Source organism: Streptomyces sp. NPDC101160 (assembly GCF_044768205.1).
GTDB lineage: Bacteria > Actinomycetota > Actinomycetes > Streptomycetales > Streptomycetaceae > Streptomyces.
Genome location: NZ_JBIWPJ010000015.1, coordinates 1 through 56,333, shown reverse-complemented (window position 1 = coordinate 56,333; position 56,333 = coordinate 1). Strand labels below are relative to the sequence as shown.

Genomic DNA, 56,333 nt, shown 5'->3' with positions numbered 1-56,333 from the left:
CGCTCCTTGTCGCCCCAGGCCGTCGTCGCGGCGGCCTGCGCCACCAGGACCGCCGCCAGGACGAGGGCCGTCCACCGGCGAGGCGAGACGACCGCCACCATCGCGACCAGGCCGAGCCCGAACAGCGCCCAGCCCACCGGCGTCGCCTCCCCGCTGCCCAGCGCGAACAGCCCGAGCGCGCCCACCACACCCGCGCCGCCGAGCAGCGAGCGCGCGTCCGGGACGCCGTCCGCGATCGCCGCCCACGCGGCGATGACGAGCACACCGGTGAGGACGAAGGTCTGGCGGTACGGGCTGCCGTTCGGCGTCGCGAAGATGTGCCACACCAGATGCGTCGGCGTGAACTGGAACGACAGCGCCACGCCCGCCACCACGCACGGCCACAGCCACTGCCGCCGGAAGAGCAGCGAGGCCGCGAGCACCGGCACCACCGTGGCCACGAACAGCGCCGGCGTGGAGAAGCCGTACGTCGCCGGCATCAGCCGGGCCGCGAGGTCCGCCCCGCCGGCCGGTACGAAGTCGCGGACGACGCCCGGGTAGGCGTACCGCGTGCCCAGGAAGAGCGGGACGAGCAGCGGCGACGCGAGCGCCACGCCCAGCAGCACCGTCACCGCGCCCCGCAGCACCACCCGCCACTGCCGCACCGTGACGATCAGGACGAGCGCGGCGCCGAGCGTCGCCATGTACGCGGTGTAGAAGTTGGCGATCCAGCAGACCGCGACGACCAGCGGGCCGAGCAGCGGCCGCCGCCCCTCCCGTACCCACACGCCCACCAGGCACAGCAGCGGGAAGGCGATCAGGCCGTCCAGCCACATCGGGTTGTAGACGGCCTCCAGGAGCGCCCAGCCGCACAGCCCGTACGCGGCGCCGAGCAGCCCCGCGCCCCACCGCATGCGGGCGTCGGCGGCCGGCCGGAGCCTCGGCAGCACGAAGGCCATCGCCGCCGCCGCGGCCGCCATCTTCAGAACCGTGACGGCGTACAGCGCGTAGTCCAGGTCCGCGCGCGGGAAGAGCGCGACCAGCGGGGCGAACGGGCTGGTCAGGTAGGTGCCGAGGTCGGGCAGGAAGCTGGTGCCCCAGCCCGACTGCCAGTTGAGCAGCAGCCCGCCGTCCGCCCGGCCGTGCAGCAGGTCCCACAGCCGGGCGTGGAACGGCAGGAACTGGTTGCCCAGGTCGTTGACGCTCCGCCGGTGGTGCCCGAACGGGAAGGTGGTGGCGACGGCGTCCCCGGCGCACACGGCGAGGGCGACGAGCAGCGCCGCCACGGCCGGCGGCCGGCCTGCGGCGCGAATGATCCTGGTCTTCATCTGATCCTGGTCTTCATCTCGGGTCGAATATGACAGGAAGAATGCCGAAACAGGGCCCCGGGTTGGGCAGTTCACGCAATGGTCGCCTGTCCTTCACCACGCGAATCCGGCACCGACATCCGCAGCCGTTGTGGTGTCGTGCGTGCTGCTCTCGATCGTGGTCCCGTGCTTCAACGAAGAAGAGATCATCGGTCGCTTCCACGACCATGTGACGAAAGAACTCTCCCGCATCGACGGAGAATTCGAGATCGTCTACGTGGACGACGGAAGCCATGACCGAACCCTGCCGCTCCTGGAGGAGATCGCCGCAAAGGATCCCCGGGCGCGCTATGTCTCCTTCAGCCGCAACTTCGGCAAGGAGGCCGGCATGCTGGCCGGCCTCCAGCACGCGGCCGGCGACGCCGTCGTGATCATGGACGCCGACCTCCAGCACCCGCCGGAGCTCGTGCACCGCATGCTCGCCCTGCACGCCGAGGGATACGACCAGGTCATCGCCCGCCGCACCCGCGCCGGCGACCGGGTCACCCGCACCGTCACCGCCCGCGCCTACTACTGGGCGATCAACCGCCTGGTGGACGTCGAGCTGGTCGACGGCGTCGGCGACTTCCGGCTGCTTTCCCGCCGCACGGTCGACTCGATTCTCGAACTGACCGAATACAACCGTTTCTCCAAGGGCCTCTTCGCCTGGGTCGGATTCCGGACGACGACCTTCGAGTACGAGAATGCGGTGCGCGAGGAAGGCCGTTCGAAATGGACCTTCGGAAAGCTGCTCAACTACGGCCTCGACGGCCTTCTCTCCTTCAACAACAAGCCGCTTCGCGCCGCCGTCTACCTCGGAATGACCCTGGTCGCCCTCGCATTCGCGTACGCTGCCTGGATCGTCGGTGACGCCCTGGTGAACGGCGTGAAGACGCCCGGATATGTCACGCTGCTCGTGACGGTCACGGCGCTCGCCGGCGTGCAGATGGTGATGCTGGGCCTGGTCGGCGAGTACGTCGGCCGTATCTACTACGAGGTGAAGCGGCGGCCGCACTACCTGGTGAAGGCCACCAACGCGGCCGTCCCCGGGCCCCGAAGGCACGACGAGGAGCTTCTGCGCCGATGAGGACGACCTGGCAGGTGGTGCGCTTCGGCCTGGTCGGCGTCGTCAACACCGGTACGTACTACGGGCTCTACCTGCTCTTCGGGCGCTGGGTGCCGTACATCGTCGCGCACGTCCTCGCGTTCGCGCTGTCGATGGTCGGGTCCTTCTTCCTCACCTCGTACTTCACCTACCGCACCCGCCCGACCTGGAAGAAGTTCCTGCTCTTCCCGCTCACCAACGCGGCGAACTTCGTCATCACGACGGTCGGCGTGTACGTCCTCGTCGGCCTCATGGGCGTCGACAGCACCTACGCGCCGCTGATCGCCGCCGCGGCCGCGATCCCCGTCACCTTCGTCCTCTCCCGGACGATCATGCTGGGACCCGACACCACCCGAACGCGTGAGTCGTTGACCGGAACATCGGAATCAACCGAGACAGTCGCCGCCAAGTAGTGGCCCGCGCCACGGTGACTGCCTAACATCGATCACCGCACGGTCGTCCCACTGACGCACGACCCACGCCGGGAGGCTCCTTTGCACCGCCGCACTGCGCTCTCCGTCTCCGCCGCCGCTGCCCTGCTCGTCGCGGCCCCGCTCCTCACCGCCTGCGGCAGCGACTCCCACCCGGGAGCGGCCGCCGTCGTCGGCGGCAGCCGCATCGAGGTGTCCAGCCTGCAGGCGCAGGTCGAGGACGTACGGGCGGCCCAGGCCGCGTCACCCGAGGGCGCGCGGCTCGTCAAGGAGACCGGCGACCTCAGCCGGCAGAAGCTGCACGGCATGATCTTCGACCGCGTCGTCGACCAGGTCGCCGAGGACAACGGGATCAGCGCCAGCCGCGGCGAGATCCGGCAGACCCGCGACGAGTTCGCCCGGCAGGGCGGCGGCGAGGCGCAGATGGCGGCCGTGCTGCTCCAGCAGCAGAGCGTGGCGCCCGACCAGATCGACGGCGTCGCCCGCCGGGCCGTCCTCATGAACAAGATCGCGGCCAAGCTCGGCGTCACCAACACCCCCGAGGGCCAGAAGAAGCTCCAGGAGGCCTTCGCCAAGGCGTCCAAGGAGCTGCGGATCGACGTGAACCCGCGCTACGGCACCTGGGACGACACCAAGATCCAGCTCGCCGCCTACACCCCGCCGTGGCTGCGGCAGATCAGCCGGACCACGCCCGAGGCCGGTGCGTAGGGCGAGGTAGGTTCGAGGGGTGAACGCTGAGAACCCCGGTCGAATCGTCCTGCTCACCGCCAGCCACCGCGTGGCGCCCGGACTGCTGTCCTGGCCCGCGTGGCAGGCGCTGCACGCGGCCGACCGGGTCCTCTGCCCCGACGCCGGCCACCCCCAGCTGCCGTATCTGCGCGAGGCCGGCGTCGCCGTCGAGATCCTCCGGCCCGCCGCCGACGAGCTGGTCGAGGCGTGCGCGGGCGGCCGCACGGTCGTCGTGCTGCCGTCCGGCGAGGGCGACCAGGCGCTGACCGACGGGCTCGCGCGGATGGCCGGCTCCGGCCGCTTCGCCATGCCCGACCTGGAGCTGCTGCCCGGCTCGTACGACCTGCCGGGCGCGCGACTGCTCGACCTCGTCCAGGTCATGGACCGGATCCGCCGCGAGTGCCCGTGGACCTCGCAGCAGACCCACAAGGGGCTCGCCAAGTACGGCATCGAGGAGGCGTACGAACTCGTCGAGGCCATCGAGGAGGGCGACCGCGAGGCGCTGCGCGAGGAGCTGGGCGATGTCCTGCTGCAGGTCGTCTTCCACGCGCGGATCGCGGAGGAGGACGCCGAGGAGCCGTTCTCCGTGGACGACGTCGCCGGCACGCTCGTCGAGAAGCTCGTCCACCGCCACCCGCACGTCTTCGGCGACGCGACCGCCGAGACGCCCGAGGACGTCAAGGCGCACTGGCTGCGCACCAAGGCCGCCGAGAAGCAGCGCGACTCGGTGACGGACGGGGTGCCGCTCGGCCAGCCGGGGCTCGCGCTCGCGGCCAAGCTCGCGGGCCGGGTGCGGACGGCCGGGCTCGACGTGGCGCCGCCGGCCGGTGACGGCATCGGCTACGAGCTGCTCGCCCTGGCCGTGCGGGCGGAGGCCGCCGGGATCGACCCGGAGGCGGCGCTGCGCGCGGCGGGCCGGGTCTACCGGGACGCGATCCGCGCGGCGGAGGGGCTGGAGTAGCTCCTCGTACGTCCTCTAGTACGTCCTCGGGGCGCGTGCGTGCGGGTCGTGCCAGTGGAGCTGGGGCGGCTCGATCAGCCACTCGGCGCGGGAGCCGGGGCGGGTGGTGAAGCGGCCCGCGCTCGGCAGGCGGTCGTGGAAGACCCGGTCCGGGGCGGCGCCCAGCTCCTCCAGCTCCTCGACGACCTCGGTGAGGAATCCGGGCGGGCCGGCGAGGTAGACGTCGTGGGCCGGCCAGTTGACTGACGCGCGTAGCGTCTGGACGAGCCGCTCGGTGGCCTGGTCGCGAGGGCGGCGCGGGGCGGCGGTGATGTAGGTGACGTGCAGCCCGGGTATCCGTTCTCGGAACTCCTCGGCGTCGTCCCGTCCGTACAGGTACTCCTTGGCGCGGGCCACGAGGAAGAGCCGCCCCTCCAGGCCGGGCTCGTCCGCCGCCGCCTCTTCGAGCAGCGCCCGCACCGGCGCCCAGCCGGTGCCCGCCGCTATGTAGGTGCGGGGCTTGCCGGGCGGCGTCCGGGCGGTGAGCGCGCCGCCCGGGGCGGAGAGCCGCAGCGTCTCGCCCGGGCGGAGCCGCTCGGTGAGCGCGGTGCTCATCAGGCCGCCCTCGACGCGGCTGACGTGCAGCTCGACGGTGCCGTCGGCGCGGGGCGCGTTGGCCGGCGAGTAGGTGCGCCAGACCCGCGGGAGGTGGAGGGTGCTGACGCTCACGTACTGCCCGGGGAGGTACGGGTAGGGCCGGCGCGGGCGCAGGGTCAGCAGCGTCAGGTCGGCGCCGTACCGCTCGTGCCCGATCACGTCCGCGTCCCACCAGGCCGGCTGCCCGTCCCGCACCGACGCCTCGGCGCCCGCCTGCATCGCCTCCGCGAGCACCGCGTACGCCTCCGTCCACGCCTTCTCCGCCTCGATCGTCCAGGCGGCGCCCGCCGTGTGCGCGAAGGCGGCGAGCAGGCTGGTGCCGACCGCCGCGTAGAGCGCGGGCGTGGCCAGGAACCTGCGGTGGTCGCGGCCCAGCTGCCCGAGGTAGCCGGCGAGCTCGGGGTCCTCCAGGTGGGTCACCACATGGGCGAGCGCGGCGAAGAGCCGGTCGCGCTGCGGGGCCAGGTTCTCGGGGAACAGCGCGCGCATGCCGGGGTTGTGCCAGAAGAGGTGCGAGTAGAAGAAGGTGACGGCGTGCTCCGCCCGTCTCTCGACGACCGCGAACGTGCTTCTGAGCAACTGGGGCAACTGGGCATCCACGTCGGTGAATCTAGGCGACGCGGTCCTTCACATGGGTGGCCTTGGCCATTCCCGCGCCCCGGGCCGTGGGGAGGATGCCGGTGGCTCTGCCGGGGCGCCGAGACTCAGGCCTGAGCGCCCCGTCGCCGGTTCACGGCGGTGAGATCGATGTCGATCTCGAACGGCAGGGTGACCTTGAGCCGGTCGTGGTGGATGCCCGTGACGGCGTAGCTGTTGGTGGCGGGATCGAGCTCGTACACGTAGACCACGGGCAGCTCGCCGTTCTGCTCCACCCGCCAGAAGTGCGGGATCCGGGCGGCGGCGTACTTACGGGGCTTGATCTCCCGGTCGCGCTCCACCGACTCCTCGGAGACGATCTCGACGGCGAGGAGGATATGGCTCGGGTCGTACCAGGTCTGTTCGGGGCCGGTGCGGGAGCTCAGCGGTACCACCATCAGGTCGGGCTCCGGCCGGTCCCGCATGCCGAGCTTGGTGGTCATCTCGCGGACGACGTAAAGGTCGTCCGGTGCGCAATCCAGCAGGGCGTTCTCCAGCAGGCGCAGGGCGGCCATGTGGAAGTCGGTCTGCGGACTCATGAAGAACAGTCCTCCGTCGATCAGCTCGGTGTGCGGCGGGAGACCCGGAATCCGGTCGAGGTCGTCCGCAGTCCACCCACCGGCCGGCGGCGTCGGAAATGCGTACTGCTCTGCCCGCTCTTCTTCGGCTGCGGCACTCATCAGCGCTCCCATGCGACGGAGTCTGGCGCGTACGGTAAGCCTACCCAGCAGGAACGCGACAGGGTCCACCGAACGAGTGAGCGGCCGGCGGGCCGGTTACGGTCGGGTCATGCACGAGCAGCCGTCGACCCCCGCCCCCGAGCTCTTCACCTGGGAGTTCGCCACCGATCCGTACCCCGCGTACGCCTGGCTGCGCGAGCACGCGCCGGTGCACAAGGCGACGCTGCCGAGCGGGGTCGAGGCGTGGCTGGTGACGCGGTACGGGGACGCGCGGCAGGCGCTGGCGGACCAGCGGCTCTCGAAGAACCCGGCGCACCACGACGAGCCGGCGCACGCCAAGGGGAAGACGGGAATCCCGGGTGAGCGCAAGGCCGAGCTGATGACGCATCTGCTCAACATCGACCCGCCGGACCACACGCGGCTGCGCCGGCTGGTGTCGAAGGCGTTCACGCCGCGCCGGGTCGCGGAGTTCGCGCCGCGGGTGCAGGAGCTGACCGACCGGCTCATCGACGGCTTCGTGGAACGGGGGAGCGCTGACCTGATCCACGAGTTCGCCTTCCCGCTGCCGATCTACGCGATCTGCGACATGCTCGGCGTGCCGGCCGAGGACCAGGACGACTTCCGCGACTGGGCCGGGATGATGATCCGGCACGGCGGCGGGCCGCGCGGCGGGGTGGCGCGGTCGGTGAAGAAGATGCGGGGCTACCTCGCCGAGCTCATCCACAAGAAGCGGGAGGAGCCGGGCGACGACCTGATCTCCGGGCTGATCAAGGGGTCGGACCACGGCGAGCACCTCACCGAGAACGAGGCCGCCGCCATGGCCTTCATCCTTCTCTTCGCCGGTTTCGAGACCACGGTCAATCTGATCGGTAATGGCGTGTATGCCCTGCTTCGTCACCCGGAGCAGCGCGGCCGCCTCCAGGAGTCGATCGCGGCGGGCGAGACGGCGCTCCTGGAGACCGGCATCGAGGAGCTGCTGCGGTACGACGGGCCGGTGGAGCTCGCGACCTGGCGCTTCGCCACCGAGGCGCTGACCATCGGCGGCCAGGACATCCCGGCCGGCGACCCGGTTCTGGTCGTGCTCGCGGCCGCGGACCGGGACCCGGCGCGGTTCGACGAGCCGGACACGCTGGATCTGGCGCGCCGCGACAACCAGCACCTGGGGTACGGGCACGGCATCCACTACTGCCTGGGCGCCCCGCTGGCGCGCCTCGAAGGGCAGACGGCACTCGCGACGCTCCTGACTCGCCTGCCGGACCTGCGACTTGGGGCCGATCCGGCCGAACTGCGGTGGCGCGGCGGGCTCATCATGCGTGGCCTGCGCACGCTTCCGGTCGAGTTCAGTGCTTCCCACAAAGCCCCTCGTAGCTGACGTAGCGTCAATACTGTGATCTTCGCGTGATCTGCGCTGCATCGACTTGTGACGTGCGTTCGAATGCCGCTACGTTCACCCGCAACCTCAGCAGTCACGCGAAAGGCACTCCGCATGCGCTCCGGGAACGGACGTCACCGCAGACCCCGCCAGGCCCCCGCGATCGTCGTCGCCGCGGGAGTCACCGGCTCGGCCATGGCGCTGCCGCTGCTCGCCACCGGCTCCGCCTCCGCCGCCGACGCACCGACCTGGGACCGGGTCGCCGAGTGCGAGTCGGGCGGCGCCTGGAGCGCCAACTTCGGCAACGGGCTCTACGGCGGGCTCCAGTTCACCCAGGAGAGCTGGGAGCGGCACGGCGGCCTCGCCTACGCGCCGAGCCCCGACCTCGCCAGCCGCGCCCAGCAGATCGCGATCGCCGACAAGGCGCTCGCCGCCGGCGACACCCAGTGGGCCACCTGCGCGCCGATCGCCGGCCTGACGAACGACGGCAGGAAGCCCGCCGTCGACCCGGGCCCGGCCGCCACTCCCACGCAGTCGGCGGCGCCCCAGGAGTCGAACCGCACCGAGGGACTGCCCGCCGAGTCGGGCACGAAGACCACCAAGCCCTCGTCGAGCGCCACGACGCCCGCCGCGCCCACCACTCCGGCCGCCCCGTCGACTTCGACCGCGCCGACCACGCCCGCCTCGCCGGCCGCGCCCACCACTCCCGTGACGCCCGGCACCTCCGTAACGCCCGGTACGCCCGATGGTTCCGTTACGCCCGGTACGCCTGATGCGTCCGAAACGGCCCCCACCGGCACGGGCAAGCACCGCGGTGACGCCGCGACAGAAGAACCGGGCAAGACGGACGGTTCGCCCGAATCCGGACGGCATGCCGCCCCGGCCGGCGACGCGGCCGCGGACAACACGGACAAGACGCCCAGCTCGGACGAATACACCGTCAAGCCGGGTGACAGCCTGTCGGACATTGCACAGCAGAACGCCCTGCCCGGCGGCTGGACCGCGCTCTACGACGCCAACAAGAAGACGGTCGGCACCGACCCCGACCTCATCCTCCCTGGTCAGAGCCTTGAGTTGAACCTCGGGAAGCCCGCGCCCACCACTACGCCTGAGGGGTAGTTAGGGACTGAATGTCCGGTTCTGTGCAAGTGAGACATGAGTCTCTCTTGTCGAACGGCCGTATTACGTCCGCAAACTTTGCGCGTTTCGCCCCTCACCTGCGCAAACGTCACCTGACGGAGCGCAAGGAGGGGCGATTTTTCCGGGTTGATGGGCTTTGAACTTCCCCCGGGGGTGTGTCTACGGTCAGGACCGCTCGCCACCGCGGGCCCCGCCGACCGGTACGCCGAATCCTGCCGCCGGACGCCGGGAACAGTCGTCGCGCAAGCGCCGAAGGCAGGAGCGGGGGACCCAAGGTAAGTGCCGGCCCCGGCCGTTGAGACAGACGGCCGACGACCGGCTTGGGGTGAAGTCGCGTGCAAGGACACGCGGCCGGGCAACTCACTCGCCCGAACCCGACAGCTCACCTCGTAGGCGTCGGTGAGGAGAACTTCCATGCTGCTTTCCGGCAAGGGCAAGCACCGTCGTCCGTCCAAGGTCACCCGCGTCGTCACCCTCGCCGGTGTCGCCGGCGTCGCCGTCGCCGCCCCGCTGATGACCGCGGGCACCGCCTCGGCCGCCACCGCCGCCGAGTGGGACGCCGTCGCCCAGTGCGAGTCCGGCGGCAACTGGTCCATCAACACGGGCAACGGCTTCTACGGCGGCCTGCAGTTCACCAACTCCACCTGGGCGGCCTACGGCGGCACCGCCTACGCCTCCCGCGCGGACCTGGCCTCCAAGTCGCAGCAGATCGCTGTCGCCGAGAAGGTCCTCGCGGGCCAGGGCAAGGGCGCCTGGCCGAGCTGCGGCGTCGGCCTGTCCAGCGCCTCGTACGACGGCGGCTCCGCCGAGGCCCCGGCCCCGGCCCCGAAGCCGGCCGCGCCGAAGCCCGCCACCCAGCGCACCGCCGAGCAGCCGACCACCCGCAGCGAGAAGCGCACCGCGCCGAAGGCCGCGAAGACCGTCACCACCCCGACCGGCAAGAAGGTCGCCAAGGGCGACGGCGAGTACAAGGTCAAGGCCGGCGACACGCTGAGCAGCATCGCCCAGACGCACCACGTCAAGGGCGGCTGGCAGAAGCTGTTCCAGCTGAACAAGAACATCGTCCAGGACGCCGACCTGATCTACCCGGGCCAGCAGCTCCACCTGAAGTGAGCCTGACGGCTGTCCCCCCGCGGTGACCCTGGAACGGGCCCGGAGCCTGCGCTCCGGGCCCGTTTCGTACCGATCGGTAACCGCGGTCTTTCGTCCCCCAATGCATGCCCTTGGGTCCTTTTTCGTCCCAGGGGGCGGGCGCCCGGCTGGCCGGAGCCCCCGCGCCGGTTAGGCTCTTGTCGCAAGGCGAACGAGACCTTGCCGCATGCGTCACAACCAGCGTCACATCCCAGAAGGAGATGCTCGTGCCGTCCATCGACGTCGTCGTAGCCCGGGAAATCCTGGACTCCCGAGGCAACCCCACCGTCGAGGTCGAGGTCGGCCTCGACGACGGCAGCACCGGCCGTGCTGCCGTTCCCTCCGGTGCCTCCACTGGTGCGTTCGAGGCCATTGAGCTCCGCGACGGGGACCCCAACCGCTACCTCGGCAAGGGCGTCGAGAAGGCCGTCCTCGCCGTCATCGAGCAGATCGGCCCGGAGCTCGTCGGCTACGACGCCACCGAGCAGCGCCTGATCGACCAGGCGATGTTCGACCTGGACGCGACCGAGAACAAGGGCTCGCTCGGCGCCAACGCCATCCTCGGCGTCTCGCTCGCCGTCGCGCACGCCGCCTCCGAGGCCTCCGACCTCCCGCTCTTCCGCTACCTGGGCGGCCCGAACGCGCACCTGCTGCCCGTTCCGATGATGAACATCCTGAACGGCGGCTCGCACGCCGACTCCAACGTGGACATCCAGGAGTTCATGATCGCCCCGATCGGCGCGGAGTCCTTCTCCGAGGCCCTGCGCTGGGGCACCGAGGTCTACCACACCCTCAAGAAGGTCCTGAAGGACAAGGGCCTGTCCACCGGCCTCGGCGACGAGGGCGGCTTCGCCCCGAACCTCGGCTCCAACCGCGAGGCCCTCGACCTCATCCTCGAGGCCATCAAGCAGGCCGGCTACGTGCCCGGCAAGGACGTCGCGCTCGCGCTCGACGTGGCCGCCTCCGAGTTCTACAAGGACGGCTCGTACGAGTTCGAGGGCAAGTCCCGCTCGGCCGCCGAGATGACCGAGTACTACGAGGAGCTCGTCTCCGCGTACCCGCTCGTCTCCATCGAGGACCCGCTGTTCGAGGACGACTGGGCCGGCTGGAAGACCATCACCGACAAGCTCGGCACCAAGGTGCAGCTCGTCGGCGACGACCTCTTCGTCACCAACCCGGAGCGTCTCGCCCGCGGCATCGAGGAGGGCACCGCCAACGCCCTCCTGGTCAAGGTCAACCAGATCGGCTCGCTGACCGAGACCCTGGACGCCGTCGAGCTCGCCCAGCGCAACGGCTTCAAGTGCATGATGTCCCACCGCTCCGGCGAGACCGAGGACGTCACCATCGCCGACCTCGCCGTCGCCACCAACTGCGGCCAGATCAAGACCGGCGCCCCGGCCCGCTCCGAGCGCGTCGCCAAGTACAACCAGCTGCTGCGCATCGAGGAGATCCTCGACGACGCCGCGGTCTACGCCGGCCGCAGCGCCTTCCCGCGCTTCAAGGGCTGAGCTTCACGGGCTGACCTGCCCTGACGCTGTAGTTACGGACGTCCCCGCACTCGGTCCCGTACCGTGTGCGGGGACGCACGTTTGATCAGACACGCGACGCAGGGGAGCCGCTGGACATGGCCGTGAAGGACCGGGACCGGTTCTCGACCGCGACCCGGATCAGGCTGCTCGGCGAGCAGACCGCTGCCCGTGTCTACCGTTCCCAGACCCGCCGCCAGGCCGCCCGCTCCCGGCTCACCGGCCGCGCGGCCTTCCTCGCGCTCGTCGTCTGCTCGCTCGTGGTGGCGCTCGCCTACCCGATGCGGCAGTACGTCTCCCAGCAGGGCGAGATCGCCGACCAGGAGCGCAAGGCCGCCGACGCCGCCCGCCGGGTCGAGGAGCTGCGGGACGAGAAGGCCCGGCTCCAGGACCCGGCCTATGTGCGCCGGCTCGCCCGCGAGCACCTGCACTACGTGATGCCCGGCGAGACCGGCTTCACCGTGAACGACCCCGACGCGCAGGCCCGGCCGCGCACCGACCAGGGCGGCACGGACCGCCCCTGGTACGACAACCTGTGGGACGGCGTCGACAACGCCGACCGCCGCTGACCCACCCGTACCACCGACGACCAAGGCAGACATGGAAACGCCCCCTCCGCAGACCGAACGCACCGAGCCCACCGCCGCCGACGTCGCCGCGTTCGAGGCCCAGCTCGGCCGTCCGCCGCGCGGCCTGCGCGCCATCGCGCACCGCTGCCCGTGCGGCAATCCGGACGTCGTCGAGACCGCGCCCCGGCTCCCCGACGGCACGCCGTTCCCGACCACGTACTACCTGACCTGCCCGCGCGCCGCCTCCGCCATCGGCACCCTGGAGGCCAACGGGGTCATGAAGGAGATGCAGGCCCGGCTCGCCACCGACCCGGAGCTGGCCGCCGCCTACCGGGCCGCGCACGAGGACTACATCGCACGCCGCGACGCCATCGAGGTCCTGGAGGGCTTCCCGAGCGCCGGCGGCATGCCGGACCGCGTCAAGTGCCTGCACGTGCTCGTCGGGCACTCGCTGGCGGCCGGCCCGGGCGTGAACCCGTTCGGCGACGAGGCCCTCGCGATGCTGCCGGAGTGGTGGGCGAAGGGGCCGTGCGTGACGCCGTGCGTCACGCACGAGGAAGAGGACGGCTGGACGGTGCAGCAGTCCGAGGGCGGCCACTTCGCCTTCAAGCCGGTGGACGGGGAGGAGTCCGCGTGACCCGGGTCGCCGGAATCGACTGCGGCACGAACTCCATCCGCCTCCTCGTCGCCGACGTCCACCCCGTGACCGGCGAGCTGATCGAGCTGGACCGGCGGATGACGATCGTCCGGCTCGGCCAGGGCGTCGACAAGACGGGCCGGCTCGCGCCCGAGGCCCTGGAGCGGACCTTCGCCGCCTGCCGCGCCTACGCCGAGGTCGTCAAGGAGTTCGGCGTCGGAGCCGACCGGCTGCGCTTCGTCGCCACCTCCGCCTCCCGCGACGCCGAGAACCGCGAGGAGTTCGTCGACGGGGTCGTCGGGATCCTGGGCGTCGAGCCCGAGGTCATCACCGGCGACCAGGAGGCCGAGTTCTCCTTCACCGGCGCCACCGGCGAACTGCACGGCGACGACCGCCGCCTGGTCGTCGACATCGGCGGCGGCTCGACCGAGTTCGTGGTCGGCAACAAGCACGTCGAGGCCGCCCGGTCCGTCGACATCGGCTGCGTACGCCTGACCGAGCGGCACGTGCGGCACGACCCGCCGACCGCCGAGGAGGTCGCCGCGATCCGCGCCGACGTGCGGGCCGCGCTCGACCTGGCCGCCGAGACCGTGCCGGTCACCGAGGCCGAGACGCTGGTCGGCCTGGCCGGCTCGGTCACCACGGTCGCCGCGATCGCGCTGGGCCTGCCGGAGTACGACTCCGAGCGCGTCCACCACTCCCGGATCTCCCGCGCCCAGGTCGACGAGGTCGTGGCCAGGCTGCTCGGCTCCACCCACGACGAGCGGGCCGCGATCCCGGTGATCCACCCCGGGCGGGTCGACGTGATCATCGCGGGCGCCCTGGTGCTCGAGGAGATCATGGAGCGGACCGGCGCCGCCGAGGTCGTCGTCAGCGAGCACGACATCCTCGATGGGATCGCGCTATCCGTCGCATAGTGCGTGCCTATAAGCGCCTGTGAGGCAGGCTCTGAGGATCCTCCGATACCCCTCCGGGGCACCTTCTGGAGCGGTCCGCCGAAAAGCTTCGTGAAGTTCTTCACAAGAGAATGGGCTCCGAAGGCCCTCCAGGAGCCCTCCTGGAGGGCCTTTAGCCCCTCCGAGGGGCTCCTCGGGGTCCTTTCGCAGGCACGGAGGCCACTTCGCTCGAAGTTTCCATCGTGTGAACGTGCGCTGCGGTTCGGCGTTAAGGAAGGCTCTTCGGGCCAGTTCACAAGGGGTGAACAACGTTCGCCCCGGCCCCTTGGTTCCTTTGCTGGAACATGACGTGGGTCACGTGGGCGGCGGAGTGTAGCAGAGGTGCCCGTCAAGCTTGTGAAGGGGCGCACGAGCCACCCCTCCTGAGGGGGTGGATACTCGGATGCATGAGCACCACGGAGCGTCCCAGGATCCTCGTAGTAGGCGGTGGGTACGTAGGTCTGTACGCGGCACGGCGCATCCTCAAGAAGATGCGCTATGCGGAGGCGACCGTCACGGTTGTCGACCCGCGGTCGTACATGACCTACCAGCCCTTCCTCCCCGAAGCCGCCGCCGGCAGCATCTCGCCGCGCCACGTCGTCGTCCCGCTGCGACGCGTCGTGCGCGGAGCCGAGGTGCTCACCGGCCGGGTCACCACCATCGACCAGGACCGCAAGGTCGCCACGATCGCGCCGCTCGTCGGCGAGGCGTACGAGCTGCCGTTCGACTACCTGGTCATCGCGATGGGTGCCGTCTCCCGGACCTTCCCGATCCCCGGCCTCGCCGAGCAGGGCATCGGCATGAAGGGCATCGAGGAGGCCATCGGCCTTCGCAACCACGTCCTCGAGCAGCTCGACAAGGCCGACTCGACGACCGACGAGGAGGTCCGCCGCAAGGCGCTGACCTTCGTCTTCGTGGGCGGCGGCTTCGCCGGCGCGGAGACCATCGGCGAGGTCGAGGACATGGCCCGCGACGCGGCGAAGTACTACCAGAACGTGAAGCGCGAGGACATGCGCTTCATCCTGGTCGACGCCGCCGACAAGATCCTTCCCGAGGTCGGCCCCAAGCTCGGCCAGTACGGCAAAGAGCACCTGGAGAGCCGCGGCATCGAGATCTACCTCGAGACGTCGATGGACTCCTGCGTCGACGGCCACGTCGTGCTGAAGAACGGCCTCGAGGTCGACGCCAACACGATCGTGTGGACCGCCGGCGTCAAGCCGAACCCGGCGCTCGCCCGCTTCGGTCTGCCGCTCGGCCCCCGCGGCCACGTGGACTGCAACGAGAAGCTCCAGGTCAACGGCCTCGACTACGTGTGGGCCGCGGGCGACAACGCCCAGGTCCCCGACCTGGCCTCGATCAAGGCCGGCGTCCCGCGCGAGCGCGCCTGGTGCCCGCCGAACGCCCAGCACGCCCTGCGCCAGGCCAAGGTCCTCGGCGACAACGTGGTGGCCGGCATGCGCGGCTTCCCGCAGAAGGACTACGAGCACGCCAACAAGGGTGCCGTCGCGGGTCTCGGCCTCCACAAGGGCGTCGCGATGATCGTCATGGGCAAGGTGAAGATCAAGCTCAAGGGCCGTCTCGCCTGGTACATGCACCGTGGCTACCACGGCATGGCGATGCCGACCTTCAACCGCAAGATCCGTGTCTTCGCCGACTGGACCCTGGGCATGTTCCTCAAGCGTGAGGTCGTCTCCCTCGGTGCCATGGAGACGCCGCGCGAGGAGTTCTACGAGGCGGCGAAGCCCGCCCCGGCGCCGGCCGCCCCGGCGCAGGAGAAGGCCAAGGCCTCGTAACCTCCGCAGCACCAGCAGTACCCCGCAAGGGCCGTCCGCCATCCGTGGTGCGGACGGCCCTTCGCGTGTTTTTCCGGACTGATTTCGACGTCGTGGGAGTGGATCGGCCACCGACGGTGTTCCCTTGGTGACAGGCATTTCTGGGGCTTCGAGATCACGGAGGTGTTGCACCATGGCCGACGCCGCGTCGCGGCTGACCGCGCTGGCCGAGGACGTGCTGGGAGCGAGGTTCCCGGTACGGCTGCGGGCCTGGGACGGCAGCGAAGCAGGTCCTGCGGGCGGCCCCGTACTGATCGTGCGCGAACGCCGCGCCCTGCGCCGGCTGCTGTGGAAGCCGGGCGAGCTGGGCCTCGCGCGGGCCTGGGTGGCCGGTGAGATCGACGTCGAGGGGGATCTCTACGAGGTCCTGGACAAGCTCGCCGGGTTCATCTGGGAGCGCGGGGAGGAGTCCCGCAGCGCCCTGGAGACCGTGCGCGACCCGAAGGTGCGGGCGGCTGCCAAGGCCCTGCTCAAGCTGGCGGGCCCGTTCCCGCCGCCGAAGCCGCCCGTCGAGGAGATCCGCGGCCGCAGCGGGGCCCGGCACTCCAAGCGCCGGGACAAGCAGGCGATCAGTCACCACTACGACGTGGGCAACGACTTCTACGAGCTGGTGCTCGGCCCGTCGATGGTCTACTCGTGCGCGTACTGGACCGAGGACGGCACCCTTGAGGACGCCCAGCGCGACAAGCTCGACCTGATCGCCCGCAAGCTGCGCCTGAAGGAGGGCGACCGGCTGCTCGACGTGGGCTGCGGCTGGGGCTCGATGGCCATCCACGCGGCCAAGGAGTACGGGGCCCGGGCCGTCGGCATCACGCTCTCGCGCGAGCAGGCCGCGTACGCCCGCAAGCGCATCGCCGACGAGGGTCTGACGGACCGGATCGAGATCCGGGTGCAGGACTACCGGGACGTCGTGGACGGGCCGTTCGACGCCATCTCGTCGATCGGCATGGCCGAGCACGTCGGCTCGGTCCAGTACCGGGAGTACGCCGACATCCTCTACCGGCTCCTGAAGCCGGGCGGACGGCTGCTCAACCACCAGATCGCGCGCCGCCCGGAGGCCGACGAGGAGGCGTATGAGGTGGACGCCTTCATCGACGCGTACGTCTTCCCGGACGGCGAACTGTCCCCGATGGGCAGCACCCTGTCGACCCTTGAGGAAGCGGGCTTCGAGGTGCGGGACGTCGAGGCGATCCGCGAGCACTACGCGCTGACGCTGCGCCGGTGGGTGGCCAACCTGGAGCGGGAGTGGGACCGGGCGGTCCGCCTCACCTCGCCGGGCCGGGCGCGGATCTGGCGGCTCTACATGGCGGCCTCGGCGGTGTCGTTCGAGCGCAACCGGATCGGCGTGAACCAGTTCCTGGCGGTGAAGACGCCGGACTCGGGCGCCTCGGGGCTGCCACTGCGGTCGCGGGAGTGGACCGAGTCGTAGCGGTTAGGGATACGTTTCGGCGGACGGGGTGCCGGTGTTCTCACCGGTGCCCCGTTCTTCCACGTGTCCGGATTGTCATGCATATGGCGATCAGCTACGCCCCGGAGGGGAACCCTTGCGCCCGCGCAGCCGATTCACCCGCCCCCTGCTCGCCCTGGCCGCCGCCGCCGGCCTCCTCACCGCCGCCCCGGCCCCCGCCGGCGCCGCGCCCGCCCCCGTCACCACCACCGCCACCTTCAACGACCCCTCGGGCGACGCCACCGCCCAGAACCGGATCCGCGACCACATCGCCGACCTCGTCGGCCGCGCCGAGCCCGGCTCCACCATCTCGGCCAGCATGTACAACTTCACCGACGACACCGTCGCCGCTGCCCTCGCCGCCGCCAGGACCCGCGGCGTGAACGTCCGGGTGATCCTCGACCACACCACCCTCACCACCCCCGGCAACGAGTACGCCAACCTCGCCCGCGACCTCGGCACCGACCGCACCCAGGGCTCCTGGGTCTACGCCTGCCCGGCCGGCCGCGGCTGTATCGGCACCCGGCAGCTGCCCGACGACCCCGACGGGGCCATCAACCACAACAAGTTCTTCCTCTTCTCCGCCACCGGCGGGGCGAAGGACGTCGTCGTGCAGACCTCGGCCAACCTGACCGGCCTCCAGCGCACCGACCTCTTCAACAACGCCGTCACCGTCGTCGACTCCGGTCTCTACGGCATCTACCAGAGCTACTTCGCCGACCTTCTCGCCTACGGCACGTCCCCGACCGGCCTCGACCACTACTACAGGACGCCGTCCAGCGGCCCGTACAAGGCGTACTTCTTCCCGCGCAAGGAGGCCGCCGGCACCGCCTACGACTCCGACGCGAGCACCGACACCATCAAGCTGATCCTCGACAACGTCGACTGCGCCGGCGGCGCCACCCAGGTCCGGATGGCCGCCAACCTCTTCACCCGCCGCGAGGTCGCCACCAAGCTCGTCGAGCTGAGGAACGCCGGCTGCACGGTGATCCTCGCCCACGACGGCGCCCCCGGCTCGATGAGCACGGACGTCGAGTCGATCCTGTACGGCAGGCTCACCAAGCGCGTCCAGTGCTACGAGGACCGGGGCACCGGCGTCAACAAGGCCGGGCTGCACTCCAAGTACCTGCTGGTGGAGGGCACGTACGCCGGAGTGGCCGGCAAGAAGCTGGTGTTCACCGGCAGCCACAACTACACGTATCCGGCGCTGCGGTCCGGCGACGAGACGCTGCTGAAGATCGACGACCCGGCGCTCTACGACCTGTACCGGGCCAACCACGACCAGCTGATGACGTACTGCGCGGGCAGCTGACCCGTCCCCGTACCCCCGCACGGCGAAGGGCCGGTGTTCCCGTGGGAACACCGGCCCTTCGCCGCTCCGTACTCGACCTACTCGGCCTTGATCGCCTGGAGCATGTTCAGCTTCGCCGCGCTGCGCGCCGGCCACAGCGAGGCGAGCACACCGACCAGTCCGGCCAGGACCAGGAAGAGCCCGATCCGGCCCCACGGCAGCACCAGCGCGTAGTCCGGCAGGCTGCTGCGCATCGTCTCGCCGATCGCCCAGCCCAGGAACGAGCCGAGGCCGATACCGACCACCGCGCCGAAGACCGAGATGACCACGGCCTCCAGACGGACCATCCGCTTCACCCGGCGCCGGTCGAGACCGATCGCCCGCAGCATGCCGATCTCCTGCTGCCGCTCGAACACCGACATCGCCAGGGTGTTGACGACACCGAGCACCGCGATGATCAGGGCCATCGCCAGCAGGCCGTACATGATGTTCAGCATCATGTTGATGACACCGCCGAACGAGTCGCGGATGTCCTTCTGGTCCATGACCGTGATCGCCGGGTTGTCGCCGAGCGACTTCTGCACGGCCTTCTCGGCCGCGGCCGACGGGCCGCCGTCCATCTTCACGAAGATCTGCGGGATGTACGGCTTCGGGTCGTGCTTGTCGAGGATCTTGGCGTCCACGACCAGACCCGAGACGAACTCGCTCTCCTCGAAGAGCGCGCCGACCTTCAGCGCACCCTTCTTGTGGTCCGAGTAGGTCACGCGCAGCTCCGAGCCGACCTTCCAGCCGTTCGACTTCGCGGTCTTCTCGCCGACCGCGACCTCGCCGCTGCCCAGCGAGCCGAGCGAACCGTCCACGACCTTGAGGTTGAGCACCTTCTCGACGTCACCGGGGGTGACACCGGAGACGGACTTGAAGCCCGGGCCCTTCACGTCCAGGTAGCCGGCCTGCTGCGGGGAGACCGCCGTCGCGCCCGGGGTCTTCCGCACGGCGTCCAGCGCGGCCTGGCTGAGGCCCTCGCCGCTCGCCATGGTGATCATGTAGTCGGCCTTGATCTGGTCGGTCGTCATCCGGTCCACGGCCGAGCCGACCGTGGCGCCGAGCACCGACAGACCCGTGACCAGGGTGAGGCCGATGGCGAGCGCGGAGGCGGTGGCGCCGGTGCGGCGCGGGTTGCGGACCGCGTTCTGGCCGGCCAGCGCGCCCGCCACCCCGAACGGCTTCAGCAGCGGCCGGGCGAGCGCGATCACCGGGCGGGACAGCAGCGGGATCAGCACGATCACACCGATGAGGGCGAGGAACGCGCCGCCCGCGATCAGCATCCGGCCGTCGTCGCCGCCCTTCGCGGCGCCGCCGGCGATGCCGACCACACCGAGGGCGGTGATGATCGCGCCGATGGTGTTGCGCACGACCAGGGACTTGGTGGTGGCGACCGCGTGGACGCTGCTCATCGCGGCGACCGGCGGGATCTTGGCGGCGCGGCGGCCCGGCAGCCAGGCGGCCAGCATGGTGACGAGGACACCGACGGCGAGCGCCGAGACCAGCGGGGTGGCGGTGACGACCAGGTCACCGGCCGGGACCTTGAGGCCGAAGCTGTTCATCGCGGAGCGCAGCGCCGCCGCGAGCCCGATGCCGAGCCCGAAGCCGATCGCCGAGGCGACCAGACCGACCAGACCGGCCTCCGCGAGCACCGAGCGGGTGATCTGCTTGCGCGAGGCGCCGACGGCGCGCATCAGCGCGAGCTCCTTGGTGCGCTGCGCGACCAGCATGGTGAAGGTGTTGGAGATCAGGAAGATGCCGACGAAGAGCGCGATGCCGGCGAAGCCGAGCAGCATCTGGTTGAGCGCGCCCAGTCCGGCCTCGATGTCCTTGGCCTGCTGGTCGGCCAGCTCCTGACCGGTCTGCGCGTCCGCGGTGTCGCCGACGACCGGCCGCACCTCGGCGAGGATCTTGTCGGCGTCCGCGCCCGGCTTGGCGGTCACGGTGATGTCGAGGAAGTGACCCGGCTTCAGGAACAGCTTCTGCGCGACCTCGGTGTCGAACAGGACCAGGCTGCCGCCCGCGTTGACGGCGCCGTCCTCGGTGGTGAAGACGCCGGTCAGGGTGTACGTCTCGACGGGGCCGTTGGTGGCCACGCGGACCTGGTCGCCGACCTGGTAGCCGCCCTTGTCGGCGGTCTCCTTGTCGAGCGCGATCTCGTCGTCCTTCACCGGGCCGGTGCCGGCGGTGAAGGCGTACGCGGAGTCCTTGCCGTCCTTGCCGGGCGAGAAGTTGGTGCCCTTGTTGGACCAGCCGGCGCCGATCAGCTTGCCGTCCTTGTCCGGCACGCCCGCGAAGCCGTTGACGCGGCCGGTGGCGGAGGCGACGCCGTCGAGCGCGGCGATCTTCTGCCGGGTCTGCTCGGACAGGCCCGGCGTGGCGTTCGGGTCCTTCTGGTTCGGCGCGGCCGTGACGGCCACGGCGACGTCGTCGTAGCTCTTGGCGGACTGGTTGCGGAAGGCGTTGGAGAGGGTGTCGGTGAAGACGAGGGTGCCGGAGACGAAGGCCACGCCGAGCATGACGGCGAGCACGGTCATCAGCAGCCTGGCCTTGTGCGCGAGCACATTGCGCAGGGCGGTACGGAACATGGAGGGTCCTGAACGGAAGGTGGGACGGAGGACGGGGCCGGGGGCCGCGGCGGGGCCCCGCGAGGGGGCCCGGTGGCTCAGCTCGTACGGCCCTTGGCGTCGAACGCCTTCATGCGGTCGAGCACGCCGTCCGCCGTCGGCTGGAGCATCTCGTCGACGATCCGGCCGTCCGCCAGGAACACGACGCGGTCCGCGTAGGAGGCGGCGACCGGGTCGTGGGTCACCATCACCACGGTCTGGCCGAGTTCGCGCACCGAGTTGCGCAGGAAGCCGAGGACCTCGGCGCCGGAGCGCGAGTCGAGGTTTCCGGTCGGCTCGTCACCGAAGATGATCTCCGGCTTGGAGGCGAGGGCGCGGGCCACGGCCACGCGCTGCTGCTGGCCGCCGGAGAGCTGCGAGGGGCGGTGGGAGAGCCGGCCGGACAGGCCGATCATGTCGATGACCTGCTGCACCCACTGCTTGTCGGGCTTGCGGCCCGCGATGTCCATCGGCAGCGTGATGTTCTCCAGGGCGGTCAGCGTCGGCAGCAGGTTGAACGCCTGGAAGATGAAGCCGATCTTGTCCCGGCGCAGCTGGGTGAGCTGCTTGTCCTTCAGGGTGCCGAGCTCGGTCTCGCCGATCCGGACGGAGCCGGCGGAGAACGAGTCGAGGCCGGCGACGCAGTGCATCAGGGTCGACTTGCCGGAGCCGGAGGGGCCCATGATCGCGGTGAACTCGCCCTGCCGGAAGTCCACACTGACCCGGTCGAGGGCGACCACCTGGGTCTCGCCCTGTCCGTAGACCTTGGAGAGGTCGGTGGCGCGGGCGGCCACCGCGGCGGTGGTGCGGGGCACGGTGGAGTAGGTGGTCACGAGGTGGACTCCTGTCACTACGTCTGTTCGGGAACCACTCCATCGTGTCGAGCGTTGAGCCGCGGATCGTCCGCCCACGTGCCCGTTCCCGGGGGCGACTGGAGTCGGACCGGGGCGGCGGGCCGTCATCCTGAGGTATGACGGCGACCCTGAGGAGATTCCTGGCGCGGAGGGTGGCGGCCGGTGGCGGCGCCGTGGCGGTCCCGTGGTGGCGAGGTGACGAACCCTCGCCCGATCCGGCGGCGAGTTTCCGTCATTCCGGCCCCGTGGACTTTGCTGCCGCGATCCCCGTCACACTTCGGCTCAGGGGCCCCCACCTGCACTGACGCACCCTCAGGTGTCAATAAAATAAGACAACATCGGGCCAGCGTTCGACTGATCGGGCGAACGGGCCCCGATAGGCTCATGTGCCAACGCGGAGCTTCGCGCCACGCCCGGATGGTGGAATGCAGACACGGCGAGCTTAAACCTCGCTGGCCTTCGGGCCGTGCCGGTTCGAATCCGGCTCCGGGCACCAGACGCACCAAGCCCTTCGAGGCTCCTCCTTACTGCTCACCCGATCGTTATAAAGGATCCTCCCTGCGCACGAGGGAGATTCTTTTGCCGTCGCATTACTCTTGACGCGAGGCCGCGCCAGTGCGGCCGTCCATGGAGGAGTGAGATGAGGAGCAGCAACCCGGTCTTCTCGCGACGGGGGTTCAGCCGCGACAACGGCTACGCGGGCTTCAACGCGCAGCAGCCGCAGGCCGGGGGCCCCGCCGTCGGAACGAACCCGTACGCGACCGGCAACCCGTACGCCCAGGGCGCGGCGAACCCGTACGCGACCAACCCGTACGCGCAGCAGGACACCCAGTTCGGTGCCCCGCAGCAGGTCCGCACCAACACCATGACGATCGACGACGTGGTGAGCCGCACGGCCATGACGCTCGGCACGGTCGTCGTCACGGCGGTCCTGTCGTGGCTGCTGCTGCCGGTCGACCCGGCGAACCTCGGCAAGTCGTACGGCATCGGCGTCGGCGCCGGTCTGGTGGCGATGGTCCTGTCGCTGATCCAGTCCTTCAAGCGCCGGCCGACCCCGGCGCTGATCCTGGGCTACGCGGCCTTCGAGGGCGTCTTCCTCGGCGTGATCTCCGCCGCCGTGTCGACGTACATCGCCGACGGCGTGGTCGCCCAGGCGGTGCTCGGCACCATGGCGGTCTTCGCCGGCGTGCTGATCGCGTACAAGATGCGCTGGATCCGCGTCACCCGCCGCTTCTACGGCTTCGTGATCGCGGCCGCGATCGGCTTCATGCTGCTGATGGTGGTCAACATGCTGTTCGCCGTCTTCGGCGGCGGTGACGGCCTGGGCTTCCGCTCCGGCGGCCTCGGCATCGTCTTCGGCATCGTCGGCATCGTGATCGGCGCCTGCTTCCTGGCCCTCGACTTCAAGCAGGTCGAGGACGGCATCACCTACGGTGCCCCGCGCGAGGAGGCGTGGCTGGCGGCCTTCGGTCTGACGATGACGCTGGTGTGGATCTACCTGGAGGCGCTGCGCCTCCTGTCGATCCTCCAGGGCGACGACTGACGCGACGAGTGAGTTCGGGCGAAGGGCCCGTCCGGCAGCAGCCGGGCGGGCCCTTCCCGTGTCTCTAGTCCACGTGGGCGTCCAGGAGCACCCGCGCCGCGTCCTTCGCCTGCGCGGCCGGCTCCGAGGTGCCGTTGATGCCGGCGACGGCCATCGCGCCGTTGGCGAGCAGCGCCAGCTGGTCGGCGAGGCCCGGCGGGGCGTTCATGGCGTCGGTCTGCTCGGCGAAGTAGTCCCGCAGGGCCTGCTTGTGCCCGCGGGCGATCTCGGCGACGTCCGGGGAGATGCCGCCCATCTCGCCGAAGGTGTTGATGAAGGCGCAGCCCCTGAAGCCGGGGTCGGCGAACCAGGTGCCGAGGTAGTCGAAGACCGCCAGGACCCGCTGGTACGGGTTGGTGGCGTGGGTGTCGCCGTGGGCGGCGATGGCGGCGCGCATGGCCTCGTCACGTCGCTTGAGGACCGCCCAGACCAGATGGTCCTTGGACGGGTAGAGCTGGTAGAGCCGCTTGAGGGAGACGCCGGAGCCGTTGCGGATGGCGTCCATGCCGACGGCCTGGACACCCTTCTCGTCGAACAGCGCCTCGGCCGTCTCCAGGAGCTTCAGCTCGGCGGTTTCCGATTCCACCATCGCGATCACCCCTGGGTCCGGAGTGGGAGAACCATCGTTCTCCCACTCTACGGCGGGGCTCCCGTCAGAGCATGCGGCGGGCGGCCCGCCGGAGGTCGTACTCGTGGATGATCGCCTTGGCGTGGCCGTACGCGAGGCCGTGCTCGCCGCGCAGCCAGCTGACCTTCTCCTCGAAGCGGATCAGGGACGGACCTTCCTCCACGACCTTCAGCCAGTCGGCGATCTCACGACCGGTGCAACGGGGGATGCGGGCGAGCAGGTTGCGGTGGGTCTCTTCGGAGAATGTGTGGGACATCGGCGCCTCCGGACGCGTTGTGCCGTGTGCTCCTTCACGCCACCGTGCCCGAGCGTTCGCCCGTTGGCAATGGTCCCTGGCGGGCGCATAGGCTCGCGGAGTGCTTGATACGACTGAACTGACCGCCGCCGCCGAGCGCTTCGCCGACCGGCTGCGGGCCGCCCCGCAGAGCCGCCTCCAGCGCGGGGCCGCCGCCGAAGGCCTGGCGCTGGCCAGGGAGTTGGCCGACCGGGCGCAGCGGGCGGAGTTCCCCGGCCGCGAGCCGGCGCGCCTGCCGGACGCGGGCCTCTTCGTGGTGGCCGACCAACTCGTCGTGGCCGCCACGGATCTGGCCGAAACACTGCGAACGGCCCCGGCGGACACCCCCGGGGCCGAGGGGGCGCTGCACGAGGCCGTGAGGCTGGTGCGGGAGGCGGAGGCCCGCGCCGGGCTGTAGCGGGTGTCCCGCCCCGCTCGCGGGGCGTCAGAGGGTCACAGGCTGGCGATCACGCGGTCCGCGAGGATGTACACGTTGTCCTCGACCGCCTCGCCGCACGAGAACGTCAGCGCGTACGCGCCGGAGACGCCCGAGCCGCCGAGCAGGACCGGGGTGCGGCCCGAGCGCAGGGCGTCGGCGAGGCGCTCGGCGGTCTCGCGGTGGCCGGGGGTCATACAGAGCGTGGTGCCGTCGGCGAACACGTAGACGTCGAGCGTGCCCAGCGGGCCGGGCCGCACGTCGGTCAGCGCGGTCTGCGTGTCCGCCAGCTCCTCCAGGCGGGCCACCGTGCGCTCGTGGTCGGTCACCACGGGAGTCTGGACCGGCACGAAGTCCGGGTGCGAGGGGTGGCGGCGGCGGGCCGCGGCCAGCTCGGGGGAGTCCTCCGGGTACTCGCCGGCGCCGGCCGGCTCCGGGAACTCCTCGAAGGTGTCGAAGGTGTCGAAGACGTCCAGCGGGTCGACGGCGTCGAGCGCGTCCCGGGTCTCGCGCGGCTCGCGGTTCTCGAGCGCGGCGGCCTCCGCCTCCATGGCCTCCAGGGCCATCGCCTCCAGGCCCACGAAGTCGGACTGACGCGGCACGAAGTACGGGCCGTCCTCGGCCGGGCCGGCCAGGCCGCCGAGCAGCGACGGGGCGTCGGCCGCGTCCCGGGCCTCCTGCGCCGCCCAGAAGGCGCGCGCCTCGGCGAGCTCACGCTCGCGCTCCTCGGCCAGTGCCTCGGCGACAGCGGCCCGTATCTCGGCGGCCGGGGACTGCCGGGCGTGGGGGACCGTGAGGCCGTGCGCGGTGGCGAGCTCGCCACGCAGCGCGGTGACCTGCTTGCGGAGACCGTGGGCAGCGTGCAGGGCGGCGGCGCCCACGACCGTGGCAGCGGCCGTGCTCACCAGCAGGGCAATGGACAGTGCGCTCACTGACGTACTCCCGATTCCGAGTCGATCCCCCGACTTCCTACATCAGCTTGTCGTGGGGGCGCACCACCTGTCAGTGCATTACGTCACGAAATGGACAGGTATTTCGGCCGGGTGTTTAGTCCCGAAACGGCTGTGACCTGCGAAAACGACTCTCCCCCGGGACGTATGTCACATCCTGGGGGAGATTCGGTCACGGCTTGGACGCGGGGCGGTTAGCCGGCGCGCCGGGAAGCCATGAGGGAGCGCTCAGCTCAGCCGCTCGCCTCTTCTGGTCGCGCTGGGCTTCGCCACCGCTGCGGGCAGGTGCCGCCCTCGTTCCTCGGGCGACCCCTACCCTCCGCTCCGGCTCAGCTCAGCCGCTCGATGACCATGGCCATGCCCTGGCCGCCGCCGACGCACATGGTCTCCAGGCCGAACTGCTTGTCGTGGAACTGGAGGCTGTTGATCAGCGTGCCGGTGATGCGGGCGCCGGTCATGCCGAAGGGGTGGCCGACGGCGATGGCGCCGCCGTTGACGTTGACCTTGTCCAGGTCGAAGCCCAGGTCGCGGTAGGACGGGATGACCTGCGCGGCGAACGCCTCGTTGATCTCGACCAGGTCGATGTCGGAGGTGGTGAGGCCGGCCCGCTGCAGGGCCTGCTTCGACGCCTCGACCGGGCCGAGGCCCATGATCTCGGGGGAGAGGCCGGAGACGCCGGTGGAGACGATCCGGGCCAGCGGGGTCAGGCCCAGCTCGCGCGCCTTGGTGTCGGACATGATCACGACCGCGGCGGCGCCGTCGTTCAGCGGGCAGCAGTTGCCGGCGGTGACCAGGCCGTCGGGGCGGAAGACCGGCTTCAGGCCGGAGACGCCCTCCATGGTGACGCCGGCGCGCGGGCCGTCGTCCGCCGAGACGACGGTGCCGTCGGGCAGCGTGACCGGGGTGATCTCGCGCTCCCAGAAGCCGTTCTTGATGGCCTGCTCGGCGAGGTTCTGCGAGCGGACGCCGAACTCGTCCATCTCCTGGCGGGTGATGCCCTTCCAGCGCGCCAGGTTCTCGGCGGTCTGGCCCATGGCGATGTACGCGTCCGGGACCAGGCCGTCCTCACGCGGGTCGTGCCAGGTGGAGCCCTCGGAGGCGGCGACGGCGGCGGTGCGGGCCTCGGCCTCGGCGAAGAGCGGGTTGTGGGTGTCCGGCCACGAGTCGGAGTTGCCCTTGGCGAAGCTGGACACCATCTCGACACCGGCCGAGATGAAGACGTCGCCCTCGCCCGCCTTGATCGCGTGCAGGGCCATGCGGGAGGTCTGCAGCGAGGAGGAGCAGTAGCGGGTGATCGTGCAGCCCGGGAGGTGGTCCATGCCCATCTGCACGGCCACGATGCGGCCCAGGTTGTTGCCCTGCTCGCCGCCGGGCAGACCGCAGCCGAGCATCAGGTCGTCGATGTCGCGCGGGTCCAGCTCGGGGACCTTGGCCAGCGCGGCCTGGATGATCGTGGCGGTCAGGTCGTCGGGCCGCAGGTCCTTCAGGGAGCCCTTGAAGGCCCGGCCGATCGGCGAGCGGGCGGTCGAGACGATGACGGCTTCGGGCATCACGGCTCCAGAAGGGTGCGGAGTGGGCGGACAGAAAGGGAAGTTACCTGCACGTACCGCGTGGGTCACCGGCCGCGGTGTGTGATGCGGACCTCTTTTCTAAGCGCTCGCTCAGTCGCGGGGCGCGGCGGCCTCGTCCTGCGCCGCCGTGACCTCGTCCGGTGCCGCGGCCGCCTCGTCCTGGCGGAGGGGCACGGTCGTGTCCCTCTCTCCATCGTGCTCTCCGTGCTCCCGTACGAGGGAGACCCCGGGCACGGGCAGCCGGCGCCGTCTGCGGTGCTTGAGCAGCGCCCAGGGCGCCCGGGCCGCGGTGACCTCCGTACCGGCCTCCCGGGCCGCCTCGGCCGCGGCCTTCGCGACCGGCAGCCAGTTCTCGTTCCGCGCGACGTCGATCCGGTCGGGTTCCGGCCAGACGCCGAGCACCGCGCAGACCGTCGGCAGGATCGCCATCGCCGCCGTCGCGTACCCCTCGGCCGAGGGGTGGAAGTTGTCCACGCCGAACATCTCGCGCGGATTGGCCGCGAACTCCGGCCCGAGCAGGTCGCCGAGCGACACCGTCCGCCCGCCCTGCTCCACGACCACGATCGTCTGCGCCGCGGCGAGCTGCCGCGAGGCCCGCCGGGCCAGCCAGCGCAGCGGCTGGTAGACCGGCTCGATGGTGCCGAGATCAGGGCAGGTGCCGACCACCACCTCCGCGCCGGCGGTGCGCAGCCGCCGCACCGCCGCCGTCAGACAGCGCACCGACTGGGTGGCGGGCATCCGGTGGGTGACGTCGTTCGCGCCGATCATGATCACGCAGACGTCCGGGGCGCCGGACGGAGCGGAGAGCAGCAGCGACACCTGCCGGTCCAGGTCGTCCGAGCGCGCCCCGGGCAGCGCCACGTTCCGCAGGTCCACCGGGCGCTCGGCCACCGCCGCGAGGCCCGAGGCGATCAGCGCGCCCGGTGTCTGCCCGGTGCGCCGCACGCCCTGCCCGGCCGCCGTGGAATCACCCAGAAGGGCCAGCCGCAGCGGCTCCTCGGGGCCGTACTCCCGCCCGTAACGCCCGTCCGCGCCCGGCGGCAGCGGCGCCACTCCGCCGCCCACCGACCGCCTGGCCAGCGCCGCCTCGGCGAGCAGCACCCCGACCGCGGCGACCCCGAGCAGTCCGATGCTCCCGCCGCCGTACGCCGCTCCCGCCGCGATCCGCCGCGCCACCCTCGCCCTGGACATCGGAACGGTCACCTCCAGTCCGTCGCACCCAAGCGGTTCAACAAGCCGTCTTGCCGTCTACTGCCCCGTAAGCGGCACCGCCTACGCATTCCACGGAATACGCTGGCAGCACCATTACGGAGACCCCGGAGATTACGGTGCAATTCCACGACTCGATGATCAGCCTCGTCGGCAACACCCCGCTGGTGAAGCTCAACAGCGTCACGGCCGGCATTCAGGCGACGGTCCTCGCCAAGGTCGAGTACTTCAACCCCGGCGGCTCGGTCAAGGACCGCATCGCCCTGCGCATGATCGAGGCGGCCGAGGAGAGCGGCGCCCTCAAGCCCGGCGGCACCATCGTCGAGCCCACGTCCGGCAACACCGGCGTCGGCCTGGCGATCGTGGCCCAGCAGAAGGGCTACAAGTGCATCTTCGTCTGCCCCGACAAGGTGTCCACTGACAAGATCAACGTGCTGCGCGCGTACGGCGCCGAGGTCGTCGTCTGCCCGACGGCCGTCGACCCGGAGCACCCGGACTCGTACTACAACGTCTCCGACCGGCTCGTCCGCGAGACGCCGGGCGCCTGGAAGCCCGACCAGTACTCCAACCCGAACAACCCGCGCTCGCACTACGAGACCACCGGTCCCGAGCTGTGGGAGCAGACGGAGGGGAAGATCACCCACTTCGTCGCGGGCGTCGGCACCGGCGGCACCATCTCCGGCACCGGCAACTACCTGAAGGACGCCTCCAAGGGCAAGGTCCAGGTCATCGGCGCCGACCCGGAGGGCTCGGTCTACTCCGGCGGCTCCGGCCGTCCGTACCTGGTCGAGGGCGTCGGTGAGGACTTCTGGCCGACCGCGTACGACCAGAACGTCGCCGACCGCATCGTCGCGGTCTCCGACAAGGACTCCTTCCAGATGACCCGCCGCCTCGCCAAGGAGGAGGGCCTGCTCGTCGGCGGTTCCTGCGGCATGGCGGTCGTCGCCGCGCTCGAGGTCGCCAAGGAGCTCGGCCCGGACGACGTCGTGGTCGTGCTGCTGCCGGACTCCGGCCGCGGCTACCTGTCCAAGATCTTCAACGACGAGTGGATGGCCGACTACGGCTTCCTGGAGGACACCACCTCCGCCACCGTCGCCGACGTCCTCACCCACAAGTCGGGCGAGGTGCCCTCGCTCGTCCACATGCACCCGGACGAGACGGTCGGCCAGGCCATCGAGGTGCTGCGCGAGTACGGCGTCTCCCAGATGCCGATCGTGAAGCCGGGCGCCGGCCACCCCGACGTCATGGCCGCCGAGGTCATCGGCTCGGTCGTGGAGCGCGAGCTCCTCGGCGCCCTGTTCACCCAGAAGGCGGCCCTGGAGGACCCGCTGGAGGACCACATGTCCGCCCCGCTGCCGCAGGTCGGCTCGGGCGAGCCGGTCGCCGACCTGATGTCGGTGCTCGGCGAGGCGGACGCGGCGATCGTGCTGGTCGAGGGCAAGCCGACCGGCGTCGTCAGCCGCCAGGACCTGCTCGCCTTCCTCGCCGCGAGCGGCGGCCCGAAGCAGCACTGACGTGCCGGGGCGCTGTGGGTACGTTCGCGCAAACGGTACGAGCGCGTCACGTACCCGCAGCACCCCCTTAACAAGGCGGCGGCAGAGTGTTCCTCGTCGGCGTCACGGACCTCCGGAGCGGCTCCCGGACCTCCAGGCCACGCCGTTGGACGCGGACCGGCCCTGACCCGGGCCCGTGTCCCCGCGGGGACCGCCGTCGTCCCGCCCCCCGGAAACGGGGGTGCGGCGGTCCCCGCGCAGTCTTTCCCTTCGCCCCGCTCTTGCTCCTCTGCATATGCTCATGCAGAGTTCCCGGTTAATGAATAACCGGTGGTGACGGTGGAAGGGGGACGGCAGGCATGAACGACAGCCCGGCCGTACGGCTGCAGGCGCTCCTCGAAGGGCAGCGGCTCACGCCCACGCAGCGGCGGATCGCGCACTGCATGGTGCGGCGCGCCGCCGACGTGCCCTTCCTGTCCAGCGTGGAACTGGCCGAGCTGGCCGGCGTGAGCCAGCCCTCCGTCACCCGCTTCGCCGTCGCACTCGGCTTCGACGGCTACCCGGCGCTGCGCCGGCACCTGCGCGAGAGCGTGCCCGCGGCCGCCGAGGAGGCCGCGGGCTACAACGAGTACCAGCAGGCCGTGCTCGGCGAGATCGAGAACCTCAAGCACCTCGCCGAGCTGCTCGCCGACCCCGCGCCCGTCGAGCGCGCGGGCCGGCTGCTGGCCGCGTCCCGGCCGCTGCCCGTGCTCGGGCTGCGGGCCGCGTCCTCACAGGCACGCGGCTTCGCGTACTTCGCGGGCAAGGTCCACCCGGACGTCCGGCTGCTCGACGAGGGCGGCACGATGCTCGACGACCGCATCGACGCGGCCGTACGGGCCGGGGCCACGGCGCTGCTCTGCTTCGCGCTGCCCCGCCACTCGCGCGAGGTCGTGGACGCGCTCGCCTACGCGCGCCGGGCCGGGCTCACCGTGGTCACGGTCGCCGAGTCCGCCTTCGCGCCGGTCGCCGCCCACAGCGACCTGCTCATCCCGGCCGCCGTCGGCACCGGCCTCGCCTTCGACACGGCGTGCGCGCCGATGCTGCTCGGCCGGGTGCTCCTGGAGGCGATGGCGGACGAACTGCCGGACGCGCAGGCGCGCCTGGAGGAGTTCGACACGAAGGCGGCGGCCCGGGGCCTGTTCGTGGACTGACCTCTCGCCGGCCCTGCGGCTCAGAGGCCGCCGGTGTACAGGAGGCGGTTCGGGCTGCCGGCGCTGAGCGAGGACAGCCGGTCCTTGGTGGAGTTGGTCAGCAGCGCGCTGTAGATCTCCTCCGGCGCGGCGTTCGGGTGGGCCTGCTTGTAGAGCGCGGCGGCGCCCGTGACGTGCGGTGCGGCCATCGACGTCCCGTTCAGGGCGACCGAACCGCCGCCGAGCTTGGCCGAGAGGATGTCCTGGCCGGGTGCGTAGAGGTGGACGCAGGTGCCGTAGTTGGAGAAGGAGGTCTCCCGGTCGTAGCGGTCGGTGGCCCCGACGGTGAGCACGCGGCCGGCCGAGGCCGGGGACACCTTGCAGGCGTCGATGTTGCTGTTGCCCGCTGCGACGACCGGCAGGACGCCGGCGAGCGACAGGCTGGTCGCGGCGTCGTTGACGGCCTTGGAGTAGTCGCCGCCCAGCGAGGCGTTCAGGACGGCGGGCTGCTTGGCGTTCTTCGCCACCCAGTCCATGCCGGCGATGATCCCCGACCACGAGCCCCGGCTGTCACAGCCGAGGACGCGGACGCTGACCAGGCCGACCTTGCTCGCGACCCCGTACGTGGCGCCGCCGACCGTGCCCGCGACGTGCGTGCCGTGGCCGTTGCAGTCCTGGCCCAGCTGCCCGTCGCCCATGGCGTCGAAGCCGTAGGAGGCGCGGCCGCCGAACTCGGTGTGCTTGTAGTCGATGCCGGTGTCGAGGATGTAGGCCGTCACCCCGGCGCCGCTGCCCGCGACCCTGAAGTCGTTGTCGAGCGGCAGGTCGCTCTGGTCGACGCGGTCCAGACCCCACGAACTCGAGGGGGCTCGCTCGGCCGGGCCGGCCGCGACGGGCAGCGCGTCCGCCGTGGCGTCCTCCTCGACGGCGGCGACGCCCGGCGTCATGCGGATCGCGTCGAGCTGGAGTTGGGACAGCGGCGCGGCGAAGCCGTTGAGGGCGGAGGAGTACACGTGTGACGGCTTCAGCTTGAGCTTCTGCGCCAGCCCGGAGGCGTCGACCCCCTTGTTCAGGGTGACGATGTACCGGCCCGGCAGGGCGTTGGCGCCGGCGGTGCGCAGCGGCACCGGAGTGGGCTCGGCGGGTGTGGTGGCGGTGGCGGTGCCGGCGGCCATGGCCGGGGCGGCCGTGAGGACGGCGGCGACGGCCAGGCGGGCGAGCGTGCGCATGCGGATGACTCCCTCGAACGGGACGTGGGGACAGTGGAGGAGCCGTCCGCGGCCGGATTTTCACACCGGCAGGACGGCCGCTCCGTGCATCGGCCACCGGTCCGGGGAGCTTGATACGGCTGCGGCCACCTGGCCGAAGGGCCGGGCCGGCGGGTCGACGCGCCCGCCACGGCCTGCAGAAAGGATCTTGCGCAGAGGGGACGGCGTCGCCGGGGCGCGCATGCCGCGCCGGCCGCCCGGCGCGGATTCACTCGCCGAGGGCTCATCCGTTCGGAAACCGAACAGGGGGCGAGTGGTGCGCCCGGGAGCTGCTCAGGGGCGAGTGGTGCGCTCCGGAGCTGCTCAGCGTTGAGAGGTGCGCTCCGGAGCCGCTCAGGGGCGAGGGGTGCGCCCCGGGCCGCTCAGCCCCGCCGCTCCACCGCCCGCGCGATCTCGTTCAGGTCCTTCGTGAGCGCCCGCGCCACCGCCCGCGCGCCGAGCCGGCTGAACAGCCGGGTCAGCACGCCGGGGGCGCGGTCGTAGGCGGGGCGGGCGGTGAAGGTCATGCGCAGGGTGGTGGTGCGGGCGCTGAGGGCGGGGCCGTCGGGGGCGAGGGAGAGCTCGTTGACGTAGTGCATGCCGTGCGAGTCGGCGACGGTGACGTACCGCTCGACCGGTTCGCAGACGGTCACCGTCATCTCCTCCGTGGCCGCCCGGCCCAGCATCCGGCGGGTCTCGCGCCAGCGGGTGCCCACGCCGAAGACGCCTTCGGTGAGCACCTCGACCTTCTCGACGGAGGACAGCATCCGGGGCAGGTCGCGCAGGTCGGTGATCGACTCCCAGACCCGCCCGGGGGAGGCGGCGACCTTGCGCTCCACGACGACGGACGTTCCTGTCATGGCTCCATGGGAGCACCGTCCGCGGTGTCCCGCAGGAGCGCGTCGGGGCGGTCGCCGCCCGATTCCGCGACGATCTCGTCGAGGGTCTGGGCCCGGCGCACGGTCGTGAAGGCGATCCCGCCGTCGTCCGTCGGGGTGAATCCGTGCACGGCGGGCCGGGGCAGGCTGTTGTAGGCGTAGTGGTGGGCGAAGTAGTACGCGCCGGTGTCGAGCGCCGCCACCACGTCGTCCGGGCGCAGCAGGGGCAGCGCCCGCCCGGTGGCGAGCAGGTCCCCGGCGAAGCAGGCGGGCCCGGCCACGTCCTGGACGACCTCGGGTTCGCCGGCGCGGGGGCGGCCCTCGGAGTCGTACGCGAGGATCCGCAGCGGCCAGGACTCGGGCGCGTAGACGGTACGGGTGGCGAGCTGGACGCCGGCGTGGGTGACGGCGATCGGGCGGCCGCCCGAGGTCTTGGTGTATTCGACGCGGGCCAGGATCAGGCCGTTCCTGGCGAGCAGCGAGCGGCCGAACTCGGTGACCAGCGCGTACCGCCCGTCGAGCAGTCCGGGCACGGTCTCGGCGAGCAGCCGCGCGTAGTCGGCGTAGTTCGTGGTGTCGTCGTCGGAGCGGAAGTTCACCGGCAGCCCGCCGCCGATGTCGAGGGTGTCGATCTGCTGCCGTCCGGCTTTCGTGTTGATCTCCTCGGCGAGCGCGTACGCCGCCCCGACACCCTCGGCCATCAGGGCGAGCGGCACACCCTGCGAACCGGTGTGGGTGTGCAGCCGGGTGAGCCAGGGGCGGTCCAGATACGCCTGGACGACCGCCTCCCGGGCGCCTTCGTCGCGCAGTGCCACGCCGAACTTGGAGGTGGCGGTCGCGGTGGAGAGCGCGCTGATGGAACCGGCTCCGACCTGCGGGTTCACCCGGAGCCCGAGCGGCGAGGCGGTGGGGGCCTGCCCGATCAGGCCGTCCAGCCGGGCCAGCTCCTGGAGGTTGTCGGCGTTGACGGCCACGCCGAGCGCGAGGGCCTGGCGCAGCTCGGCGGTGGTCTTGGCGGGGGAGTCGAGGACGGTACGGGCCGCGGGCACCCCGGCGGCGCGGGCGAGGGCCAGCTCGCCGGGGCTGGCGACCTCGACGCCGAGCCCCGCGTCGTACAGCAGGCGCAGCACGGGCACCAGCGGGCACGCCTTCACGGCGAAGGCGTGCAGCACGGGCGCGTCGGTGACTGCGGCGAAAGCGCTGGTCAGGGCGGTGGCGGAGGCGCGGATGCCGGCGGTGTCGAGGAGGGCGACGACGGGTTGCGCGGGGTGGAGGAGTCCTTGCTCGACGGCGGCGCGGACGGCCTGGTCGCGGGTGTGTTCCCGGAGGGTCGCGGTCATGGATCCATGGCACCACCGGGTGGGGCGCGGGCGCAGCCGCCGTGCGCCTGTTGACTAACTCTATTCATCGGGCCAGGATGTGAATATCTGAACCACATTCTTCGTCGTGTGTTCTGATCCCCACTCCGAGGAGGCATCGCCATGTCAGGACCCCGCCCCGTACGGGCCGCGCGCGGTACGGAACTCAGCGCCCTGGGATGGCAGCAGGAGGCCGCCCTCCGGATGCTGCAGAACAACCTCGACCCCGAGGTCGCCGAGCACCCCGACAAGCTCGTCGTCTACGGCGGCACCGGCAAGGCCGCCCGCGACTGGCGCTCCTTCGACGCCATGCAGCGCACACTGCGGACCCTCAAGCAGGACGAGACCATGCTGGTCCAGTCCGGCCGCCCGGTCGGCGTCATGCAGACCCACGAGTGGGCCCCGCGCGTCCTCCTCGCCAACTCCAACCTGGTCGGCGACTGGGCCAACTGGGAGGAGTTCCGTCGCCTGGAGCACCTCGGCCTCACCATGTACGGCCAGATGACCGCCGGCTCCTGGATCTACATCGGCACCCAGGGCATCCTCCAGGGCACCTACGAGACCTTCGCCGCCGTCGCCGCCAAGAAGTTCAACGGCACCCTCGCCGGCACCATCACCCTCACCGCCGGCCTCGGCGGCATGGGCGGCGCCCAGCCGCTCGCCGTCACCATGAACGACGGCGTCGCCATCTGCATCGACTGCGACCCGCGCGCCATCGAGCGCCGCATCGAGCACCGCTACCTGGACGTCAAGGCCGACAACCTGGCCCACGCCCTCCAGCTCGCCACCGAGGCCCGCGACGCCCGCCGCCCGCTCTCCATCGGCCTCCTCGGCAACGCCGCCGAGCTGCTCCCGCAGATGCTCGCCGAGGGCGCGCCCATCGACATCGTCACGGACCAGACCTCCGCCCACGACCCGCTGGCCTACCTGCCGATCGGCGTCGCCTTCGAGGACATGGCCGACGCCGCCGCCAAGGACCCGGCCGGCTTCACCCAGCGCTCCCGCGAGTCGATGGCCAAGCACGTCGAGGCCATGGTCGGCTTCATGGACGCCGGCGCCGAGGTCTTCGACTACGGCAACTCGATCCGCGGCGAGGCCCAGCTGGCCGGCTACGACCGCGCCTTCGCCTTCCCCGGCTTCGTCCCCGCCTACATCCGCCCGCTGTTCTGCGAGGGCAAGGGCCCGTTCCGCTGGGCCGCCCTCTCCGGCGAGGCCTCCGACATCGCCAAGACCGACAAGGCGATCCTGGAGCTCTTCCCGGAGAACGAGTCCCTGCACCGCTGGATCAAGATGGCCGGCGAGCGCGTCCACTTCCAGGGCCTGCCCGCCCGCATCTGCTGGCTCGGCTACGGCGAGCGCGACAAGGCCGGCGAGCGCTTCAACGACATGGTCGCCTCCGGAGAGCTGGCCGCCCCGCTCGCCATCGGCCGCGACCACCTCGACTGCGGCTCCGTCGCCTCCCCGTACCGCGAGACCGAGGCCATGCTCGACGGCTCCGACGCCATCGCCGACTGGCCGCTGCTCAACGCCATGGTCAACGTCGCCTCCGGCGCCTCCTGGGTCTCCATCCACCACGGCGGCGGCGTCGGCATGGGCCGCTCCATCCACGCCGGCCAGGTCACCGTCGCCGACGGCACCGCGCTCGCCGGCGAGAAGGTCCGCCGCGTGCTCACCAACGACCCCGGCATGGGCGTCATCCGCCACGTCGACGCCGGCTACGACATCGCCGAGTCGGTCGCCGACGAGCGCGGGGTCCGCATCCCGATGCGCGAGGGTGACTCCGCGTGACCTCGCCCCACGACGCCACCGAGGCGGCCCACGGCCCGGCCCGGGCCGCCTCGGCGGAGGGCGCCGCAGCCGCCGGCCGCGAGGCCGGCGCGGGGCGGCCGGACTCGCCCTCGTTCCACGCGATGTGGCGCAGCCTCGCCCCCATCGGCCGCCACGCGGCCTCCGGCGGCTACCGCCGCTACGCCTGGACCGGCGCCGACGCGGACTGCCGGCTCTGGTTCCGGATGCAGGCGGAGGCCCGCCGCCTCGACGTCGAGACCGACCGCAACGGCAACCAGTGGGCCTGGCTCGGCGACCCCACCGCCGGTGACGCCGTCGTCACCGGCTCCCACCTGGACTCCGTGCCCGACGGCGGCGCCTTCGACGGCCCGCTCGGCGTGGTGTCCGCCTTCGCCGCCCTCGACGAGCTCCGCGCCCGCGGCGTCTCCTTCAAGCGCCCCCTCGCCATCGTCAACTTCGGCGACGAGGAAGGCGCCCGCTTCGGCCTCGCCTGCGTCGGCTCCCGGCTCACCTCCGGCCAGCTGACCAAGGAGAAGGCCTTCGAGCTGCGCGACGCCGACGGCATCAGCCTGCCGCAGGCGATGGAGGCGGCGGGCTACGACCCCGAGGCCATCGGCCCGGACCAGGAGCGGCTCGCCCGCATCGGCGCCTTCGTCGAGCTCCACGTCGAGCAGGGCCGCGCCCTCGACCTGTCCGGCGACCCCGTCGGCATCGCCTCCGCCATCTGGCCGCACGGCCGCTGGCGGTACGACTTCCACGGCGAGGCCAACCACGCGGGCACCACCCGGCTCGTCGACCGGCGCGACCCGATGCTCCCGTACGCCGAGACCGTCCTCTCGGCGCGCCGGGAAGCCGAACTCGCCGGCGCCGTCGCCACCTTCGGCAAGATCGCCGTCGAGCCCAACGGCGTCAACGCCATCCCGTCGCTCGTGCGCGGCTGGCTCGACGCCCGCGCCGCCGACCAGGAGTCCCTGGACACCGTCGTCGCCGGCATCGAGGCCGCGGCTCGCGAGCACGCCGTCCGCCTCGGCGTCGACCTCGCCGTCGTCCGCGAGTCCTTCACCCCCGTCGTCGAGTTCGGGCACGCCCTGCGCGAGGAGATGGCGCGGATCCTCGGCGACACGACCGGCGTGAAGGTACCGGTCCTGGGCACGGGCGCGGGACACGACGCGGGAATCCTCTCCGCCTCGATCCCGACCGCCATGCTGTTCGTACGCAACCCCACCGGCGTCTCGCACTCCCCGGCCGAGTTCGCCGCCGAGGACGACTGCCTGTCCGGGGTCCACGCACTCGCCGACGTACTGGAGGGTCTGGCGTGCAGGTGACGTACTGGCTGGAGCATGCGTGGCTCGACACGAACGTCGAGCCGGGCGTGGTCCTGGACGTGTCCACGACGGACGGCCGGATCACCGCCGTACGGACCGGGGCCGAGGCCCCGCCGCCCGGCGCCGTCGTCCTGCGCGGCTTCACCATCCCGGGCCTCGCCAACGCCCACAGCCACGCCTTCCACCGCGCGCTGCGCGGCACCGTACAGGTCGGCTCCGGGACCTTCTGGACCTGGCGCGAGGTCATGTACACCGTCGCCCAGAAGCTCACCCCCGACAGCTACTTCGCGCTCGCCCGGGCCGTGTACGCCGAGATGGCGCTCGCCGGCATCACCTCCGTCGGTGAGTTCCACTACCTCCACCACGCCCCCGGCGGCACCCCCTACGCCGACCCCAACGCCATGGGCGAGGCCCTGATCGCGGCCGCCGCCGAGGCCGGCATCCGCATCACCCTCCTCGACACCGCCTACCTCTCCTCCGGCTTCGGCGCCGCCCCCGAGCCGCACCAGCTGCGCTTCAGCGACGGCACCGCCGACGCCTGGGCGGAGCGCGTGTCGGCGCTCAAGGAGCGCGCGGGCGTACAGATCGGCGCGGCGATCCACTCGGTGCGCGCGGTCCCGGCCGATCAGCTGTCGACCGTGGCCCAGTGGGCCGAGGCCCGCCGGGCCCCGCTCCACGTCCACCTGTCGGAGCAGACGGCCGAGAACGACGCCTGCCAGGCGGCGCACGGCATGACGCCCACGCAGCTCCTGGCCGAGCACGGCGTCCTGGGATCGCGGACCGTAGGCGTCCACAACACCCACATGACGGACGCCGACATCTCCCTGATCGGCTCGACGGCCACCGGCACCTGCATGTGCCCGACGACCGAACGCGACCTCGCCGACGGCATCGGCCCCGCCGTCGCCCTCCAGCGCGCGGGCTCCCCCCTCTCGCTCGGCAGCGACAGCCACGCCGTCATCGACCTCCTGGAGGAGGCGCGGGCCATGGAGCTCGACGAACGCCTCCGCACCCGCACCCGTGGCCACTGGACCGCGGCCGCGCTGCTGCGCGCGGCGACGGCCGACGGCCACGCGGCCCTCGGCTGGGCCGACGCCGGCCGCCTGGAGGCGGGCGCGCTCGCCGACTTCACGACGATCGCGCTCGACTCCGTCAGGACAGCGGGACCGGTGCCGCGTCTGGCAGCCGAGACGGCGGTATTCGCAGCGTCGGCCGCGGACGTGCGGCACACGATCGTGGGCGGACGCCAGGTCGTACGGGACGGGGCGCACGTCTCCGTACCGGACGTGGCACAGGCCCTCGCGGACTCGATCGCCGCCGTGCGCGGCTGAAGGAGCTCAACATGAACACCGGCCCCGCGGCGACGAACAGGCCGGCGGCGACCTCCGCCCCCACGAGCGCGAACAGCGCCGTGGCGACGAACGCCACCGTCATCACGAACATTGCCAGTCTCGTCACCAACGACCCCTCCCTCGGTGATGGTTCGCCACTCGGTCTGATCCAGGACGCGGCCGTCGTCATCGAGGGCGACACCGTCGTCTGGGTCGGTGAATCAAGCAAAGCACCCGCCTCTGACAATCGCGTCGACGCGGCCGGCCGGGCCGTGATCCCCGGCTTCGTCGACTCCCACTCGCACCTCGTCTTCGCGGGCGACCGCACGGCCGAGTTCAACGCCCGGATGTCCGGCCAGCCCTACAAGGCGGGCGGCATCCGGACGACCGTCGCCGCGACCCGCGCGGCGACGGACGCCGAGCTGTCCGCCAACGTCGCCCGCTACATGTGGGAGGCCCTGCGCCAGGGCACCACCACCTTCGAGACCAAGTCCGGCTACGGCCTCACCGTCGAGGACGAGGCCCGCGCGCTGCGCATCGCCGCCGAGCACACCGACGAGGTCACCTACCTCGGCGCGCACATCGTGTCGCCCGACTACGCCGACGACCCGGCCGGGTACGTCAAGCTGGTCACCGGCGAGATGCTGGACGCCTGTGCCCCGTACGCCCGTTGGGTCGACGTCTTCTGCGAGAAGGGCGCCTTCGACGGCGACCAGGCCCGCGCGATCCTCAAGGCCGGCATGGCGAAGGGCCTGCAGGCCCGCGTGCACGCCAACCAGCTCACGTACGGCCCCGGCGTGCAGCTCGCGGTCGAACTGGACGCGGCGAGCGCCGACCACTGCACCCACCTGACCGACGCCGACATCGACGCGCTCGCCCAGGGCAACACGGTCGCGACGCTGCTGCCGGGCGCCGAGTTCTCCACCCGCGCCGAGTGGCCCGATGCCCGCCGTCTGATCGACGTCGGCGTGACGGTCGCCCTCTCCACGGACTGCAACCCGGGCTCGTCCTTCACGTCCTCGATGCCCTTCTGCATCGCCCTCGCCGTCCGCGACATGCTGATGACGCCCGACGAGGCCCTCTGGTCCGCGACCGCCGGCGGCGCCGCGGCCCTCCGCCGCACCGACGTCGGCCGCCTCACCCCCGGCGCCCGCGCCGACCTCGTCCTCCTCGACGCCCCGTCCCACGTCCACCTGGCCTACCGCCCGGGCGTCCCGCTGGTCTCGGAGGTGTGGCGAAAGGGCGTGCGCGCGGTCTGAGTCAGGCCGAGCCGCGCCCGCATACGTCGACGGGCGCGGCGCTCGTTCCTACTCCTCGACCGTCAGTCCCCGTCGCAGTCGCGCCAGCGTGCGCGACAGCAGGCGGGAGACGTGCATCTGGGAGATGCCCAGTTCCTCGCCGATCTCCGACTGGGTGAGGCCCGCCGTGAAGCGGAGCGAGAGGATGCGGCGTTCGCGGGGCGGGAGGGAGGCGATCATCGGCTTCAGGGACTCGATGTACTCGATGCCCTCGATGCCGTGGTCCTCGTAGCCCAGGCGGTCGGCGAGGGTGGCGCCGTCGGCGTCGGAGTCCTCGGGCGGGGCGTCGAGGGAGGAGGCGGTGTAGGCGTTGGCGGCGGCCATGCCCTCGACGACCTCCTCGGTGCGGATGCCGAGTTCGCGGGCGAGTTCGTCGACCGTGGGGGCCCGGTCGAGGCGCTGGGCGAGTTCGTCGCCGGCCTTGGCGAGGTCGAGGCGGAGTTCCTGGAGTCTGCGCGGGACGTGCACCGACCACGAGGTGTCGCGGAAGAAGCGCTTGATCTCGCCGATGATCGTCGGCATCGCGAAGGTGGGGAACTCGACGCCGCGCGTCAGTTCGAAGCGGTCGATCGCCTTGATCAGGCCGATCGTGCCGACCTGGACGATGTCCTCCATCGGTTCGCTGCGGGTGCGGAACCGCGAGGCGGCGAACTTCACGAGCGCCAGGTTGAGTTCGATCAGGGTGTTGCGGACGTACGCGTACTCGTGGGTGCCCTCCTCCAGGTCGCCGAGGCGGGCGAAGAGGGTCTTCGACAGGGCGCGCGCGTCGTGCGGCGCGATCTCGTCGACGGGCGGAAGCTGGGGCAGGTCCGTGGGGACTGCGAGGTCCGGTACGTCGAGCCGGGGGGACATGGTCTCCTCCATCGTGATGTCTTGCTGCGGTTTGCGGCGCCTCCGAGGCCGGCTATGCGGAACGTGTCCTTCTAGCCCTACCCGCTCGACCACGATGGTTGCAAGTGGCAATTGTCTGGTTTGTTGCGTTTTGGGGTGGAGCTCGTGTGCACAGGAAGAGCCCCGACTTGTATGGTTCGACGCATGAACCGCCAGCACATCGGCAGCGCACCCGGGCGGTTCCGGGTCGAGGTCCGGACCGTGGGGGCGAGCGAGGTGCTCACCCCTGTGGGTGAGCTCGATCACCACACCGCCGAACTGTTGCGTGCGCCACTCGACCGCGCGCTCGACGCGGGCCGCGCACGCCTCGTACTCGACTGCTCACGGCTCGAGTTCTGCGACTCCACCGGACTCAACGTGCTGCTGGCCGCCCGATTGCGGGCGGACGCCGCCGGCGGCGGGGTCCATCTGGCGGGGATGCCGCCCCAAGTCGCCAGGGTCTTCGAGATCACCGGGGCGGACGCCGTCTTCACCCTCCATGAGTCGCTGGACTCGGCCCTTCCCGGCTGAGTCCGGCCGGCCCCCGGCCCGCCCCGGCCCCGTACCGCCCCGACCGCCCTCCTGACCGTCCCTGTGAGGTGAAGCGCTTGATGGAGACTGCCTCCGGCGAGCCCGACGTCCGCCACCTCGTCCTCGGGTCCGCCAGCGGCACCGTGCCGCTCGCCCGCGACTTCACCCGGCAGCTGCTCCACGAGTGGGGCTGGCTGCCCGCCGCCACCGCCGACCGCCGGGCCGCCGCCGAGGACGTCCTCCTCGTCGTCTCCGAACTCGTCACCAACGCCTGCCTGCACGCCGAGGGCCCCGAGAGTCTGCGCGTACTCCGCCTCGCCGGGGTCCTCCGCCTCGAAGTCGCCGACCGCGGCGCCGGCCAGCCCGCGCCGCGCACCCCGCACCGGGCCGGACGCCCCGGCGGCCACGGCATGTTCATCGTGCAGCGGCTCTGCCGCTCCTGGGGCATCGACCGCGTGCCCGGCGCCCCCGGCAAGACCGTCTGGGCCGAACTCGCCGCTCCCGCATAGGACTTTCACAGCCCTCTCTCTTCCCTCCCCAAGGGCCCCGGCGTACCTTGACGGCCAATCTGATAGACCGTCAGTAACTCGCGGTGAGGGGTGCTCGGGGTGCCTAACGTGCCGAACCGGAGAAGAACAGCCAGTGCGCTGACAGCGGCGGTGGCGGTGGCCGGCTCGGCCGTGCTGCTCTCGGCCCCCGCCGCGCACGCCGCCGTCGTCGACGTCAACTACGCGTGCGAGACGAAGATCGGCCCCAAGAGCGCCGTCTCGCCCGTCGACATCACGGCCGCGAAGAGCGGCAGCTCGTACACGATCACGATGTCCTTCGACAAAGGCGTCTCCGACAGTCCTGTCGAGCTGCCGAAGGGTGTCATGACCCCGCGCGCCGAGCTCGTCCTCGGCGGCGCCGACAGCGGCAAGGTCCAGGTCAAGGGCGCCCCCAACACCGCGGCGATCCCGCCCAACACCCCCATCAAGATCGGGAAGTTGACGGGCACGTACACGCCGAAGAAGAGCGGCAGGGTCACCTTCACGGCCGGGACCCTCACCGTCCACGCGCTCGGCATGGACGCCGCCGTCTGCAAGCCGACCAACAGCCCCAAGCCGTCCCTGGAGCTGGACGTCACCGCCGCGGGCGGCTCCGGCGGGTCCGACGGCGGGCCCTCCGGTGCTACGGACTCCGGTGGCGGTTCCGGCGGGCAGCTGCCCAAGACCGGGCCGCTCGACTCCGCCGCCGCGCTCGGCACCCTCGGCGGCACCGTGCTGCTGACCGGCGCGGCCGGGGTGCTCTGGCTCACCCGGCGTACGGCGCGCTGATGCGGGCGGCACGGGCGGGGTGGGCGGTACGGGCAGTACGGGCAGGGCAGGCGGTACGGGCGGGGCAGGCGGTACGGGCGGGGCTCGGGGCCGTCGCGATCCTCGGCGTGCTCGCGGCCGCCCCGCCGCCCCGCGCCGCCGAGGCCTGGACGGCGACGCCCGCCGCCGGCCGCCCGTACGTCTATCTGGAGGGCGCCGCCGGCAGCGTCCTCCAGGACACCCTGTCCGTCACCAACCGCACCTCCGGGCCGCTCACCGTACGGCTCACCGGCCAGGGCGCGCCCGTCGCCTTCGCCGCCCGCACCGTGACCGTGCCCGCCCGGACCCGCGCCGACGTGCCCTTCGCCGTCACCGTCACGGCCGACACCCCGCCCGGGGAGCGCAGAGGCGCGGTACGGGCCGAGGCCGCCGGCCGCGCGGCGGTCGTCCCGCTCCACCTCAGGGTCAGCGGGCCGCGGCTCGCCGCGCTCACCGTCGAGGACGTGACGGTCGACCGCGCGCGCGGCATCCGCTACACCCTGGTCAACCGCGGCAACACCGTCCTCGCCCCGCGCCTCGCCGTGCACGCCGACGGCGTCCTCGGCACCGTCCTCGACCGCCCCGAGCGCCCGCTCCCGCTCGTCCTGCGCCCCGGCGAGCGCGCCACCCGCACCGAACCCTGGCCCGACCCGCCCGCGCTCGACTCGGTCACCGTCCGGCTGACCGCCGGCGCGCCCGACGCGGCCCCCGCGACCGCCCGCGCGGACGCCTCCTTCGCCTCCCCGGCGGGCCTCGGCGGCGCGGCGGCCGTCCTCCTCGCGGCGGCGGGCCCGGCCACGTACGCGATACGGAGGAGACGACGATGACCCACCCGCGTACGGCGCCGCTCTCCGTCCTGCTCCTCGCGCTCCTCACGCTCCTCGCACTGTCGCCGACCACGCCCGCGACCGCCGCACCCGGTCCGACCGCCGCGCTCTCGCAGAGCGAGGGCGGGAAGGGCGGCGAGATCACCGTCAGCGGCTCCGGCTGGAAGCCCGGCGCGTTGCTGATGCTGCTGGTCTGCGGCCAGTCCGCGCCCGGCAGGGGCGTCATCGGCGGCACCAACTCCTGCGCCAACACCGACGGGCGCGCCGCCACCGTCGACGCCAAGGGCACCTTCAGCCAGAAACTGCCGGTCGCCGAACCGCCCAGGCCCTGCCCCTGCGTGGTGCACGTCGCCGGGGTCACGGGGCAGCAGGACGTCGTCGACGTCGCCTTCACCGTCGCGGGGCACCCGACCGCCCCGCTGCCGGAGGCCACCGGCAGCGGCCGGCTCGTGCCGCTCACCTCGGCCCGGCTCGAAGGCTCCAGTGGCGTCCTCGTCTGGTTCGGCGCGCCGGCACGCCGCGAGGTCGTCGTCACCCTCGGCAACCTGGGCCAGACCACCGTCAAGGACCCCGTCTTCGAGGTCGGCAGCAGCCACGGGGTCTTCTCGCCGCAGTACGACGAGCGGCAGTGGCGCGGCACGATCGCACCCGGCCGGAAGGCCCTGGTGCGGCTGCCCGTCGAGCTCACCGCGGGCGCGCACGGCGACTACCAGGTCTCGGTGAGGTACGGCGGGAAGGTGCTCGTCGAGCAGCCGTGGGGCGTGGGGCGGCCGTGGGGCGTGGTGCTCTTCTGGCTGCTGCTCGCGGTCGTCGTCCCGGCCGCCCTCTTCCGTATCGGCATGGCGATCGTCGACAAGGTCAGGCCGGAGGCGGCCCGGGCCCCCGCCCGGCGCCGCGCCCGGCGCCCCCAACGGGCCCGCCGAGCCCCGGTGTCCGAGCCCGAGCCCGAACCCGTACCGACCGCGGCCCTGCCGTGGTTCACCCCCGACGCCGCACCGTCCACACCGTCCGCACCGTCCGCACCGCCCGAGAACAGCCCGACGAGGAAGGAACTGTCGTGAGCACGCAACGGAGGACGACCGCGGCCGGGATCGCGCTGATGCTCGGCGGCGCGGGGATCCTGCTGACCGCGAGCCCCGCCCAGGCCGCCGAGGTCTCGTACAAGACCGAGTGCATCCCGCCCGCCATCTCCGGCCTGCCGCCGGTGGAGGGCACGACCAAGGTGCAGATCACCGCGCCCGCGCAGGCCAAGGTCGGCGACGAGGTGGAGGTGGTCTGGAAGACGGTCGAGGCCGCGTCCAAGAACCCGGACATCCTCGACCTGGACAAGGACACCGTGAAGCCGACCGGGGTGATCAACCTCGGTGGCGCGGCGAGCGGCACGCTGGCGATGGAGGGCCCGCGGCAGAACCCGCCGATCAAGAAGAACAGCCCGATGGTCCTGCCGGACATGAAGGGCAAGCTGAAGCTGGCCAAGGCGGGCGACGTGACCCTGACGCCCGACAAGTACAACATCAACGTCTCCAAGCCGATGTCCACGGACACCAAGTGCTCCCCGAAGGAGACGGTCGCGGTCGGCGCCACGATCAAGGTCACCGACGGGGGCTCGTCGGGCGGCTCCGGTTCCGGCGGCGGTACGGGCGGGAGCACCACGTCCGGCGGCACGACGACCTCCGGTGGGTCCACCTCCGGCGGCACCACGACCTCCGGCGGCACCACGACCTCCGGCGGGTCCGCCTCCGGCGGCACGACCACGTCCGGCGGCACGACCACCTCCGGCGGGTCCACCGGCGGCGGGGGCGGCGGACAGACCGACTTCCACGGCAAGCAGGTGTCGGTCACGTTCGCCTGTCAGGCGCCCGGGCCGGCCTCCATCAGCTCCAAGGTCACCATCGACGCCAAGAAGAGCGGTGGCTCCTACGCCCTCACCGTCAGGACGGCCAAGGGCGTCATGAACAGCCCCGCCGCCCTCCCCGCCGGTGCCCTCAAGCCCTCCATGGACGTGAAGCTCGGCGGCGCCGACTCCGGCTCGGTGAAGGTCACCGGACCCGGCAACCCCGCCCCGCTGGAGGCGGGCAAGCCCGTCGACCTGCCGGACATGACGGGCACGTACAAGCCGGGCGCGAGCGGGAAGTCCACGCTGAGCCCCGGGAAGCTCACCATCAGCGTCTCGCTCGGCGGCTCGCCGATCGTGATCCCCTGCGAGGTCAAGGGCTCCGTGCAGGCGTCCCTGACCCTGGACACCAGCAAGCAGGCGGGCGGCGCCTCCGGCGGCACCGGCACCTCCGGCGGCTCCACGTCCGCCTCCGGCGGTTCCGGCGGCTCCTCGGGCGGCGGCCTCGCCGAGACCGGGGCGGGCGACGACGGCGCCCTGCGCGCCCTCGCGCTGGTGGCCGGCACGGTGATCCTGCTGGGCGGCGCGGTGTTCACGTTCACGCCGTGGGCGAAGCTCCGCCGCTAGGAGGAACGCACGGGAGACGACGTACGGGAAACGCCGTACGGGAAACGGCGAAGGCCGCCGCACCGAACCCGGTGCGGCGGCCTTCGTACGTACGTCAGGCGGGTACGTCCGTCAGTGGACGTCGCCCATGAGCGCCTTGACCTTCTTGCGGTACATGAACACCGCGACGGCGGCGGCGCTGGCGGCCGCGGCCTGCAGGGCGATGATGCCCGTGCCGTTCAGGTCGACGCCCGCGAGGGAGAGCAGACCCGTGGTGCAGTCACCGGCGGTGACGGCGAGGAACCAGACACCCAGCATCTGCGAGGAGTACTTCTGCGGCGCCATCTTCGTGGTGACCGAGAGGCCGACCGGCGAAAGGCACAGCTCCGCGATGGTCTGGATCATGTAGATCCCGACCAGCCACATCGGGCTGACCTTGGCGTCGCCGGTGGCCAGGCCGATCGGGGCGAGGAAGACGAAGAACGAGATGCCGATGCCCAGCAGACCCAGCGAGAACTTCACGATGGTGCTCGGCTCCTGGTTGCGGCGGGCGAGCCACAGCCACAGCCAGGCGAAGACCGGAGCCAGCGCCATGACGAAGAGCGGGTTGAGCGACTGGAACCAGGTGGCCGGGAAGCTCAGCGGACCGATGTGGTCGCTGGTCTTGCTGTCCGCGAAGAGGGACAGGGTCGAGCCACCCTGGTCGTAGATCATCCAGAAGGCGGCGGCGGCCACGAAGAACCAGATGTAGCCGGAGACCTTCGACTGCTCGGCCTTGTCGAGCTCCTTGTCGCGCTTGATGCGCACCAGGACGGCGATCGGGATGAGCAGACCGGCCAGGGTGATCGGGACGAGGGCCCAGTTCAGGGTGTACATGCCGAGGGCGACGACGGCCGCGTAGAAGACGGCGACGACGGCGACCGTGACGGCGACCTTGACGATGACGGCCTTGCGCTCGGCGTCGGAGAGCGGGTTCGGGACCCGGTTGCTCTTCTCGCTCAGGTGCTTGGTGCCGAAGAGGAACTGGGCCAGGCCGATCGCCATGCCGATGGCGGCGAGCAGGAAGCCGAAGTGCCAGTTGTAGCTCTCACCGACGGTGCCGATGACCAGCGGCGCGATGAAGGCACCGAGGTTGATGCCGATGTAGAAGAGCGTGAAGCCACCGTCACGGCGCGCGTCGTCCGGGCCGTCGTAGAGGTGGCCCACCATCGTCGAGATGTTGGCCTTCAGCAGACCGGAACCGACGGCGACGAGCGCGAGACCGGCGAAGAACGCGGCCTGGCCGGGTATCGCGAGCGCGGTGTGACCGGCCATGATCACGAAGCCGGCGATGGTGACCGTCTTGCGGGCACCCCACACGCGGTCACCGAACCAGCCACCGGGCATGGCCATCAGGTAGACCATCGACACGTACACGGAGTAGATCGCCGTGGCCGTGGCGGCCGTCATGGCGAGGCCGCCGCCCTGGCTGCCCGTGGCGGCGTCGGTGCCGCCGGAGACCAGGTACAGGACGAGAAGGGCGCGCATGCCGTAGTAGGAGAAGCGCTCCCACATCTCGGTCATGAAGAGAGTGGCCAGGCCGCGGGGGTGGCCGAAGAACGTCTTCCCGGAACCAGAGGTTCCGGTAGAAGGCGTGGCGAGGGTGGACGCCATGTCGATCCTTGCTCTGTCGGGACGCGCGCTTCGTGAGCGGGGTGCGCCCGGTGGGGGAGGCCGGCACCGGCGAGGTGCGGTCGCACCTCTCCGGGATCCACGCCCTGACGCGTCATCGCGCCGTCGGACCCGGCCCACAGGTCATTCACTGTCCTCAAGACCGCCGACGGCGACTTGTGCAGAAAAGAGACCCTTGGCGCCTCAACACGGCCAAAGGTCCCCGATTACCGCTACAGAACTCTCGCCACCATACGACACGACACTGCCCGTTATGGAAGGACTTGAGAGATGGATCACAGGCCCTGACGGAACCAACTTCGCTCTTTCGAAGGTCCCAAGCCACTTGGGGTTCATGATCCACAGGGTCGCGGATGCCAGGCGCACGACGGGGGGACGGGGCTGTGGATCACGCCCCGGCACCGCCGCCACGCGGACTACCATCACCTTCATGACCCGTGTACTGCTCGCCGAGGACGACGCCTCCATCTCGGAACCGCTGGCCCGCGCCCTGCGGCGGGAGGGATACGAGGTCGAGGTCAGAGAGGACGGCCCGACCGCCCTCGACGCCGGACTCCAGGGCGGGGTCGACCTGGTCGTGCTCGACCTCGGTCTGCCCGGCATGGACGGCCTGGAGGTCGCCCGGCGGCTGCGCGCCGAGGGCCACACGGTGCCCATCCTGGTGCTCACCGCCCGCGCCGACGAGGTCGACACGGTCGTCGGCCTCGACGCCGGCGCCGACGACTACGTCACCAAGCCCTTCCGTCTCGCCGAACTGCTCGCCCGCGTCCGGGCCCTGCTGCGGCGCGGCGCCACCGAGCCGGCCACCGCGCCCACCACCCACGGCGTGCGCATCGACGTCGAGTCGCACCGCGCCTGGATGGGCGACGAGGAGCTGCAGCTCACCGCCAAGGAGTTCGACCTGCTCCGGGTGCTGGTCCGGGACGCCGGCCGGGTCGTCACCCGCGACCAGCTGATGCGCGAGGTCTGGGACACCACCTGGTGGTCCTCCACCAAGACCCTCGACATGCACATCTCCTGGCTGCGCAAGAAGCTCGGCGACGACGCGGCCAACCCGCGGTACATCGCCACCGTCCGCGGCGTGGGCTTCCGCTTCGAGAAGAACTGACAGCGAAGGTACGTTCCGGGGTGCGCCGCCGTCTGATCAACTCCACGCTCGCCGTGGTGCTCGTCGTCATCGCCGTGTTCGGCAGCGCCCTCGTCATCGTCGAGACCCGCACGATCACCGAGGGCGCCCAGGAGAGCGTGGACTCCGAGGCACTGCGGATCGTCTCGATCGTCGACAGCCGGCTGATCGGCGGCGAGCCGGTCACCCCGGACATCCTCGCCGAGCAGAGCGGTGCCAAGCGGTACGCGCACATCAGCATCCCCGGCCGCCCGCCGATCGAGATCGGGGCCCGGCCGGGCGGCAGCGTGATCCGCGGCCACGCCGAGGGCGAGCGCGGCGAGCAGGTGGTGGTCGAGGAGTCCCGCTCCACGATCACCTCCGAGGTCCTCAGCACCACCATGACCACCGGCGGGGTGGCGCTGCTCTGCGTCGTGGCGGCCGTGCTCCTCGCCGTACGGCAGGCCAACAAGCTGTCCGCGCCGCTCACCGACCTCGCCGAGACCGCCGAGCGGCTCGGCTCCGGCGACCCGCGCCCGCGCCACAAGCGGTACGGGGTGCCCGAGCTGGACCGGGTCGCGGACGTCCTCGACGCCTCCGCCGAGCGGATCGCGCGGATGCTCACCGCCGAGCGCCGGCTCGCCGCCGACGCCTCCCACCAGCTCCGTACGCCCCTCACCGCGCTCTCCATGCGCCTGGAGGAGGTGGCCGTCGCCGACGACCTGGAGACGGTCCGGGAGGAGGCCACGATCGCGCTCACGCAGGTCGAGCGGCTCACGGACGTGGTCGAGCGGCTGCTCACGAACTCGCGCGACCCGCGGACCGGCTCCGCGGTCGCCTTCGACCTCGACGAGGTCATCACCCAGCAGCTGGCGGAGTGGCGGCCGGCCTACCGCAGCGCGGGCCGCGCCATCGTGCACTCCGGCAAGCAGGGCATGCGGGCCGTCGGCACCCCCGGCGCGGTCGCTCAGGTCCTCGCCGCCCTCATCGAGAACTCGCTCATGCACGGCGGCGGCACGGTCGCCCTGCGCACCCGCGTCACCGGCAACCAGTCGGTGATCGAGGTGACCGACGAGGGCCCCGGCGTCCCCGCGGACCTCGGCGCGCGGATCTTCGAGCGGGCGGTCAGCGGCCGCAGCTCCACCGGGATCGGCCTGGCGGTGGCCCGCGACCTCGCGGAGGCGGACGGCGGCCGCCTGGAACTGCTCCAGCAGCAGCCGCCGGTCTTCGCGCTCTTCCTGAGCCGCGAGGTCAGGAGCCGCACGCAGCCGGAGCGCCCGGTCCGCTGACCAGGCCCTTCACATGATCGGCTTGAGGTGATCAGACGCGGTCGGGCTGCTTGCGGGTGGCCTGACGCGGCGCCTGCTCCAGGAAGGACTCGGCGGTCTGCACGGCCTCCTTCGCCGGCAGGGCCTTGAAGACCCAGGTGCGGTACGACCAGAAGCGGAACAGCGTCGCGACGCCGATGCCGGAGAACTTGAAGAAGTTGCTCTGCAGCGGGGTGTCCCAGCCGAAGCCGTACGTCGCCACGAACAGCACGCCGTTCTCGATGACCATGCCGACGACGCTGAACAGCAGGAAAAGGATCAGTTCCTTCGTACGGCCGGACTTGTCGCGGTCGCGGTACGTGAAGTAGCGGAACCCCACGTAGTTGAAGAGGATCGCCACGATCGTGGCGATGATGCTCGCCCGTACCACCGGAAGCCCGGTGAGGTGGCGGACCAGGTTGAAGACCACCAGGTTCACGAGGACGCCGAGTCCGCCGACGACCCCGAACTTGGCGACTTCGCGGACGAGCCGGTCCACTCGCATGCGCAGCGCGCCGGGTTCACTCATCGTGATGGCTCTGTCCTGTCCGTTGACCCCTCGACGCCGGACGGCGTCAACCAAGCCATGCTAACCACGCCACCCCCCGACTGCCCGGGAAGGCCGCGTTCCGTGCGCGTTCCGTAGGCGAGCCCACCCGACCTGTGACAAAACACAGCCGGACGAGGGTCCGCCACTTGTGCGGATACCCTAAGAGGGTGACGTTCCCGGTAGTCGGCATGGTCGGCGGCGGTCAGCTCGCTCGTATGACACACGAGGCAGGCATCCCGCTCGGCATCAAGTTCAAGCTCCTCAGTGACACCCCGCAGGACTCGGCGGCCCAGGTGGTCAGCGACGTCGTCATCGGCGACTATCGCGACCTGGACACGCTGCGTGACTTCGCGCGCGGTTGTGACGTGATCACCTTCGACCACGAGCACGTGCCCGCGGAGCACCTCGCGGCCCTGGAGGCGGACGGCGTCGTCGTCCGGCCCGGCCGCGCGGCCCTCGCGCACGCCCAGGACAAGGGGGTGATGCGGGCGAAGCTCGACGAGATCGGCGCGCCCAGCCCGCGGCACCGCATCGTGGCCGACCCGGCCGACGCGGCGGCCTTCGCCGCCGAGGGCGAGGGTTTCCCGATCATCCTCAAGACCGTCCGCGGCGGCTACGACGGCAAGGGCGTCTGGTTCGTCCGGTCGGAGGCCGACGCCCACGACGCCTTCAAGGCCGGCGTGGCGGTGCTCGCCGAGGAGAAGGTCGACTTCTCCCGCGAGCTGGCGGCGAACATCGTCCGTTCGCCGCACGGACAGGCCGTGGCGTACCCGGTCGTCGAGTCCCGTCAGGTCGACGGCGTCTGCGACACCGTGATCGCGCCCGCGCCCGAGCTCTCCGACGAGCTGGCCGGGCAGGCCCAGGAGCTGGCGCTGCGCATCGCCAAGGAGCTGGACGTCGTCGGCCACCTCGCCGTCGAGCTGTTCGAGACCCGTGACGGCCGCATCCTCGTCAACGAGCTCGCCATGCGCCCGCACAACTCCGGCCACTGGAGCCAGGACGGCGCGGTGACCTCGCAGTTCGCCAACCACGTCCGGGCCGTCCTGGACCTTCCGCTGGGCGACCCGCGCCCGCGCGCGAAGTGGACCGTGATGTGCAACGTCCTCGGCGGCGACTTCCCGGACATGTACTCCGCGTACCTGCACTGCATGGCCCGCGACCCGCAGCTGAAGATCCACATGTACGGCAAGGACGTGAAGCCCGGCCGTAAGGTCGGTCACGTCAACACCTACGGCGACGACCTGGACGAGGTGCTGGAGCGCGCCCGCCACGCCGCCGACTACCTGCGAGGGACGATCGTTGAGTAACCCGGCTGACGGCAACCCGCTCATCGGCATCGCGATGGGATCCGACTCGGACTGGACCGTCATGGAGGCCGCCGCACAGGCCCTGGACGAGTTCGAGATCCCGTACGAGGTCAACGTGCTCTCCGCGCACCGCATGCCGCGCGAGATGATCACGTACGGCGAGGAGGCCGCCGAGCGCGGCCTCAAGGCGATCATCGCGGGCGCCGGCGGCGCGGCCCATCTGCCGGGCATGCTCGCCTCGGTCACCCCGCTGCCGGTCATCGGCGTGCCGGTGCCGCTGAAGTACCTCGACGGCATGGACTCGCTGCTCTCGATCGTCCAGATGCCGGCCGGCGTCCCGGTCGCCACCGTCTCGGTCGCCGGCGCCCGCAACGCGGGCCTGCTCGCCGCCCGGATGCTCGCCGCGCACGACTCCGAACTGCTCGGCCGCATGAAGGAGTTCCAGCAGGAGCTCAACGACCAGGCCACGGAGAAGGGCAAGCGGCTGCGGCAGAAGGTCGAGGGCTCGGCGTCCTTCGGGTTCGCCCAGTGACCGGCGCCGGCGAGACCGCCGCCGGCCGGCTCGCGGAGGCGCGGGAACTCCTCGCCTCCGCCCCCGTCGTCGACGGGCACAACGACCTGCCCTGGGCCCTGCGCGAGCACTGCGGCTACGACCTCGACAAGCTCGACATCGCCGGCGACCAGTCCGGCGCCCTGCACACCGACCTCGCCCGGCTGCGGGCCGGCGGCGTCGGCGCCCAGTTCTGGTCCGTGTACGTGCCCGGCGGACTCGCCGGCGACCACGCGGTGAGCGCCACCCTGGAGCAGATCGACGCCGTCGACCTGCTCCTCGCGCGGTACGGGGCCGACCTCGCGCCCGCGCTGACCGCCGACGACATGGAGGCGGCCCGCGCGGAGGGCCGGATCGCCTCCCTCAAGGGCGCCGAGGGCGGCCACTCCATCAACAACTCGCTGGCCACCCTGCGCGCCCTGCACACCCTGGGCGTGCGGTACATGACGCTCACCCACAACGAGAACAACGACTGGGCGGACTCGGCCACCGACGAGCCGCGGCACGGCGGGCTCACCGCCTTCGGCCGCGAGGTCGTCCGCGAGATGAACCGCACCGGCATGCTCGTCGACCTCTCGCACGTCGCCGCGACGACGATGCGGGACGCGCTCGACACCACCGCCGCGCCGGTGATCTTCTCGCACTCCTCGTCCCGCGCGGTCTGCCCCCACCCGCGCAACATCCCGGACGACGTGCTGGAGCGGCTGCCGGCCAACGGCGGCGTGGCGATGGCGACCTTCGTGCCGAAGTTCATCCTCCCGGCGGCGGTCGAGTGGACGAACCGGGCCGACGAGAACCTCCGCGCGCACGGCTTCCACCACCTCGACACCACCGCGCCGGCGATGGCGCTGCACCGCGCCTTCGAGGCGGAGAACCCGCGTCCGATCGCCACGGCCGCCACGGTCGCCGACCACCTCGACCACATGCGCGAGGTCGCCGGCATCGACCACATCGGCATCGGCGGCGACTACGACGGCACGGCGTTCACCCCGTCCGGCCTCGACGACGTGGCCGGCTACCCGAACCTGATCGCGGAGCTGCTCGTACGCGGCTGGTCGCGCGCGGACCTGGCGAAGCTGACGTGGTCGAACGCGGTACGGGTGCTGCGGGACGCGGAGTCGGTGGCGCGGGAGCAGCGGGCGCTGCGCGGCCCGTCGGTGGCGACGATCAAATCCCTCGCGGCCGCAACGAACTGACGGTGCGTCACCGAGGGTCCCGGTTCGGTCGGGATCCTCGGGTGCGCCCCGCGAGCCCCCCGGGGCTCCGGGCTGCGCCCGCCCCCGGGGCCTCGGTGCGTCCCGCCCCCCTGGGGCTCCGCCCAGCCCCGTGGGCTGCGCCCGCCCCTGGGGCTCCGCCCAGCCCTGTGGGCTGCGCCCGCCCCTGGGGCTCCGCCCAGCCCCGTGGGCTGCGCCCGCCCCTGGGGCTCCGCCCCACCCCGTGTGGGCTGCCGTCGCGCCTCACCTCCCCCCCCGTGTGGGCAATCGTCCCTCCCCCAGACTTCGTCCGGGGGTGCCCCCAGGCGGGACGGGTGGGCACACGGGACGGCGCCCACGCGGGCGCCTCCGCCCCCTGCGCCTGGACCCGCACCACGACCGCGCCGCCGTCGGGCCGGGCGTCAACGCGCGAGGAGCCTAGGCCCGGCAAGGGGCGACGTCCCGTTGTGCCCACCCGTCCCGCCCCAGCGGGACGAATGCCCACAACGGGGGGCGACGGGGCGCCGCCCCAGCAAGCGCAGCCAGCAACGGGGGCGGGGGTGGAAGCGAGGCGGGAGCGGGCCGAGGAGGGCCGCCCTGGCGGGGCGTCGCCCGCATGGGGCGGGTGGCGGCTCGGGGGTCAGGCTCGGGGGCGGCCCATCGCTCGGTACGTCCAGCCCGCCTCGCGCCACCGCGCCGGGTCCAGCGCGTTGCGGCCGTCGAGGATGACGGGGGAGGAGACGACCGCGGCCAGGGCGGCCGGGTCGAGGGCGTCGCGGAACTCACGCCATTCGGTGAGGTGGAGCACGACGTCGGCGCCGCGCGCGGCGTCGAGCGCCGAGTCCGCGTAGCCGAGCGTCGGGAAGAGGCGCCGCGCGTTGGGCATGCCCTTGGGGTCGTAGACGGTGACCTGGCCGCCCTGGAGGTGGATCTGACCGGCGACGTTGAGCGCCGGCGAGTCGCGGACGTCGTCCGAGTCGGGCTTGAAGGTCGCGCCGAGGACCGCGACCCGCTTGCCGAGGAAGCCGCCGCCGAGCGCCTCGCGGGCCATCTCGACCATGGACGCGCGGCGCCGCATGTTGATGGAGTCGATCTCGCGGAGGAAGGTCAGCGCCTGGTCGGCGCCCAGCTCGCCGGCCCGGGCCATGAAGGCCCGGATGTCCTTGGGCAGGCAGCCGCCGCCGAAGCCGATCCCGGCCCGCAGGAACTTGTTGCCGATCCGCTCGTCGTGCCCGATCGCCTCGGCCAGCTTGGCGACGTCGCCGCCGGCGGCCTCGCAGACCTCCGCCATCGCGTTGATGAAGGAGATCTTCGTGGCGAGGAAGGAGTTCGCGGAGGTCTTCACGAGTTCGGCGGTCGGGTAGTCCGTCACCACGAAGGGCGAGCCCTCCGCGATCGGCCCCGCGTACACCTCGCGCAGCACCTTCTCGTACCGCTCGCCGTCCGTGCCCTCGGGCACGCCGACCACGACCCGGTCCGGGTGCAGCGTGTCCTGCACGGCGAAGCCCTCGCGCAGGAACTCCGGGTTCCAGGCAAGGCCGACGCCCTCCGGCAGCAGCGCGGCGAGCCGCTGCGCCGAGCCCACCGGCACGGTCGACTTGCCGACGACCAGCGCCCCCTCGCGTACGACGCCCGCGAGGGACGCGAAGGCGGCGTCCACGTACGACATGTCGCACGCGTACTCGCCGTGCTTCTGCGGAGTGTTCACGCAGACGAAGTGGACGTCACCGAAGGCGCCGGCCTCCTCCCAGGAGGTCGTGAAGCGCAGCCGCCCGCTGGATCCCTCGATCCCGGCGACGTGCCGCGCGAGCAGCTCCTCAAGGCCGGGCTCGTACATCGGGACGCGCCCGCCCGCGAGCATCTCGATCTTCTCGGGTACGACGTCGAGACCGAGGACCTCGAAGCCGAGCTCCGCCATGGCCGCGGCGTGGGTGGCGCCGAGGTAGCCGGTGCCGATCACGGTGATCTTGAGGGCCATGCGGTCTCCAGTGAGGAGTCGAGGTCGGGCGGAATGCCTGCCCGAGCATAGTCGGGGCCTGGCTCCGCGCCCGGTCTCGCCCTACCATTTCGGTTACTTAACGGTAGTTAGCAAGCGTGGGAGTGAATGAGCGTGAGCGGTTCCGCCGATTTCGACCTGTATCGCCTGTCGGAGGAGCACGAGATGCTCCGGGAGACGGTCCGTTCGCTGGCGGAGGCGAAGATCACGCCGTTCGCCGCCGCGGT

50 protein-coding genes, 1 tRNA gene and 1 riboswitch (1 of these 52 running past the window's edge) are annotated in these 56,333 nt (G+C 71.7%); of the genes, 34 read left to right on the top strand and 17 right to left on the bottom strand.

Annotated elements, in window-relative coordinates:
• Window positions 1–1,307, bottom strand: partial view of a YfhO family protein gene (locus ACIRSU_RS35535; protein WP_403801477.1) — the 5' portion only. 1,072 nt of this gene lie to the left of the window's left edge; only the first 1,307 of its 2,379 coding nucleotides appear in the window; it begins with the start codon at window positions 1,305–1,307; the stop codon falls past the left edge of the window.
• Between the two features lie 142 nt (window positions 1,308–1,449).
• Here ACIRSU_RS35535 and ACIRSU_RS35530 point away from each other — a divergent pair, with 142 nt between their 5' ends.
• The 4 genes from ACIRSU_RS35530 to ACIRSU_RS35515 all read left to right on the top strand — a co-directional run bounded on the left by ACIRSU_RS35530 (window position 1,450) and on the right by ACIRSU_RS35515 (window position 4,551).
• A complete protein-coding gene (locus tag ACIRSU_RS35530; RefSeq protein WP_403801474.1) occupies window positions 1,450–2,412 on the top strand; it encodes a glycosyltransferase family 2 protein in 963 nt (320 codons plus the stop codon).
• Entirely contained in the window at window positions 2,409–2,843 is a 435-nt protein-coding gene (locus ACIRSU_RS35525; protein ID WP_403801471.1) for a GtrA family protein, read from the top strand. The genes ACIRSU_RS35530 and ACIRSU_RS35525 overlap by 4 nt, the downstream gene beginning before the upstream one ends.
• A gap of 81 nt (window positions 2,844–2,924) precedes the next feature.
• Window positions 2,925–3,569: a SurA N-terminal domain-containing protein gene (locus ACIRSU_RS35520; RefSeq protein WP_403801468.1), complete on the top strand. Its 645-nt coding sequence runs from the start codon at window positions 2,925–2,927 to the stop codon at window positions 3,567–3,569.
• A 19-nt stretch (window positions 3,570–3,588) separates the two neighbouring features.
• Window positions 3,589–4,551, top strand: a complete 963-nt coding sequence (locus ACIRSU_RS35515) for a nucleoside triphosphate pyrophosphohydrolase (protein ID WP_403801466.1) — start codon at window positions 3,589–3,591, stop codon at window positions 4,549–4,551.
• 15 nt (window positions 4,552–4,566) lie between these two features.
• On the opposite strand, the gene ACIRSU_RS35510 is transcribed toward ACIRSU_RS35515, so the two are convergent.
• Both ACIRSU_RS35510 and ACIRSU_RS35505 read right to left on the bottom strand, forming a co-directional pair.
• Window positions 4,567–5,787 carry a globin domain-containing protein gene (locus ACIRSU_RS35510; protein WP_403801463.1) on the bottom strand — a complete coding sequence of 407 codons (1,221 nt, stop codon included), beginning with the start codon at window positions 5,785–5,787 and terminating at the stop codon, window positions 4,567–4,569.
• A gap of 104 nt (window positions 5,788–5,891) precedes the next feature.
• On the bottom strand, window positions 5,892–6,515 hold the full coding sequence (locus ACIRSU_RS35505; protein ID WP_403801461.1) for a Uma2 family endonuclease: 624 nt from the start codon (window positions 6,513–6,515) through the stop codon (window positions 5,892–5,894).
• Window positions 6,516–6,612: 97 nt separating this feature from the next.
• Here ACIRSU_RS35505 and ACIRSU_RS35500 point away from each other — a divergent pair, with 97 nt between their 5' ends.
• From ACIRSU_RS35500 to ACIRSU_RS35455, 10 genes are all read left to right on the top strand, one after another.
• A complete protein-coding gene (locus ACIRSU_RS35500) occupies window positions 6,613–7,875 on the top strand; it encodes a cytochrome P450 (protein ID WP_403801458.1) in 1,263 nt (420 codons plus the stop codon).
• 114 nt (window positions 7,876–7,989) lie between these two features.
• Complete coding sequence (locus ACIRSU_RS35495) at window positions 7,990–8,994, top strand: transglycosylase family protein (RefSeq protein ID WP_403801456.1); 1,005 nt, start codon at window positions 7,990–7,992, stop codon at window positions 8,992–8,994.
• 258 nt (window positions 8,995–9,252) lie between these two features.
• Window positions 9,253–9,426, top strand: a riboswitch (cyclic di-AMP (ydaO/yuaA leader).
• A gap of 3 nt (window positions 9,427–9,429) precedes the next feature.
• The gene (locus ACIRSU_RS35490) at window positions 9,430–10,128 is read left to right on the top strand and encodes a transglycosylase family protein (RefSeq protein WP_403801453.1); all 699 of its coding nucleotides are present in this window, start codon (window positions 9,430–9,432) and stop codon (window positions 10,126–10,128) included.
• A 239-nt stretch (window positions 10,129–10,367) separates the two neighbouring features.
• The gene (gene eno / locus ACIRSU_RS35485; protein WP_403801450.1) at window positions 10,368–11,654 is read left to right on the top strand and encodes a phosphopyruvate hydratase; all 1,287 of its coding nucleotides are present in this window, start codon (window positions 10,368–10,370) and stop codon (window positions 11,652–11,654) included.
• A 116-nt stretch (window positions 11,655–11,770) separates the two neighbouring features.
• A complete protein-coding gene (locus ACIRSU_RS35480) occupies window positions 11,771–12,241 on the top strand; it encodes a septum formation initiator family protein (protein ID WP_403801447.1) in 471 nt (156 codons plus the stop codon).
• Window positions 12,242–12,272: 31 nt separating this feature from the next.
• Window positions 12,273–12,878: a DUF501 domain-containing protein gene (locus ACIRSU_RS35475; RefSeq protein WP_403801444.1), complete on the top strand. Its 606-nt coding sequence runs from the start codon at window positions 12,273–12,275 to the stop codon at window positions 12,876–12,878.
• Entirely contained in the window at window positions 12,875–13,795 is a 921-nt protein-coding gene (locus tag ACIRSU_RS35470; RefSeq protein ID WP_403801441.1) for an exopolyphosphatase, read from the top strand. The genes ACIRSU_RS35475 and ACIRSU_RS35470 overlap by 4 nt, the downstream gene beginning before the upstream one ends.
• Window positions 13,796–14,220: 425 nt before the next feature.
• Window positions 14,221–15,606, top strand: coding sequence for an NAD(P)/FAD-dependent oxidoreductase (locus tag ACIRSU_RS35465; RefSeq protein ID WP_403801438.1), 1,386 nt, complete (start codon window positions 14,221–14,223; stop codon window positions 15,604–15,606).
• 172 nt (window positions 15,607–15,778) lie between these two features.
• Window positions 15,779–17,074: a class I SAM-dependent methyltransferase gene (locus ACIRSU_RS35460; protein WP_403801435.1), complete on the top strand. Its 1,296-nt coding sequence runs from the start codon at window positions 15,779–15,781 to the stop codon at window positions 17,072–17,074.
• A 115-nt stretch (window positions 17,075–17,189) separates the two neighbouring features.
• The gene (locus tag ACIRSU_RS35455) at window positions 17,190–18,404 is read left to right on the top strand and encodes a phospholipase D-like domain-containing protein (protein ID WP_403801432.1); all 1,215 of its coding nucleotides are present in this window, start codon (window positions 17,190–17,192) and stop codon (window positions 18,402–18,404) included.
• Between the two features lie 77 nt (window positions 18,405–18,481).
• On the opposite strand, the gene ACIRSU_RS35450 is transcribed toward ACIRSU_RS35455, so the two are convergent.
• Complete coding sequence (locus ACIRSU_RS35450; protein ID WP_403801428.1) at window positions 18,482–21,013, bottom strand: ABC transporter permease; 2,532 nt, start codon at window positions 21,011–21,013, stop codon at window positions 18,482–18,484.
• 77 nt (window positions 21,014–21,090) lie between these two features.
• Entirely contained in the window at window positions 21,091–21,864 is a 774-nt protein-coding gene (locus ACIRSU_RS35445) for an ABC transporter ATP-binding protein (protein ID WP_403801425.1), read from the bottom strand.
• 432 nt (window positions 21,865–22,296) lie between these two features.
• Here ACIRSU_RS35445 and ACIRSU_RS35440 point away from each other — a divergent pair.
• Both ACIRSU_RS35440 and ACIRSU_RS35435 read left to right on the top strand, forming a co-directional pair.
• A tRNA-Leu gene (locus ACIRSU_RS35440) sits at window positions 22,297–22,381 on the top strand.
• 144 nt (window positions 22,382–22,525) lie between these two features.
• Window positions 22,526–23,428: a Bax inhibitor-1/YccA family protein gene (locus ACIRSU_RS35435; RefSeq protein ID WP_403801422.1), complete on the top strand. Its 903-nt coding sequence runs from the start codon at window positions 22,526–22,528 to the stop codon at window positions 23,426–23,428.
• Between the two features lie 64 nt (window positions 23,429–23,492).
• Here the strand turns inward: ACIRSU_RS35435 and ACIRSU_RS35430 are convergent, their stop codons facing one another.
• Window positions 23,493–24,056 carry a TetR/AcrR family transcriptional regulator gene (locus ACIRSU_RS35430; RefSeq protein ID WP_403801419.1) on the bottom strand — a complete coding sequence of 188 codons (564 nt, stop codon included), beginning with the start codon at window positions 24,054–24,056 and terminating at the stop codon, window positions 23,493–23,495.
• Between the two features lie 64 nt (window positions 24,057–24,120).
• Window positions 24,121–24,351: a DUF4287 domain-containing protein gene (locus tag ACIRSU_RS35425; protein ID WP_403801416.1), complete on the bottom strand. Its 231-nt coding sequence runs from the start codon at window positions 24,349–24,351 to the stop codon at window positions 24,121–24,123.
• A 100-nt stretch (window positions 24,352–24,451) separates the two neighbouring features.
• Between ACIRSU_RS35425 and ACIRSU_RS35420 the strand changes: the two genes are divergently transcribed.
• Window positions 24,452–24,787 (top strand): hypothetical protein, encoded by a 336-nt coding sequence (locus ACIRSU_RS35420; protein WP_403801413.1) that lies wholly within the window; start codon window positions 24,452–24,454, stop codon window positions 24,785–24,787.
• A 35-nt stretch (window positions 24,788–24,822) separates the two neighbouring features.
• Here the strand turns inward: ACIRSU_RS35420 and ACIRSU_RS35415 are convergent, their stop codons facing one another.
• The 3 genes from ACIRSU_RS35415 to ACIRSU_RS35405 all read right to left on the bottom strand — a co-directional run bounded on the left by ACIRSU_RS35415 (window position 24,823) and on the right by ACIRSU_RS35405 (window position 28,517).
• Window positions 24,823–25,737 carry a hypothetical protein gene (locus ACIRSU_RS35415; protein ID WP_403801410.1) on the bottom strand — a complete coding sequence of 305 codons (915 nt, stop codon included), beginning with the start codon at window positions 25,735–25,737 and terminating at the stop codon, window positions 24,823–24,825.
• 347 nt (window positions 25,738–26,084) lie between these two features.
• Window positions 26,085–27,305 carry an acetyl-CoA C-acetyltransferase gene (locus ACIRSU_RS35410; RefSeq protein WP_403801407.1) on the bottom strand — a complete coding sequence of 407 codons (1,221 nt, stop codon included), beginning with the start codon at window positions 27,303–27,305 and terminating at the stop codon, window positions 26,085–26,087.
• A 111-nt stretch (window positions 27,306–27,416) separates the two neighbouring features.
• Window positions 27,417–28,517, bottom strand: a complete 1,101-nt coding sequence (locus tag ACIRSU_RS35405; RefSeq protein WP_403801404.1) for an SGNH/GDSL hydrolase family protein — start codon at window positions 28,515–28,517, stop codon at window positions 27,417–27,419.
• 137 nt (window positions 28,518–28,654) lie between these two features.
• Here ACIRSU_RS35405 and ACIRSU_RS35400 point away from each other — a divergent pair, with 137 nt between their 5' ends.
• On the top strand, window positions 28,655–30,049 hold the full coding sequence (locus tag ACIRSU_RS35400; RefSeq protein ID WP_403801401.1) for a cystathionine beta-synthase: 1,395 nt from the start codon (window positions 28,655–28,657) through the stop codon (window positions 30,047–30,049).
• A 338-nt stretch (window positions 30,050–30,387) separates the two neighbouring features.
• Complete coding sequence (locus ACIRSU_RS35395) at window positions 30,388–31,221, top strand: MurR/RpiR family transcriptional regulator (RefSeq protein WP_403801398.1); 834 nt, start codon at window positions 30,388–30,390, stop codon at window positions 31,219–31,221.
• A gap of 20 nt (window positions 31,222–31,241) precedes the next feature.
• Here ACIRSU_RS35395 and ACIRSU_RS35390 read toward each other — a convergent pair whose 3' ends face one another.
• The 3 genes from ACIRSU_RS35390 to ACIRSU_RS35380 all read right to left on the bottom strand — a co-directional run bounded on the left by ACIRSU_RS35390 (window position 31,242) and on the right by ACIRSU_RS35380 (window position 34,665).
• Window positions 31,242–32,429: a S8 family peptidase gene (locus tag ACIRSU_RS35390; RefSeq protein ID WP_403801395.1), complete on the bottom strand. Its 1,188-nt coding sequence runs from the start codon at window positions 32,427–32,429 to the stop codon at window positions 31,242–31,244.
• 401 nt (window positions 32,430–32,830) lie between these two features.
• Window positions 32,831–33,307 (bottom strand): SRPBCC family protein, encoded by a 477-nt coding sequence (locus ACIRSU_RS35385; protein ID WP_403801393.1) that lies wholly within the window; start codon window positions 33,305–33,307, stop codon window positions 32,831–32,833.
• A complete protein-coding gene (locus ACIRSU_RS35380; protein WP_403801390.1) occupies window positions 33,304–34,665 on the bottom strand; it encodes a diaminopimelate decarboxylase in 1,362 nt (453 codons plus the stop codon). Before ACIRSU_RS35380 ends, ACIRSU_RS35385 begins: the two co-directional genes overlap by 4 nt.
• 141 nt (window positions 34,666–34,806) lie before the next feature.
• Here ACIRSU_RS35380 and hutU point away from each other — a divergent pair, with 141 nt between their 5' ends.
• The 4 genes from hutU (at window position 34,807) to hutI (ending at window position 40,386) form a co-directional block, all read left to right on the top strand.
• Window positions 34,807–36,471 (top strand): urocanate hydratase, encoded by a 1,665-nt coding sequence (hutU, locus tag ACIRSU_RS35375; protein ID WP_403801388.1) that lies wholly within the window; start codon window positions 34,807–34,809, stop codon window positions 36,469–36,471.
• Between the two features lie 122 nt (window positions 36,472–36,593).
• Window positions 36,594–37,796 carry an allantoate amidohydrolase gene (locus ACIRSU_RS35370; protein WP_403801603.1) on the top strand — a complete coding sequence of 401 codons (1,203 nt, stop codon included), beginning with the start codon at window positions 36,594–36,596 and terminating at the stop codon, window positions 37,794–37,796.
• A complete protein-coding gene (locus tag ACIRSU_RS35365) occupies window positions 37,787–39,127 on the top strand; it encodes a formimidoylglutamate deiminase (RefSeq protein WP_403801385.1) in 1,341 nt (446 codons plus the stop codon). Before ACIRSU_RS35370 ends, ACIRSU_RS35365 begins: the two co-directional genes overlap by 10 nt.
• Before the next feature lie 11 nt (window positions 39,128–39,138).
• Window positions 39,139–40,386, top strand: coding sequence for an imidazolonepropionase (hutI, locus tag ACIRSU_RS35360; protein WP_403801382.1), 1,248 nt, complete (start codon window positions 39,139–39,141; stop codon window positions 40,384–40,386).
• Window positions 40,387–40,434: 48 nt separating this feature from the next.
• Here hutI and ACIRSU_RS35355 read toward each other — a convergent pair whose 3' ends face one another.
• Window positions 40,435–41,289: an RNA polymerase sigma factor SigF gene (locus ACIRSU_RS35355; RefSeq protein ID WP_403801379.1), complete on the bottom strand. Its 855-nt coding sequence runs from the start codon at window positions 41,287–41,289 to the stop codon at window positions 40,435–40,437.
• Between the two features lie 171 nt (window positions 41,290–41,460).
• Between ACIRSU_RS35355 and ACIRSU_RS35350 the strand changes: the two genes are divergently transcribed.
• From ACIRSU_RS35350 to ACIRSU_RS35325, 6 genes are all read left to right on the top strand, one after another.
• On the top strand, window positions 41,461–41,826 hold the full coding sequence (locus ACIRSU_RS35350) for an STAS domain-containing protein (RefSeq protein ID WP_403801377.1): 366 nt from the start codon (window positions 41,461–41,463) through the stop codon (window positions 41,824–41,826).
• Between the two features lie 80 nt (window positions 41,827–41,906).
• Window positions 41,907–42,335, top strand: a complete 429-nt coding sequence (locus tag ACIRSU_RS35345; RefSeq protein WP_403801374.1) for an ATP-binding protein — start codon at window positions 41,907–41,909, stop codon at window positions 42,333–42,335.
• 108 nt (window positions 42,336–42,443) lie between these two features.
• A complete protein-coding gene (locus ACIRSU_RS35340; protein WP_403801371.1) occupies window positions 42,444–43,142 on the top strand; it encodes a peptidase in 699 nt (232 codons plus the stop codon).
• Complete coding sequence (locus ACIRSU_RS35335; RefSeq protein WP_403801368.1) at window positions 43,142–43,987, top strand: hypothetical protein; 846 nt, start codon at window positions 43,142–43,144, stop codon at window positions 43,985–43,987. Before ACIRSU_RS35340 ends, ACIRSU_RS35335 begins: the two co-directional genes overlap by 1 nt.
• Entirely contained in the window at window positions 43,984–45,048 is a 1,065-nt protein-coding gene (locus tag ACIRSU_RS35330; RefSeq protein ID WP_403801366.1) for a hypothetical protein, read from the top strand. Before ACIRSU_RS35335 ends, ACIRSU_RS35330 begins: the two co-directional genes overlap by 4 nt.
• A gap of 38 nt (window positions 45,049–45,086) precedes the next feature.
• Complete coding sequence (locus ACIRSU_RS35325) at window positions 45,087–46,448, top strand: hypothetical protein (RefSeq protein WP_403801601.1); 1,362 nt, start codon at window positions 45,087–45,089, stop codon at window positions 46,446–46,448.
• A gap of 111 nt (window positions 46,449–46,559) precedes the next feature.
• Here the strand turns inward: ACIRSU_RS35325 and ACIRSU_RS35320 are convergent, their stop codons facing one another.
• A complete protein-coding gene (locus tag ACIRSU_RS35320) occupies window positions 46,560–48,080 on the bottom strand; it encodes a peptide MFS transporter (protein WP_403801363.1) in 1,521 nt (506 codons plus the stop codon).
• Window positions 48,081–48,528: 448 nt separating this feature from the next.
• Here ACIRSU_RS35320 and ACIRSU_RS35315 point away from each other — a divergent pair, with 448 nt between their 5' ends.
• Both ACIRSU_RS35315 and ACIRSU_RS35310 read left to right on the top strand, forming a co-directional pair.
• On the top strand, window positions 48,529–49,206 hold the full coding sequence (locus tag ACIRSU_RS35315; protein WP_403801360.1) for a response regulator transcription factor: 678 nt from the start codon (window positions 48,529–48,531) through the stop codon (window positions 49,204–49,206).
• Between the two features lie 20 nt (window positions 49,207–49,226).
• The gene (locus ACIRSU_RS35310) at window positions 49,227–50,492 is read left to right on the top strand and encodes an ATP-binding protein (RefSeq protein WP_403801358.1); all 1,266 of its coding nucleotides are present in this window, start codon (window positions 49,227–49,229) and stop codon (window positions 50,490–50,492) included.
• Window positions 50,493–50,523: 31 nt separating this feature from the next.
• On the opposite strand, the gene ACIRSU_RS35305 is transcribed toward ACIRSU_RS35310, so the two are convergent.
• Window positions 50,524–51,039 (bottom strand): GtrA family protein, encoded by a 516-nt coding sequence (locus tag ACIRSU_RS35305; protein ID WP_403801355.1) that lies wholly within the window; start codon window positions 51,037–51,039, stop codon window positions 50,524–50,526.
• Between the two features lie 209 nt (window positions 51,040–51,248).
• Between ACIRSU_RS35305 and ACIRSU_RS35300 the strand changes: the two genes are divergently transcribed.
• From ACIRSU_RS35300 to ACIRSU_RS35290, 3 genes are read left to right on the top strand one after another with little or no spacing between them, the layout of a single operon-like run.
• Window positions 51,249–52,367, top strand: a complete 1,119-nt coding sequence (locus ACIRSU_RS35300; RefSeq protein ID WP_403801598.1) for a 5-(carboxyamino)imidazole ribonucleotide synthase — start codon at window positions 51,249–51,251, stop codon at window positions 52,365–52,367.
• A 34-nt stretch (window positions 52,368–52,401) separates the two neighbouring features.
• The gene (gene purE / locus ACIRSU_RS35295; RefSeq protein ID WP_403801595.1) at window positions 52,402–52,899 is read left to right on the top strand and encodes a 5-(carboxyamino)imidazole ribonucleotide mutase; all 498 of its coding nucleotides are present in this window, start codon (window positions 52,402–52,404) and stop codon (window positions 52,897–52,899) included.
• Complete coding sequence (locus ACIRSU_RS35290; protein ID WP_403801352.1) at window positions 52,896–54,113, top strand: dipeptidase; 1,218 nt, start codon at window positions 52,896–52,898, stop codon at window positions 54,111–54,113. The genes purE and ACIRSU_RS35290 overlap by 4 nt, the downstream gene beginning before the upstream one ends.
• A 637-nt stretch (window positions 54,114–54,750) precedes the next feature.
• Here ACIRSU_RS35290 and ACIRSU_RS35285 read toward each other — a convergent pair.
• Window positions 54,751–56,088, bottom strand: a complete 1,338-nt coding sequence (locus ACIRSU_RS35285; RefSeq protein ID WP_403801349.1) for a UDP-glucose dehydrogenase family protein — start codon at window positions 56,086–56,088, stop codon at window positions 54,751–54,753.
• Window positions 56,089–56,333: the final 245 nt, after the last annotated feature.

Bases quoted from the DNA above. Each gene is read 5' to 3' on its own strand.
- ACIRSU_RS35460 (WP_403801435.1), top strand. From the start codon at position 15,779: ATGGCCGACGCCGCGTCGCGGCTGACCGCGCTGGCCGAGGACGTGCTG.
- ACIRSU_RS35335 (WP_403801368.1), top strand. From the start codon at position 43,142: ATGCGGGCGGCACGGGCGGGGTGGGCGGTACGGGCAGTACGGGCAGGG.
- ACIRSU_RS35505 (WP_403801461.1), bottom strand. From the start codon at position 6,515: ATGGGAGCGCTGATGAGTGCCGCAGCCGAAGAAGAGCGGGCAGAGCAG.
- purE (WP_403801595.1), top strand. From the start codon at position 52,402: ATGGGATCCGACTCGGACTGGACCGTCATGGAGGCCGCCGCACAGGCC.
- ACIRSU_RS35395 (WP_403801398.1), top strand. From the start codon at position 30,388: ATGAACGACAGCCCGGCCGTACGGCTGCAGGCGCTCCTCGAAGGGCAG.
- ACIRSU_RS35465 (WP_403801438.1), top strand. From the start codon at position 14,221: ATGAGCACCACGGAGCGTCCCAGGATCCTCGTAGTAGGCGGTGGGTAC.
- ACIRSU_RS35390 (WP_403801395.1), bottom strand. From the start codon at position 32,429: ATGCGCACGCTCGCCCGCCTGGCCGTCGCCGCCGTCCTCACGGCCGCC.
- ACIRSU_RS35480 (WP_403801447.1), top strand. From the start codon at position 11,771: ATGGCCGTGAAGGACCGGGACCGGTTCTCGACCGCGACCCGGATCAGG.
- ACIRSU_RS35370 (WP_403801603.1), top strand. From the start codon at position 36,594: ATGTGGCGCAGCCTCGCCCCCATCGGCCGCCACGCGGCCTCCGGCGGC.
- hutI (WP_403801382.1), top strand. From the start codon at position 39,139: ATGAACACCGGCCCCGCGGCGACGAACAGGCCGGCGGCGACCTCCGCC.
- ACIRSU_RS35430 (WP_403801419.1), bottom strand. From the start codon at position 24,056: ATGGTGGAATCGGAAACCGCCGAGCTGAAGCTCCTGGAGACGGCCGAG.
- ACIRSU_RS35345 (WP_403801374.1), top strand. From the start codon at position 41,907: ATGGAGACTGCCTCCGGCGAGCCCGACGTCCGCCACCTCGTCCTCGGG.
- ACIRSU_RS35325 (WP_403801601.1), top strand. From the start codon at position 45,087: ATGCTCGGCGGCGCGGGGATCCTGCTGACCGCGAGCCCCGCCCAGGCC.
- ACIRSU_RS35495 (WP_403801456.1), top strand. From the start codon at position 7,990: ATGCGCTCCGGGAACGGACGTCACCGCAGACCCCGCCAGGCCCCCGCG.
- ACIRSU_RS35475 (WP_403801444.1), top strand. From the start codon at position 12,273: ATGGAAACGCCCCCTCCGCAGACCGAACGCACCGAGCCCACCGCCGCC.
- ACIRSU_RS35380 (WP_403801390.1), bottom strand. From the start codon at position 34,665: ATGACCGCGACCCTCCGGGAACACACCCGCGACCAGGCCGTCCGCGCC.
- ACIRSU_RS35525 (WP_403801471.1), top strand. From the start codon at position 2,409: ATGAGGACGACCTGGCAGGTGGTGCGCTTCGGCCTGGTCGGCGTCGTC.
- ACIRSU_RS35285 (WP_403801349.1), bottom strand. From the start codon at position 56,088: ATGGCCCTCAAGATCACCGTGATCGGCACCGGCTACCTCGGCGCCACC.
- ACIRSU_RS35435 (WP_403801422.1), top strand. From the start codon at position 22,526: ATGAGGAGCAGCAACCCGGTCTTCTCGCGACGGGGGTTCAGCCGCGAC.
- ACIRSU_RS35300 (WP_403801598.1), top strand. From the start codon at position 51,249: ATGGTCGGCGGCGGTCAGCTCGCTCGTATGACACACGAGGCAGGCATC.
- ACIRSU_RS35450 (WP_403801428.1), bottom strand. From the start codon at position 21,013: ATGTTCCGTACCGCCCTGCGCAATGTGCTCGCGCACAAGGCCAGGCTG.
- ACIRSU_RS35500 (WP_403801458.1), top strand. From the start codon at position 6,613: ATGCACGAGCAGCCGTCGACCCCCGCCCCCGAGCTCTTCACCTGGGAG.
- ACIRSU_RS35305 (WP_403801355.1), bottom strand. From the start codon at position 51,039: ATGAGTGAACCCGGCGCGCTGCGCATGCGAGTGGACCGGCTCGTCCGC.
- ACIRSU_RS35490 (WP_403801453.1), top strand. From the start codon at position 9,430: ATGCTGCTTTCCGGCAAGGGCAAGCACCGTCGTCCGTCCAAGGTCACC.
- ACIRSU_RS35410 (WP_403801407.1), bottom strand. From the start codon at position 27,305: ATGCCCGAAGCCGTCATCGTCTCGACCGCCCGCTCGCCGATCGGCCGG.
- hutU (WP_403801388.1), top strand. From the start codon at position 34,807: ATGTCAGGACCCCGCCCCGTACGGGCCGCGCGCGGTACGGAACTCAGC.
- ACIRSU_RS35330 (WP_403801366.1), top strand. From the start codon at position 43,984: ATGACCCACCCGCGTACGGCGCCGCTCTCCGTCCTGCTCCTCGCGCTC.
- ACIRSU_RS35425 (WP_403801416.1), bottom strand. From the start codon at position 24,351: ATGTCCCACACATTCTCCGAAGAGACCCACCGCAACCTGCTCGCCCGC.
- ACIRSU_RS35355 (WP_403801379.1), bottom strand. From the start codon at position 41,289: ATGGAGGAGACCATGTCCCCCCGGCTCGACGTACCGGACCTCGCAGTC.
- ACIRSU_RS35405 (WP_403801404.1), bottom strand. From the start codon at position 28,517: ATGTCCAGGGCGAGGGTGGCGCGGCGGATCGCGGCGGGAGCGGCGTAC.
- ACIRSU_RS35320 (WP_403801363.1), bottom strand. From the start codon at position 48,080: ATGGCGTCCACCCTCGCCACGCCTTCTACCGGAACCTCTGGTTCCGGG.
- ACIRSU_RS35315 (WP_403801360.1), top strand. From the start codon at position 48,529: ATGACCCGTGTACTGCTCGCCGAGGACGACGCCTCCATCTCGGAACCG.
- ACIRSU_RS35385 (WP_403801393.1), bottom strand. From the start codon at position 33,307: ATGACAGGAACGTCCGTCGTCGTGGAGCGCAAGGTCGCCGCCTCCCCC.
- eno (WP_403801450.1), top strand. From the start codon at position 10,368: ATGCTCGTGCCGTCCATCGACGTCGTCGTAGCCCGGGAAATCCTGGAC.
- ACIRSU_RS35350 (WP_403801377.1), top strand. From the start codon at position 41,461: ATGAACCGCCAGCACATCGGCAGCGCACCCGGGCGGTTCCGGGTCGAG.